Annotated in this window: 47 protein-coding genes and 1 tRNA gene; 15 read left to right on the top strand and 33 right to left on the bottom strand. The window is 73.5% G+C overall.

Translation table 11 applies throughout. From position 1 onward, the window contains the following. Nucleotides 1–86 precede the first annotated feature (86 nt). The 9 genes from secA to ACR9ZK_RS02435 all read right to left on the bottom strand — a co-directional run bounded on the left by secA (nt 87) and on the right by ACR9ZK_RS02435 (nt 12,045). Nucleotides 87–2,939 (bottom strand): preprotein translocase subunit SecA, encoded by a 2,853-nt coding sequence (gene secA, locus ACR9ZK_RS02475; protein ID WP_481339806.1) that lies wholly within the window; start codon nt 2,937–2,939, stop codon nt 87–89. A gap of 190 nt (nt 2,940–3,129) precedes the next feature. Beyond that, entirely contained in the window at nt 3,130–4,347 is a 1,218-nt protein-coding gene (locus tag ACR9ZK_RS02470) for a winged helix-turn-helix domain-containing protein (protein WP_481339802.1), read from the bottom strand. Nucleotides 4,348–4,376: 29 nt separating this feature from the next. Then, the gene (locus tag ACR9ZK_RS02465; RefSeq protein WP_481339800.1) at nt 4,377–5,060 is read right to left on the bottom strand and encodes a response regulator; all 684 of its coding nucleotides are present in this window, start codon (nt 5,058–5,060) and stop codon (nt 4,377–4,379) included. Nucleotides 5,061–5,275: 215 nt separating this feature from the next. Then, nucleotides 5,276–5,911 carry a ribosome hibernation-promoting factor, HPF/YfiA family gene (gene hpf, locus ACR9ZK_RS02460; RefSeq protein ID WP_481339797.1) on the bottom strand — a complete coding sequence of 212 codons (636 nt, stop codon included), beginning with the start codon at nt 5,909–5,911 and terminating at the stop codon, nt 5,276–5,278. Between the two features lie 231 nt (nt 5,912–6,142). Then, nucleotides 6,143–6,946: a ComF family protein gene (locus ACR9ZK_RS02455; RefSeq protein WP_481339794.1), complete on the bottom strand. Its 804-nt coding sequence runs from the start codon at nt 6,944–6,946 to the stop codon at nt 6,143–6,145. A 104-nt stretch (nt 6,947–7,050) separates the two neighbouring features. Continuing rightward, on the bottom strand, nt 7,051–8,874 hold the full coding sequence (locus ACR9ZK_RS02450) for an LpqB family beta-propeller domain-containing protein (protein ID WP_481339792.1): 1,824 nt from the start codon (nt 8,872–8,874) through the stop codon (nt 7,051–7,053). After that, complete coding sequence (gene mtrB, locus ACR9ZK_RS02445) at nt 8,871–10,622, bottom strand: MtrAB system histidine kinase MtrB (protein ID WP_481339788.1); 1,752 nt, start codon at nt 10,620–10,622, stop codon at nt 8,871–8,873. The genes ACR9ZK_RS02450 and mtrB overlap by 4 nt, the downstream gene beginning before the upstream one ends. A 1-nt stretch (nt 10,623) precedes the next feature. Next, complete coding sequence (mtrA, locus tag ACR9ZK_RS02440) at nt 10,624–11,301, bottom strand: MtrAB system response regulator MtrA (protein WP_481339785.1); 678 nt, start codon at nt 11,299–11,301, stop codon at nt 10,624–10,626. 174 nt (nt 11,302–11,475) lie between these two features. After that, a complete protein-coding gene (locus tag ACR9ZK_RS02435; protein WP_481339782.1) occupies nt 11,476–12,045 on the bottom strand; it encodes a hypothetical protein in 570 nt (189 codons plus the stop codon). 129 nt (nt 12,046–12,174) lie between these two features. Between ACR9ZK_RS02435 and ACR9ZK_RS02430 the strand changes: the two genes are divergently transcribed. Then, nucleotides 12,175–13,719 carry a hypothetical protein gene (locus tag ACR9ZK_RS02430; RefSeq protein WP_481339779.1) on the top strand — a complete coding sequence of 515 codons (1,545 nt, stop codon included), beginning with the start codon at nt 12,175–12,177 and terminating at the stop codon, nt 13,717–13,719. 100 nt (nt 13,720–13,819) lie between these two features. On the opposite strand, the gene ahcY is transcribed toward ACR9ZK_RS02430, so the two are convergent. The 7 genes from ahcY to ACR9ZK_RS02395 all read right to left on the bottom strand — a co-directional run bounded on the left by ahcY (nt 13,820) and on the right by ACR9ZK_RS02395 (nt 21,111). Next, nucleotides 13,820–15,256, bottom strand: coding sequence for an adenosylhomocysteinase (gene ahcY, locus ACR9ZK_RS02425; protein ID WP_481339777.1), 1,437 nt, complete (start codon nt 15,254–15,256; stop codon nt 13,820–13,822). 147 nt (nt 15,257–15,403) lie between these two features. Then, nucleotides 15,404–16,333 (bottom strand): DUF808 domain-containing protein, encoded by a 930-nt coding sequence (locus tag ACR9ZK_RS02420; RefSeq protein ID WP_481339772.1) that lies wholly within the window; start codon nt 16,331–16,333, stop codon nt 15,404–15,406. A 32-nt stretch (nt 16,334–16,365) separates the two neighbouring features. Then, nucleotides 16,366–17,778 carry a mycothione reductase gene (locus ACR9ZK_RS02415; protein ID WP_481339769.1) on the bottom strand — a complete coding sequence of 471 codons (1,413 nt, stop codon included), beginning with the start codon at nt 17,776–17,778 and terminating at the stop codon, nt 16,366–16,368. Nucleotides 17,779–17,852: 74 nt separating this feature from the next. Beyond that, the gene (locus ACR9ZK_RS02410; RefSeq protein WP_481339766.1) at nt 17,853–18,989 is read right to left on the bottom strand and encodes an SIS domain-containing protein; all 1,137 of its coding nucleotides are present in this window, start codon (nt 18,987–18,989) and stop codon (nt 17,853–17,855) included. A gap of 13 nt (nt 18,990–19,002) precedes the next feature. Continuing rightward, nucleotides 19,003–19,206, bottom strand: a complete 204-nt coding sequence (locus ACR9ZK_RS02405) for a Trm112 family protein (RefSeq protein WP_481339764.1) — start codon at nt 19,204–19,206, stop codon at nt 19,003–19,005. After that, on the bottom strand, nt 19,203–20,678 hold the full coding sequence (locus ACR9ZK_RS02400) for a phosphomannomutase/phosphoglucomutase (protein ID WP_481339760.1): 1,476 nt from the start codon (nt 20,676–20,678) through the stop codon (nt 19,203–19,205). Before ACR9ZK_RS02400 ends, ACR9ZK_RS02405 begins: the two co-directional genes overlap by 4 nt. A gap of 16 nt (nt 20,679–20,694) precedes the next feature. Further along, nucleotides 20,695–21,111 carry a DUF3499 domain-containing protein gene (locus tag ACR9ZK_RS02395; RefSeq protein WP_481339756.1) on the bottom strand — a complete coding sequence of 139 codons (417 nt, stop codon included), beginning with the start codon at nt 21,109–21,111 and terminating at the stop codon, nt 20,695–20,697. A 133-nt stretch (nt 21,112–21,244) separates the two neighbouring features. Here ACR9ZK_RS02395 and ACR9ZK_RS02390 point away from each other — a divergent pair, with 133 nt between their 5' ends. Further along, nucleotides 21,245–21,757, top strand: coding sequence for a metallopeptidase family protein (locus ACR9ZK_RS02390; RefSeq protein ID WP_481339751.1), 513 nt, complete (start codon nt 21,245–21,247; stop codon nt 21,755–21,757). A 57-nt stretch (nt 21,758–21,814) separates the two neighbouring features. Here ACR9ZK_RS02390 and ACR9ZK_RS02385 read toward each other — a convergent pair whose 3' ends face one another. From ACR9ZK_RS02385 to ACR9ZK_RS02375, 3 genes are read right to left on the bottom strand one after another with little or no spacing between them, the layout of a single operon-like run. Next, nucleotides 21,815–23,275, bottom strand: coding sequence for a DUF5719 family protein (locus tag ACR9ZK_RS02385; protein WP_481339746.1), 1,461 nt, complete (start codon nt 23,273–23,275; stop codon nt 21,815–21,817). Beyond that, a complete protein-coding gene (locus ACR9ZK_RS02380; protein WP_481339741.1) occupies nt 23,272–26,526 on the bottom strand; it encodes a glycosyltransferase in 3,255 nt (1,084 codons plus the stop codon). The genes ACR9ZK_RS02385 and ACR9ZK_RS02380 overlap by 4 nt, the downstream gene beginning before the upstream one ends. Before the next feature lie 52 nt (nt 26,527–26,578). Continuing rightward, the gene (locus ACR9ZK_RS02375) at nt 26,579–26,845 is read right to left on the bottom strand and encodes a WhiB family transcriptional regulator (protein WP_076258264.1); all 267 of its coding nucleotides are present in this window, start codon (nt 26,843–26,845) and stop codon (nt 26,579–26,581) included. A 273-nt stretch (nt 26,846–27,118) separates the two neighbouring features. Between ACR9ZK_RS02375 and cofD the strand changes: the two genes are divergently transcribed. Then, complete coding sequence (cofD, locus tag ACR9ZK_RS02370; RefSeq protein WP_481339732.1) at nt 27,119–28,111, top strand: 2-phospho-L-lactate transferase; 993 nt, start codon at nt 27,119–27,121, stop codon at nt 28,109–28,111. Beyond that, the gene (locus tag ACR9ZK_RS02365) at nt 28,108–29,220 is read left to right on the top strand and encodes a coenzyme F420-0:L-glutamate ligase (RefSeq protein ID WP_481339727.1); all 1,113 of its coding nucleotides are present in this window, start codon (nt 28,108–28,110) and stop codon (nt 29,218–29,220) included. Before cofD ends, ACR9ZK_RS02365 begins: the two co-directional genes overlap by 4 nt. Before the next feature lie 84 nt (nt 29,221–29,304). Here the strand turns inward: ACR9ZK_RS02365 and ACR9ZK_RS02360 are convergent, their stop codons facing one another. Then, the gene (locus tag ACR9ZK_RS02360; RefSeq protein ID WP_481339722.1) at nt 29,305–30,276 is read right to left on the bottom strand and encodes a zinc-binding dehydrogenase; all 972 of its coding nucleotides are present in this window, start codon (nt 30,274–30,276) and stop codon (nt 29,305–29,307) included. Between the two features lie 52 nt (nt 30,277–30,328). On the opposite strand from ACR9ZK_RS02360, the gene ACR9ZK_RS02355 reads away from it, so the two are divergent. From ACR9ZK_RS02355 to ACR9ZK_RS02345, 3 genes are read left to right on the top strand one after another with little or no spacing between them, the layout of a single operon-like run. Beyond that, nucleotides 30,329–31,006, top strand: coding sequence for a biotin transporter BioY (locus ACR9ZK_RS02355; RefSeq protein WP_481339717.1), 678 nt, complete (start codon nt 30,329–30,331; stop codon nt 31,004–31,006). Next, nucleotides 31,003–31,722 carry an energy-coupling factor ABC transporter ATP-binding protein gene (locus ACR9ZK_RS02350; protein WP_481339715.1) on the top strand — a complete coding sequence of 240 codons (720 nt, stop codon included), beginning with the start codon at nt 31,003–31,005 and terminating at the stop codon, nt 31,720–31,722. The genes ACR9ZK_RS02355 and ACR9ZK_RS02350 overlap by 4 nt, the downstream gene beginning before the upstream one ends. Then, nucleotides 31,719–32,378 (top strand): CbiQ family ECF transporter T component, encoded by a 660-nt coding sequence (locus ACR9ZK_RS02345; protein WP_481339712.1) that lies wholly within the window; start codon nt 31,719–31,721, stop codon nt 32,376–32,378. Before ACR9ZK_RS02350 ends, ACR9ZK_RS02345 begins: the two co-directional genes overlap by 4 nt. Nucleotides 32,379–32,422: 44 nt before the next feature. Here ACR9ZK_RS02345 and ACR9ZK_RS02340 read toward each other — a convergent pair whose 3' ends face one another. The 3 genes from ACR9ZK_RS02340 to ACR9ZK_RS02330 all read right to left on the bottom strand — a co-directional run bounded on the left by ACR9ZK_RS02340 (nt 32,423) and on the right by ACR9ZK_RS02330 (nt 36,360). After that, nucleotides 32,423–33,583 carry an NAD(P)-dependent malic enzyme gene (locus ACR9ZK_RS02340; protein WP_481339710.1) on the bottom strand — a complete coding sequence of 387 codons (1,161 nt, stop codon included), beginning with the start codon at nt 33,581–33,583 and terminating at the stop codon, nt 32,423–32,425. Between the two features lie 174 nt (nt 33,584–33,757). Continuing rightward, nucleotides 33,758–35,065 (bottom strand): HD-GYP domain-containing protein, encoded by a 1,308-nt coding sequence (locus tag ACR9ZK_RS02335; protein WP_481339708.1) that lies wholly within the window; start codon nt 35,063–35,065, stop codon nt 33,758–33,760. Next, nucleotides 35,062–36,360, bottom strand: coding sequence for an HD-GYP domain-containing protein (locus ACR9ZK_RS02330; RefSeq protein WP_481339812.1), 1,299 nt, complete (start codon nt 36,358–36,360; stop codon nt 35,062–35,064). The genes ACR9ZK_RS02335 and ACR9ZK_RS02330 overlap by 4 nt, the downstream gene beginning before the upstream one ends. 450 nt (nt 36,361–36,810) lie before the next feature. Here ACR9ZK_RS02330 and ACR9ZK_RS02325 point away from each other — a divergent pair, with 450 nt between their 5' ends. Continuing rightward, nucleotides 36,811–36,885 (top strand): 50S ribosomal protein bL37, encoded by a 75-nt coding sequence (locus ACR9ZK_RS02325; protein ID WP_369791897.1) that lies wholly within the window; start codon nt 36,811–36,813, stop codon nt 36,883–36,885. 77 nt (nt 36,886–36,962) lie between these two features. On the opposite strand, the gene rsrA is transcribed toward ACR9ZK_RS02325, so the two are convergent. The 4 genes from rsrA to ACR9ZK_RS02305 form a co-directional block, all read right to left on the bottom strand. After that, a complete protein-coding gene (rsrA, locus tag ACR9ZK_RS02320; RefSeq protein ID WP_481339705.1) occupies nt 36,963–37,250 on the bottom strand; it encodes a mycothiol system anti-sigma-R factor in 288 nt (95 codons plus the stop codon). After that, a complete protein-coding gene (locus tag ACR9ZK_RS02315) occupies nt 37,247–37,996 on the bottom strand; it encodes a sigma-70 family RNA polymerase sigma factor (protein ID WP_481339703.1) in 750 nt (249 codons plus the stop codon). The genes rsrA and ACR9ZK_RS02315 overlap by 4 nt, the downstream gene beginning before the upstream one ends. Before the next feature lie 137 nt (nt 37,997–38,133). Next, the gene (locus ACR9ZK_RS02310) at nt 38,134–38,766 is read right to left on the bottom strand and encodes an alpha/beta hydrolase family protein (RefSeq protein ID WP_481339701.1); all 633 of its coding nucleotides are present in this window, start codon (nt 38,764–38,766) and stop codon (nt 38,134–38,136) included. A 35-nt stretch (nt 38,767–38,801) separates the two neighbouring features. Beyond that, nucleotides 38,802–39,713 (bottom strand): SOS response-associated peptidase, encoded by a 912-nt coding sequence (locus tag ACR9ZK_RS02305; RefSeq protein ID WP_481339699.1) that lies wholly within the window; start codon nt 39,711–39,713, stop codon nt 38,802–38,804. A 168-nt stretch (nt 39,714–39,881) separates the two neighbouring features. Between ACR9ZK_RS02305 and ACR9ZK_RS02300 the strand changes: the two genes are divergently transcribed. The 5 genes from ACR9ZK_RS02300 (at nt 39,882) to ACR9ZK_RS02280 (ending at nt 44,406) form a co-directional block, all read left to right on the top strand. After that, nucleotides 39,882–40,421 (top strand): DoxX family protein, encoded by a 540-nt coding sequence (locus ACR9ZK_RS02300; protein WP_481339697.1) that lies wholly within the window; start codon nt 39,882–39,884, stop codon nt 40,419–40,421. Nucleotide 40,422: 1 nt separating this feature from the next. Next, complete coding sequence (aroA, locus tag ACR9ZK_RS02295; protein ID WP_481339694.1) at nt 40,423–41,907, top strand: 3-phosphoshikimate 1-carboxyvinyltransferase; 1,485 nt, start codon at nt 40,423–40,425, stop codon at nt 41,905–41,907. After that, complete coding sequence (rsgA, locus tag ACR9ZK_RS02290; RefSeq protein WP_481339692.1) at nt 41,904–42,935, top strand: ribosome small subunit-dependent GTPase A; 1,032 nt, start codon at nt 41,904–41,906, stop codon at nt 42,933–42,935. The genes aroA and rsgA overlap by 4 nt, the downstream gene beginning before the upstream one ends. A 103-nt stretch (nt 42,936–43,038) precedes the next feature. After that, nucleotides 43,039–43,869, top strand: a complete 831-nt coding sequence (hisN, locus tag ACR9ZK_RS02285) for a histidinol-phosphatase (RefSeq protein ID WP_481339690.1) — start codon at nt 43,039–43,041, stop codon at nt 43,867–43,869. A 3-nt stretch (nt 43,870–43,872) separates the two neighbouring features. Next, nucleotides 43,873–44,406, top strand: coding sequence for an N-acetyltransferase family protein (locus tag ACR9ZK_RS02280; protein WP_481339687.1), 534 nt, complete (start codon nt 43,873–43,875; stop codon nt 44,404–44,406). 45 nt (nt 44,407–44,451) lie between these two features. On the opposite strand, the gene ACR9ZK_RS02275 is transcribed toward ACR9ZK_RS02280, so the two are convergent. Both ACR9ZK_RS02275 and ACR9ZK_RS02270 read right to left on the bottom strand, forming a co-directional pair. Beyond that, a complete protein-coding gene (locus tag ACR9ZK_RS02275; protein ID WP_481339685.1) occupies nt 44,452–45,864 on the bottom strand; it encodes a M16 family metallopeptidase in 1,413 nt (470 codons plus the stop codon). Further along, nucleotides 45,861–47,168, bottom strand: coding sequence for a M16 family metallopeptidase (locus ACR9ZK_RS02270; RefSeq protein WP_481339683.1), 1,308 nt, complete (start codon nt 47,166–47,168; stop codon nt 45,861–45,863). Before ACR9ZK_RS02270 ends, ACR9ZK_RS02275 begins: the two co-directional genes overlap by 4 nt. Nucleotides 47,169–47,296: 128 nt before the next feature. Here ACR9ZK_RS02270 and ACR9ZK_RS02265 point away from each other — a divergent pair, with 128 nt between their 5' ends. Beyond that, entirely contained in the window at nt 47,297–49,000 is a 1,704-nt protein-coding gene (locus tag ACR9ZK_RS02265; protein WP_481339680.1) for an aminotransferase class V-fold PLP-dependent enzyme, read from the top strand. A 49-nt stretch (nt 49,001–49,049) separates the two neighbouring features. Here ACR9ZK_RS02265 and ACR9ZK_RS02260 read toward each other — a convergent pair whose 3' ends face one another. Continuing rightward, the gene (locus ACR9ZK_RS02260; RefSeq protein ID WP_481339678.1) at nt 49,050–49,241 is read right to left on the bottom strand and encodes a hypothetical protein; all 192 of its coding nucleotides are present in this window, start codon (nt 49,239–49,241) and stop codon (nt 49,050–49,052) included. Between the two features lie 118 nt (nt 49,242–49,359). On the opposite strand from ACR9ZK_RS02260, the gene ACR9ZK_RS02255 reads away from it, so the two are divergent. Continuing rightward, nucleotides 49,360–49,848: a MarR family winged helix-turn-helix transcriptional regulator gene (locus tag ACR9ZK_RS02255; protein WP_481339808.1), complete on the top strand. Its 489-nt coding sequence runs from the start codon at nt 49,360–49,362 to the stop codon at nt 49,846–49,848. A gap of 25 nt (nt 49,849–49,873) precedes the next feature. Here ACR9ZK_RS02255 and ACR9ZK_RS02250 read toward each other — a convergent pair whose 3' ends face one another. The 3 genes from ACR9ZK_RS02250 to ACR9ZK_RS02240 form a co-directional block, all read right to left on the bottom strand. Then, the gene (locus ACR9ZK_RS02250) at nt 49,874–51,409 is read right to left on the bottom strand and encodes an FAD-dependent oxidoreductase (protein ID WP_481339676.1); all 1,536 of its coding nucleotides are present in this window, start codon (nt 51,407–51,409) and stop codon (nt 49,874–49,876) included. Nucleotides 51,410–51,624: 215 nt separating this feature from the next. Continuing rightward, nucleotides 51,625–51,698, bottom strand: a tRNA-Met gene (locus tag ACR9ZK_RS02245). Nucleotides 51,699–51,886: 188 nt separating this feature from the next. Further along, nucleotides 51,887–54,964, bottom strand: a complete 3,078-nt coding sequence (locus ACR9ZK_RS02240) for a UPF0182 family membrane protein (protein ID WP_481339674.1) — start codon at nt 54,962–54,964, stop codon at nt 51,887–51,889. Nucleotides 54,965–55,029 lie beyond the last annotated feature (65 nt).

The following is a 55,029-nucleotide window of genomic DNA, read 5'->3' as shown; positions in this document are numbered from 1 at the left end:
GGGGTGCGGGCGAGAGGACACGGTAGCGATGGGGGGGTCCCGAGGGGTTGTGGTCGCCCCCCGCGTCGATGGTTCGCACCGCGTCGTCAGCGCCGCTTGCGCTTGACCTTCTTGCCGCGGCGGTCGGCGCGACGCTCGACCGGCTGCTGGTCACCGGTGACGACGGCTCGGCCGTCCTCACCCGGAGCCGAGTAGCGCAACGCTCCGGACCGCTGTCCGTCGGTGTGGTCGACGCCGGACACACGCACGCCGGAGCCGAAGGCGCCCACACCCTCCGGGGCGGCGGGCTCGGCCCCGCCGTGGGCGTCCGGTTCGGCGGCGGCACCGGTCCGGTCGTCGGTCACCGGTGCGCTGCGGTCGGCGGTCGCTGCGGCGACACCACCGACGAGGTCCGAGACCGACATCGGGGCCGCGCCGACCGTCGCGGGCTGCGGCGCCACCTGCACCTCGACGGAGAACAGGTGCGAGACCGACTCCTCCTTGATGGCCTCCATCATTGCCTCGAACAGCTGGAAGCCCTCCCGCTGGTACTCGATGAGCGGGTCGCGCTGGGCCATGGCGCGCAGCCCGATGCCCTCCTGGAGGTAGTCCATCTCGTAGAGGTGCTCGCGCCACTTGCGGTCCAGCACCGACAGGACGACGCGCCGCTCGACCTCGCGCATCGTCTCGGCGCCGAGCGACTCCTCGCGCCGGTCGTAGGCGTGGTGGGCGTCGGAGAGCAGCTGCTCGCGCAGCAGGCCTGCCGAGATCGACTGGCGGTCACCGGCGAGGTCCTCGATCTCCTCGATCGTCACCGAGACCGGGTACACCTGGCGCAGGGCTTCCCACAGCTGCTCGAGGTCCCAGTCGCCAGCGAAGCCCTCGGCCGTCGCGGCGTCGACGTACCCGCCGACGACGTCGTTGACGAAGAGGCGCAGCTGCTCGTGCAGGTCCTCGCCCTCGAGGACGGCGCGGCGCTCCTCGTAGATGACCTGACGCTGGCGGTTCATGACGTCGTCGTACTTGAGGACGTTCTTGCGGATCTCGTAGTTCTGCGCCTCGACCGCACCCTGCGCCTTCTGGATCGAGTTCGTGACCATCTTGCTCTCGATCGGCACGTCGTCCTCCATGCCGGCCGTCTGCATGAAACGGTCGACGATGCCGGCGTTGAACAGGCGCATGAGGTCGTCGTGCAGCGAGAGGTAGAACCGCGACTCGCCCGGGTCCCCCTGGCGGCCGGAACGACCGCGCAGCTGGTTGTCGATGCGGCGGGACTCGTGCCGCTCGGTGCCGAGGACGTAGAGACCACCGAGCTGGGTGACCTCCTCGTGCTCGGCGGCGACCGCCTCCTCGGCGGCGGCGAGCGCCTCGTCCCAGGCCGCCTCGTACTCCTCCGGCGTCTCCTCCGGGTCGAGGCCGCGGCGCTTCAGCTCGGCGACGGCCCGGAACTCGGAGTTGCCGCCGAGCATGATGTCGGTGCCTCGACCGGCCATGTTCGTCGCGACCGTGACGGCCCCCTTGCGGCCCGCCTCGGCGACGATCGCGGCCTCGCGCTCGTGTTGCTTGGCGTTGAGCACCTCGTGCTTGATGCCGCGCTTCTTCAGCTGCTGCGAGAGGTACTCGCTCTTCTCGACCGACACGGTGCCGACGAGGACGGGCTGGCCGGCCGCGTGCCGCTCGGCAATGTCGTCGACGACGGCGTCGTACTTGGCGATCTCCGTGCGGTAGACGAGGTCCGGCTGGTCGATGCGGATCATCGGGCGGTTCGTCGGGATCGGGATGACCCCGAGCTTGTAGATGGAGTTCAGCTCGGCGGCCTCGGTCTGGGCCGTGCCGGTCATGCCCGAGAGCTTGTCGTACATGCGGAAGTAGTTCTGGAGGGTGATCGTGGCCAGGGTCTGGTTCTCGTTCTTGATCTCGACACCCTCCTTCGCCTCGATCGCCTGGTGCATGCCCTCGTTGTAGCGGCGGCCCGGCAGCATCCGGCCGGTGTGCTCGTCGACGATGAGGATCTCGCCGTTCATGACGACGTAGTCCTTGTCCTTCTTGAACAGCTCCTTGGCCTTGATGGAGTTGTTGAGGTAGCCGATGAGCGGGGTGTTGACGGTGTCGTAAAGGTTGTCGATGCCGAGGACGTCCTCGACCTTGGCGATGCCCGACTCGAGGACGCCCACGGTGCGCTTCTTCTCGTCGACCTCGTAGTCGCCCCGGCCGTCCTCGCCGCGGTGCAGGCGCTGGGCGATCCGCGCGAACTCGACGTACCACTTCGTCGCGAGGTCGGCCGGACCGCTGATGATGAGCGGCGTGCGGGCCTCGTCGATGAGGATCGAGTCGACCTCGTCGACGATGCAGAAGTGGTGGCCGCGCTGGACGAGCTCTGCGGGCTCCCACGCCATGTTGTCGCGCAGGTAGTCGAAGCCGAACTCGTTGTTCGTGCCGTAGGTGATGTCCTTGGCGTACTCGGCGCGGCGCTGCTCGGGCGTCATCGAGGCGAGGATGCAGCCGGTCTCCATGCCGAGGGCGCGGTGGACGCGGCCCATGAGCTCGGACTGGTACTCGGCGAGGAAGTCGTTGACCGTGATGACGTGCACACCCTGGCCGGTCAGCGCGTTGAGGTAGCTCGGCAAGGTCGCGACGAGCGTCTTGCCCTCGCCGGTCTTCATCTCCGCGACGTTGCCCATGTGCAGCGCGGCGCCGCCCATGAGCTGGACGTCGAAGTGACGCTTGCCCAGGGTGCGCTTGCTGGCCTCGCGGACGGCGGCGAAGGCCTCGGGGAGCAGCTGGTCGAGGGTCTCGCCGTTGTCGAGCCGCTCGCGGAAGCCCTTCGTCTCGTCCCGCAGCTCCTCGTCGGTGAGCTTCTCGAAGTCGGCCTCGAGGGCGTTGACCTGCTTGGCGATGCCCTGGAGCTTCTTCAGGGTCCGGCCCTCGCCGGCGCGAAGCAGCTTCTCGATGACGGCCATCTGGTGATCTCACTCCCGACTGAACGTGTGGGCTCGCCCGGTGGGCGGGCTCCATCGCCCGCGATGGGTCACGGGACCCGCCTAGGCTAACCGTCCCGGCGACTCTCCGACCAACGCACACCCGCCCCGGTCGGTTCCGGGGCGGTTCCGGATCGGCTCGAGGATCGGTGCCGCCGGCGCAGGTGACGTGTCAGGGCGCCCCGGCCCAGCCCGGAGGCAGGTCGACGCGCCCGAGACCCAGCCACTGCGCCATGGCCTCGAGGTTGCGCACGAGGGCGCTCCGCGCGTCGGCGGGCGCGCCGGGTTCCCACGAGACGCCGGGACAGCGGAGCACGCCCGCGGCGCGGTCGGCCTTGAGGTCGCAGCGAGCCACGAGCGCGTCGCCGTGCAGGAAGGGGAGCACGTAGTAGCCGTGGACGCGCTGGTGGGCCGGCGTGTAGATCTCGATGCGGTAGTGGAAGTCCCACAGGTCATGGATCCGCTGGCGCTGCCACACGAGCGAGTCGAACGGGCTGACGAGCGCCTCGGCGTGGACGCGCCTGGGCAGCCGCGCGTCGGCGTGCAGCCATGCGGGCCGCCAGCCGGGCACCTCGACGGGGACGAGCTCGCCGTCGGCGACGAGCCGGGCGATGGCCGGTCGCGCGTCCTCCCGCTTGATCCGGAAGTAGTCGGCGAGGCACAGCTCGGTGCCGACGCCGTGGGCGCGAGCGGCGATCCGGACGAGCTCGACGTACCGCTCGGGGTCGGCGTCGGGGCCCGGGCGCTCGAGCCAGGCGGCGCGCTGCGCCGGCGGGGCCGTCGCGGCGAGCGAGGCGTACCGACGCTCGAACTGGGTGGTCCGCCCGGCCGAGCTGATGCGCCCGGCCCAGAAGAGGTACTCGAGCGCCTGCTTGACCTCCGACCAGTTCCAGCCCCAGTGGTCCGTGCGGCGCGGCTGGTCGTGCTCCAGGGCGGCCTCGACCTCACGCGCCGTCATCGGCCCGCGCGCGACGACCTCGGCCTCGACGAGGTCGACGAAGTCCGGACGCTCGGCGAGGATGCGCCGCATGCCGCCCCACGCCTTCTCGGCGGCCGCGCGCATGCGCGGGTCGAGCAGGGGCCACGTCGAGGGCGGGATGAGGCTCGCCTCGTGGGCCCAGTACTCGACGAGCCGGCGCGGAGCCCGGTCACGGGCGCGGTCGAGCAGGGCCGGGTCGTAGGGCCCGAGGCGGGAGAAGAGCGGCAGGTACTGGCTGCGGGCAAGGACGTTGACGCTGTCGATCTGGATGACGCCGACCCGGTCGATGACGCGCTGCACGTGGCGCATCGTCGCCGCGAACGGCTCGGGACGCGGGTCGAGGAAGCCCTGCGCGGCGATGGCGACGCGTCGGGCCTGGGCGCGGCTGAGCCGGCGCGGGGCAAGGGTCACGGGCGGTGCACGTCCTCGGCTCGTGGGCCTCAGTCCGGGTCGATGAGCCGCTGGCGCACGGCGTACATCGCCGCCTCCATCCGCGAGTGCATCTGCAGCTTGTCGAGGATGTTGCGGATGTGGTTGCGGACCGTGTTCTCGGAGATGAACAGCTCGGTGGCGATCTCGCGGTTCGTCCGGCCCTTGGCCACGAGCCGCAGGATGCCGAGCTCGCGCTCGGTCAGGCGGGGCGCCTCGAGGCCGCCCGCGACGGCCGGGACGGAGTCGCGCTGGCTGATCGTGGCGAACTCGTGCAGCAGCTTGGAGGCCATCAGCGGCGACAGGAGCGACTGCCCGTCGTGCAGCTTGCGGATGCCCTCGGCGACCTCCTCGGGCGGGACGTCCTTGAGCAGGTAGCCGTTGGCGCCGGCCCGGACGGCCTCGAAGAGGTTGGCCTCGTCGTCGGAGCTGGTCAGCATGAGGATGCGGGCGGAGGGGATGCGCTCCCGGATGGCCCGGCAGGCGTCGATGCCGCCGCGCTTGGGCATGCTGACGTCCATGACGATGACGTCGGGGGCCTTCTCCTCGGCGACGGTGACCGCCTCGACGCCGTCGGCGGCCTCGCCGACGACCTGGATGCCGTCCTCGGTCTCGAGGACGGTCTGCAGCCCGCGGCGGTAGAGCGCGTGGTCGTCGACGATGAGGACTCGGATCACGTCCGGAGGCGGGTTCACCCGCCCATCCTGTCAAAGCGTGCCGACAACGCACGCCGGCGCGCCTTTCGACGCGCTGGCCAGGCACTGGCGACGCACTGGCGACGGCCCGGCGATGGACCGGCCGTCGTGGCGGGCCACGTGACGGAGGCGCCGCCCGCTCGTGCGGACGGCGCCTCCCCGTGCGTGCCGGTGCGTGCCGGTGCGTACCGGTGCGGCCTTCGTGGCGCGAGCCGTCAGCCGGTGGCGGCGACCTCCTGGTCGGTCTCGAGGTGCAGGACCCCGTAGCTCCACCCCCGGCGCCGGTACACGACGCTGGGGCGGTCGGTGTCGGCGTCGTGGAACAGGAAGAAGTCGTGGCCGACGAGCTCCATCTGGTTGACGGCGTCCTCGAGGCTCATCGGGGCGGCCGTGTGGATCTTCTCGCGGACCTCGATCGGCGAGTTGCCCATGGCTCCGAAGCGGTCGAGGTCGTCGATGCGTCCGTCGCCGTTGGCCGACTCGGGCGCGGAGGGCTCCCCCGCTGCGTCGATGCGTGCCGTCGCCTGTGCAACCGACTCGGGGACCCGGCGACCCCGGCTCACCTTGCGCTTGTCGTGCACCCGCCGCAACCGGTCCATCAGCTTGTCGACGGCAGCGTCGAGCGCGGCGTACTTGTCGTCGAGACAGGCCTCGGCGCGGATCACGGGGCCCTTGGCCCGGCACGTGATCTCGACCTTCTCGGACCCACGGGCTACCCGCTCGTGGGTGACGACGACATCGATGCGGTGCACCTTGGGGGCGAGCGCGGGCACCTTGGCCAGGCGCTCGTCCAGCTGCTGACGGAATCGGTCGGGGATCTGGACGTGACGCCCAGTGACGACGATCTCCACGGTTCCTCCTTGATCGCGCACGGCTTCTTCGTGCGGCGCAGGCTGCTGCTCCGGGCCAGGCCACGCGCGGCCGGCCCACTGACGGGTCGACACCACCCCTTCCGCTGGTCACGCCTCCGGTCGGACGGGGGGCCGAGCCCAGCTGCCGTACCCCGGAGGACGGGGTTCCTGACCCGACCCTACTTCGGCGGCGACACCGGTGGGAAGCAGTTCCCGGGACTACGACGGACTTCACGTGGGGCGCCCCGACGCAGACCCCCGCCGGCGGGTCCTCGGGGCGGGTGTGGCCGCCACGGTGGCGCCGACGACCGCGACGGCGCCACCCTCGTGGAGGGCCCGAGCGGCCTCGGCGAGCGTGGCGCCCGTCGTCAGAACGTCATCGACGACGACGCAGCGTCGTCCGCGGATGACCTTGTGCCACAAGGGCTTGACCACCATCGAGCCGGCGAGGTTGCGACGTCGGGCGGCCCGGTCGAGGCCGGTCTGGTCGCGCGTACGGCGGGTCGGCTCGAGCGCGCACGCGAGCCGGACCGGTACCGGCGAGGAGGGCCCGGGCCTCGCCGGCGACACGCCGAGCGCGTGGGTCGCCAGAGCGACGAGCGGCGTGTCGCCGCGGGTCCGCTCCGCCCGTCGTGACGACGGCACGGGGACGACGAGGACCGGCCCGCGGGACCACCCCGACTCCCGCACCGCGGCCTCGAGGGCTGCGGCGAGCAGGGGCGCGAGGACCGCCTCGACGTCGCGCCGCCCGTGGTCCTTCCACGCCGGGACGGCGTGGCGCAGCGGCCCGTCGTAGGGGCCCCAGGCCCAGACCGGCGGCAGCCCGGCGGGCGCGCGCGGCGGGACGACCTGCGGGGCGTGGGCGCCCCCGGCGAAGGCCAGACCCGGGAGCGCGAGCTCGCAGCGCCGGCACCACGCGCGTCCGGGCCTGCGGCACCCGGCGCACTCGACCGGCAGAACGAGGTCGGCGAGCGGCAGGAGCAGCCCGGCGGCGAGCGCCCGGACGCGGCCGGCCACCTCGGGCGGGACGGGCACCACCCCATGACACCGCGTCGACACGGCCGCTGCCGGCCTCTGTCGCGGGCCTGTGGACGCCTCGCGCCCGGGCCGGGGGGTGTGGAGGAGCGCCGGTGCGCCGGTCAGCCGCCCGGGACGAGGACGTCGCTGCCGTTCTCGATCCTGCGCCAGGTGGACCCGGCGCGGACGAAGACGTGGTCGTCGGAGGTGATGACCACGAGACCGCGGGGACCTCCGACGGTCGTGATGCGGACGGCACCGGCCACCGCTCCCAGCCCGGCGGTCGACTGCCGGCGGCCGTCGATGCCGGCCCCCAGCGTCCCGGTCCACGGATGCATGCTGCCGCGCGCGCCCTCGGTGCCGAGCACGGCGTAGGACACCGGACCGAGCCAGGTGACGTCCTGCAGCTGGGTCAGTGACTGGGCCTGGCGCTCCGGCGTCGTCAGGGACAGGGGCTCGCCGTTGGTGGACCTGACGATGCCGGTGAGCCCCAGCTGCTGGTCGCGACCGAACCGGTCGGTGCTGATGACGAGCGCGCGGGACGCGTCGGCCGAGACGCTGAGCGCGACGACACGGCGCCCCGCCAGCCAGGGCGCGCTGATCGCGCGCGGCCGCGCCGCGGGGTCCTTCGAGACGCTGTCGAGGACGTAGACGTGGTCGGCACCGTCGCCGCCGCTGCCGGCGATCCACAGGTAGCCGCTGTTGTCGTAGGACGGACGCGTCAGTGATGTCGCGAACGGCGCGAGGAACCGGGTCTCGGCCGACGCGCTCCAGATCGACAGCTCCGCTCGGCCGGTGGACACGGCGGCCAGCTGCTTGCCGTCGACCGACAGGGCGAGGGCGGTCCACGTGTCGGGGACGCGCGCGATGTCACCGTCGCGTGGCTTGAGGTCGGGTCGCCTGGCGCCGTTGCCGGTGTCGGACACGTAGGTCGGGTCGATCCGCGTGACGGAGTCGCCCGAGCGCAGCAGGGCGGTGTCCTGCGCCGGGCGGGTCACGGTGTCGAAGCCGAGGTCGGTCGCGGCCCCGACGGTGGTCAGGCCGCCGGGCAGCTCGAGCGGGGTGCCGGCCACGGCAAGCGACACCGACGAGACCGTCGGGACCTGCCGCAGCGTCTCGGTCAGCTGCGCCCACAGGGCGGCGCGCCCGTCGGGGTCCGCCGAGAGTGCCTGGGTGCTGAGGTTGACCTGCGCCTGCCCGTTCTCGACCGGCACCGCGTTCACGGCGAGGCGGGTGCCCGGCGGCGCCGCGGTGGCGACGGCGCCGCCGAGGTAGGCCGGCACCGGCGACAGCTGCGCGCGGGCCAGCGTCGTCGGCAGCCGCGAGCCGATGGGGAACCAGCGCGAGTCGGGCACGAGGTCGCGACCGGTCCTCGTCACGTAGTAGACGAGCTGGTTGGTGTAGATGCGCTCGAACTGGTCGGTGTCGAGCCACAGCCCGAAACCGCGGGGCGGCAGCTCGATGCGCCACTCCCCCCGCACCTTCGTCAACCCCAGGACCATCGACACCCGCGTGCCCGGCTCCTGCTCCTCGTACCGTCCGTCGGCCGACACGCGAGCGACCTCGTCGGCCGACACCTCGAGGCGGTCCGGACCGAACCTCCGGAAGGACAGGTCGCCGTCGTAGACGACGACGTCCTCGGTGCCCCACCGCCACAGGTCGACCGACTGCGGGGCGAGGAAGAGCTTGCCGGTCTGGTGCGTCTCGTCGTTGTCCTCGCCGGCCCGCAGGAACCCTCGGATGACGGCCTCCTGGCTCGCCCCGTCGACGGGGCCGACGGCCGCGACGCGGACCGGTTCGACGGCCGAGTCACCGAGGGCCCTGCCGTCGACGACCGGGCCGGAGCCGGGCAGCCCGCCGCACCCGGCGAGGACGAGCGTCGTCACCGCGGCGGCCGCGGCCAGCGCCACGCGCCGACGCGGCCGCCGGACGGGGCGACCCGTCACGGGGAGCGCTCCACCGCGATGCGCCTCAGGCGCAGCGTGTCCTCGTCGGTACCGCCCGTGCCGCCGGTGCCGTCGCTGCGCGTCGCCTCCCCCAGCGCGGCGCCCTCGCGACGGGCCCTGGCCGCCTCGGCCGCGAGCGGGCTGAGCGGCAGGGGTGAGCTGGTGATGGTGGCGTCGGCCTTGCGCGGCAGCGTCAGCCGGAAGCAGGAACCCTCGCCGTGCGCGCCCCACGCCTCGAGTCGTCCGGCGTGCAGCCGGGCATCCTCGAGCGCGATGGCCAGGCCCAGACCCGTGCCTCCGGTCGTGCGGGCCCGCGCCGGGTCGGCGCGCCAGAACCGGGTGAAGACGAGGGCCGCCTCGCCCGGCCGGAGCCCGACGCCGTGGTCGCGCACGGTGACCGCGACGGCCGAGTCGTTCTCGCCCACGGTCACCTCGACCGGGCGGCCCTCGCCGTGCTCGACCGCGTTGGACACGAGGTTGCGCAGGATCCGTTCGATGCGGCGCGAGTCCATGTCGGCGATGACCGGCCGCTTGGGCATCCGCAGCACCAGCCGCGTGCCGCGGCTGGCGGCGAGGGCCCGGTGGGCGTCGACGGCTCGCTCCACCGAGGCGCGCAGGTCGGTCGCCTCGACCTCGAGCACCGCGGCGCCGGCGTCGAACCGGGAGATCTCGAGCAGGTCGGTCAGGAGCGACTCGAACCGGTCGAGCTCCTTGTGGAGCAGCTCGGCGGATCGGGCGACGGTCGGGTCGAACCCGGCCCGGGAGTCGTGGATGAGGTCGCCGGCCATCCGGATCGTCGTCAACGGGGTGCGCAGCTCGTGCGACACGTCGGAGACGAACCGCTGCTGGACACGCGAGAGGTTCTCCAGCTGGGCGATCTGCTGCTGCAGGGAGGCCGCCATGGCGTTGAAGGAGTTGCCGAGGCGGGCGAGGTCGTCCTCGCCCTTGGAGCGCATCCGCTCGTTGAGGTTGCCCTCGGCGAAGCGCTCGGCCACGAGCGCGGCCCGGCGGACCGGGTCGGCGACGAGGCGCGTCACGACGAAGGCGATGGCGCCGATGAGCAGCACGAGGATGGCACCACCGACGAGGAACGTCTGGCCGATGAAGGAGATGATCTCCCGCTCCCGGTGCATCGGGTAGATGAAGTAGAGGCCGTAGTCGCCGGCCACGGGCGTGGCGATGCGCTGCCCGACGATGACCGCCGAGATGGAGTCGTTGCCCTCGTCGATCGTCGCGACCTGCAGGTGCTGGCGGTCCGGCTGCGCGGCGACCTGGGCGCGCAGCTCCGCCGGGATGAACCGCGCGCTGCCCGAGCTGCTCTCGATGGTGTTGATGATGATGCGACGACCGGCCGGGTTGTCGAGCGTCGACAGGACGACGTAGCGCTTCTCGTTGCCGGCGTCGCGCCGGTACTGGTTGACGAGCGTCGTCGCGAACTGGGTCAGCGCGGCGTCGGAGGCGATCTGGTCCGTCGAGTCGAACTGCTTCTGCGCGTCGGCGGCGTCACGCAGGCTGTCGTCGGCGGCGATCCGCTGCCGCCCGTCGACGAGGCCCTGGGCGATCGAGCCGTAGAGGTAGGTGCCGACGGCCGTGAGCACGAGGATGCCGAGCAGCATCGTGACCATGACGACGCGGAACCCGAGCGAGGACCGCCACAGGTGCACGAGGCGCGAACCCGCCCGGCGCAGCGCCGAGCGGGCCCGCGACGCGAGCCCGGCGACCTGCGCGGTGCCCGACCTCGCGGTCATCTCAGGCCGGACCCGCCTTGTACCCGACGCCGCGGACCGTCACGACGATCTCCGGGCGTTCGGGGTCGTGCTCGATCTTCGAACGCAGCCGCTGGACGTGGACGTTGACGAGACGGGTGTCACCCGCGTGGCGGTAGCCCCACACCTGCTCGAGGAGCACCTCGCGGGTGAAGACCTGCCACGGCTTGCGGGCCAGGGCCACGAGCAGGTCGAACTCGAGTGGCGTCAGGGACAACGGCCGGCCGTCGCGCTTGACCGAGTGCCCGGCAACGTCGATCTCGAGGTCGCCGATGGCGAGCTTCTCGGGGGCCGGCTCGTCGCCGCGGCGCAGCCGGGCGCGGACGCGGGCGATGAGCTCCTGGGGCTTGAACGGCTTGACGACGTAGTCGTCGGCGCCGGACTCGAGGCCGACGACGACGTCGACGGTGTCGGTGCGGGCCGTCAGCATGACGATCGGCACGCCGCTCTCGGAGCGGATGCGTCGGCACACCTCCATGCCGTCGAGGCCGGGCAGCATGACGTCGAGCAGGACCAGGTCGGCGTGCGACTCGCGGAAGGCGGACACCGCCTCGGCGCCGTCGGCCACGTGGGTGACCTCGAGCCCTTCGTTGCGCAGCACGATCCCGAGCATCTCGGCGAGTGCGAGGTCGTCGTCGACGACCAGTACCCGACCCTTCACGACACACTCCGTTCCCGGGACGACAGTGTCCCGTCCCCCGTAGTCCTTTGGCACATCATCACACAGGGAGGCGACGCGGCCGGTACGACGCGGGGACGCCGGCGCGGGCGGGTGCGGTCCGGGCAGAACGCCGCGAACCGGACGAACCGTCCGGCGGTCACGACCCGGCCTGTGTCAACCCTGCGTGACGTACCACTTCCCGCCGATGCGGACCGCCTTGAAGTTCGAGACGACGTCGGCCGCGAGCGCCGGCTCGGTCGTCACGCTCTCGAACGAGGCCTGGTCACCGGTGACGGTGGCCCCGCTGATCTTCAGGCCCCGGAACGCGCCGCCGAGCTCCTTGAGCTGGTCGAGCATCGGCGTGATCGTCTTGCTGCACGCCGCCGCCGCGCCCGGGATGCTCGAGATGGTCTTGCCCCCGGTGGCCATGAGCTCGCACACGGTCCGGCCGTCGCCCGCGACCATGGCGCCGAGCCACGAGGTCATCGCGGCCTCCGGCGTGGTCTGGTCGACCGGGGTCGGCGTGGCCGGGGTGGTGCTGTCGCCGGTGGCGCCGCTCGTGTCGGACGGAGTGTCGGACGGAGTGTCGGACGGGGACGGGGTGTCGGACGCCGTCGCGGGGGTCGAGGCGGCCGATGCGGCGGGCGTCGTGCTCGAGGTGGTGGGCGGGGTGGTGGCCTTGCTGCAGGCCGCGAGCGAGACGGAGAGCGAGAACGCCAGCACGGCGGTCGTGAGCTTCTTCATGGAGGGTCCCTGCCAGACGGTGGTGAGTTGGCGCCAATCCTCGCACGGTGGCCGCGGGCCGGGACCGGGCCGCAGGACCGATCGGGCCAAAACGGCCCAGCCGCAGGATGGAGCGGGGATGATCGGCCCGTGACGAGCGACACGACCCGCGCCGCGGCCGTCACCGGGACACCGGTGCCGGACGCCGCCGACGCCGCCGACGCCGCCGACGCCGCGGACGCCGCCGACACCTCGGACGCCCCGGGCACCGCCGACGCCCCGACCGTCGACGCGACGCGGCGCCCGCCGCTGCCCTACCGCGTGCGCCAGGCGCTGCCGGGCCTCGTGCTCCTCGCGGCGATCGTCCAGGTGGCGCGCCCCGTGTCCGACCCGGACACCTTCTGGCACCTGGCCGCCGGGGACCGGCTGCGCACGACGTGGGTGTTCAACGGCCCCGACCCGTGGAGCACGATGTCGACCCAGCCGTGGCGCCTGCACGAGTGGCTCCCCGAGCTGCTCATGAGCCTGGCCCAGCAGCTGCTCGGCCTGCCCGGCGTCGCGTGGCTGCTGCCGCTCGGGGTCGCCGGCATCGGCCTCGTGCTGTGGCGGGTCACGCGCCGTTGCGGCTCACTGCTCGTCTCGGCCGCGGTGACCGCCGTCGCTCTCGCGGCGATGAGCCAGAGCCTGTCGTTGCGCCCTCACCTGGTGACCTTCGCCCTCACCGCCGTGACGACGGGGGCCTGGCTGCGCTCCTGGCAGGACCGCCGGGCCCGCTGGTGGCTCGTGCCGCTGACGTGGGTCTGGGCCTGCTCGCACGGCATGTGGTTCATGGGGGTGCTCGTGGGCGTGGTGGCGCTCGTCGGCCTCGCCCTCGACCGACGCGTCGGCCGCCGTGAGTGGGGACGGCTCGCGCTCGTGCCACTGGCGTCGCTGGCCGTCGCGGCGCTGACGCCGACCGGGCCGGAGCTGCTGCTGTCGCCCTTCGCGGTGTCGGAGACGACGCAGTTCGTCCAGGAGTGGATGGCCCCCTCGATCAAGCAGCCCGGGTTCGCGTTCTTCGTCGGGATGGTCGGCGTGGTCGTCCTCGTGTGGGCGCGGTCGCGCTCCCGGGTGCCGTGGACGGACGTCCTGCTGCTCGTCCTCGGCACGGGCCTCGCCCTGCTCTACGCCCGGACGGTCGCCGTCGGTGCGGCGGTCGTGGCCCCGGGCGCCGCCGTCACGCTGCAGGGCCTGCTGCCCACGGCTCCCGAGCCGGTCGAGCGCCGCGAGGTCGGGTTCACCGTCGGCCTGGCCTCGCTCGGCCTCGTCGTGGCGGCCGTCGTCGTCGCGGTACGGGCCGTGCTGCCGGCCTGGGGTGCGACCGGTCTCGACCCGGCCATCGCCAGGCTGCCCGCCGGGACCGTCGTCTGCAACGACTACGGCATCGGCGGCTGGCTCATCTGGCGGCACCCGAACGTGCGTCCGGCCATCGACGGCCGCATCGAGGTCTACAGCCTCAGCCACGTGCGCGAGTACGTCGCCTTCTCCTCGGCCACCCCCGGGTGGACCGCCTACCTGACGCACACCGGCTGTCGCTGGGCGCTCGTGTCGGCCTCCTCCGCGACGTCGGAGGCCCTCCAGAAGCAGGCCGGCTGGCGCGTCGCGGACCGCGACTCCGAGTTCGTCCTGCTGCAGGCGCCTCCCGCGGGTCGCTGACGACCCGTGCGCTGACGCAGCGGTGCCGCCCGCCCCCGGTGGGGGCGAGCGGCACATGACGGGCAACCGGAGCGACCGGCGCGCCGCCGCAGCGGTCGCGTCAGTACCGGTAGTGCTCCGGCTTGTACGGGCCGGCGACGTCGACGCCGAGGTACTCGGCCTGGGCCTTGGTCAGCTCGGTCAGCCGCACGCCCAGGGCGTCGAGGTGCAGGCGGGCGACCTTCTCGTCGAGGACCTTGGGCAGGGTGTAGACCTGCTTGTCGTACTCGCCGGTCTTCGTGAACAGCTCGATCTGGGCGATCGTCTGGTTGCTGAAGGAGTTGCTCATGACGAAGCTCGGGTGCCCCGTGGCGTTGCCGAGGTTCATGAGACGGCCCTCGGACAGCACGATGATCGAGCTGCCGGACTCGAAGGTCCACTCGTGCACCTGCGGCTTGATCTGCGTCTTGACGACGCCGGGCACGCGGGCCAGCCCCGCCATGTCGATCTCGTTGTCGAAGTGGCCGATGTTGGCCACGATCGCCTTGTTCTTCATCTGCTGCATGTGCTCGGCCGTGATGACGTCCTTGCAGCCGGTCGTCGTGACGAAGATGTCGGCGACGTCGACGACGTCCTCGAGGCGGGCCACCTGGTAGCCCTCCATCGCGGCCTGGAGCGCGCAGATCGGGTCGACCTCGGTGACGATGACCCGGGCGCCCTGGCCGGCGAGGCTCTGCGCGCAGCCCTTGCCGACGTCGCCGTAGCCGGCCACGACCGCGACCTTGCCGCCGATGAGCACGTCGGTGGCCCGGTTCAGGCCGTCGATGAGCGAGTGGCGGCAGCCGTACTTGTTGTCGAACTTGCTCTTGGTCACGGCGTCGTTGACGTTGATCGCCGGGAAGAGCAGCTCACCGGCCTCGGCGAGCTGGTAGAGACGGTGGACGCCGGTCGTCGTCTCCTCGGTGACGCCCTTGATGCCGGCCGCGACGCGCGTCCACTTCTGCGGGTCGGCCGCGACGGTCGCGCGGACGAGCTCCTTGAAGACGCCGAACTCCTCGGAGTCGGACTCGTCGTTGGGCGGGACCTGGCCCGCCTTCTCCCACTCGACGCCCTTGTGGACGAGCATCGTGGCGTCGCCGCCGTCGTCGAGGATCATGTTCGGGCCCTCGCCGTTCGGCCAGGTGAGGATCTGGTCGGTGCACCACCAGTACTCCTCGAGCGTCTCGCCCTTCCAGGCGAACACCGGCGCCCCCTCGGGCGCGTCGGCCGTTCCGTTCGGACCGACGACGACCGCCGCAGCGGCCTCGTCCTGGGTGGAGTAGATGTTGCAGCTGGCCCAGCGGACCTCGGCACCGAGCGCGGTCAGCGTCTCGATGAGGACGGCCGTCTGGACGGTCATGTGGAGCGAGCCGGCGATGCGGGCGCCCCGGAGCGGCTGTGCGTCGGCGTACTCGGCGCGCAGGGCCATGAGGCCCGGCATCTCGTGCTCGGCGAGCCGGAGCTGGTGGCGTCCGGCCTCGGCGAGGCTCAGGTCGGCAACCTTGTAGTCGAAGGACATGGGTGATCGCTTCCTCTGGTGGTCGGTGTGCAGACCCGGCGCGCCCCTCTGGGCCATCGTTCGCGGGTCATCACCCACGCCGGCAGTCCCCCAGTCTAGCGAGGCCTCGCGGAGCAGCCCAACGACCGTGTCGAGCCCGGGCTCGGGTCAGTGGGTGGCAGTCCTGCGGCGCCGGGGGACGACGTGGAGCAGCGCGACGAGCGCGGCCCCGACGACGAGCCCGATGACGGCAGAGGCGAGGGTGTTGACGAACCACGCCAGGACCCCGCCGACGCCGGGCACGCCGGCAACGCCCTCCTCGAGGTGGCGCACCCCTGCGTACAGCGCGTGCCAGCCGAGCTCGTCGACGCCCACGAGCAGGATGTGGCCGCCGACCCAGAGCATCGCCGCGATGCCGACCGTCGCGAGCACGGACAGCAGCCTCGGCATGCCCTTGACGAGGGCCCGGCCGAGCCGCTGCGAGCCGCCGGACTCGCGTTCGGCGAGCGACAGGCCGACGTCGTCCATCTTGACGATGAGCCCGACGACGCCGTAGACGAGCGCCGTGATGAGCAGCGCGACGATGACGAGGATGACGGCCCGCGACAGCAGCGGCTCCTGCTCGACCTCGTTGAGGGCGATGACCATGATCTCGGCCGACAGGATGAAGTCGGTGCGGACGGCACCGGCCACCACGACCTGCTCGTCGACCTCGCCCGGCTCCCCCACCTCCTCGTGGTGGCCCGAGACGAGCTCCCACACCTTCTCGGCGCCCTCGTAGGACAGGTAGGCACCGCCGACCATGAGGACCGGGGTGAGCAGCCACGGCAGGAACTGGCTGAGCAGCAGGATGACGGGAAGGATGATGAGCAGCTTGTTGCGCAGCGAGCCGACCGCGATCTTCTTGATGATCGGCAGCTCGCGCTCGGGGTGCAGCCCCTGCACGTAGCGCGGGGTGACGGCGGTGTCGTCGACGACGACGCCCGTGGCCTTGATGCTCGCCCTCGTCGCGGCCGCGCCGACGTCGTCGACGGAGGCGGCCGCGAGCTTGGCGAGCGCCGCGATGTCATCGAGGAGCGCTACGAGTCCACCTGCCATGCGCACAGCCTAGGGCGCGTCCCAGCGTGCTCTCAGGGACGGGTCGTGCCGTCCCGGGTGGGCGGGTCGACGGCGAGCCCGAGGAGGGCGTTCTCGACGACCTCCGCGAGGGCCGGGTGGATCCAGTACTGTCCGCGTCCGACGTCGTGGACGTGCGCGCCGGTCGCCATGGCCTGCACGAGCGGCTGCACGAGGCTCGTCGCATGGGGTCCGAGCAGGTGGGCGCCGAGCAGCCGCCCGGACCGCGGGTCGGCGACGAGCTTGCAGACGCTCGTCGTGTCCTCCATCGCCCACCCGTAGGCGGTGTCGCCGTAGTGCTGGACGGCGGTGACGTGTGCCAGGCCGGCGTCGACGCAGGCTTGCTCGCTGAGGCCGACGGTCGCGATCTGCGGGTGGCTGAAGATGCCGGAGGGCACGTGCGCGTGCGGGAGCCGGTGCAGGTCCTCGGGGTGCGCGAGGTTGTGCGCGACGGCCCGGGCCTCGGCGTTCGCGACGTGCTTGAGCTGCCACGGCGAGCTGACGTCGCCCAGGGCCCAGACGCCGGGCAGGTTGGTGCGGCCGTACTCGTCCACGGCGACGCGGCCGTCGTCGTGCAGTCGCAGCCCCACGGCGTCGGCGCCGAGGTCGTCGGTGTTGGGCCGGCGACCCGTGGCCACGAGCAGGAGGTCGCCCTCGACGGTGGCGCCACCCAGCAGGTGCACCCGCACGCCACGGCACGGCCCGGCGAGCCGCTCGACCGCCGTGACCTCGACGCCGGTGCGCACGTCCCACTGCTCACGCGCGAGGTCGGTGAAGCGCTGGGAGATCTCGGTGTCGAGATGGCGCAGCAGCTGCGAGCCGCGCGCGAGGACCGTGACGTGCACGCCGAACGCGGAGAAGACGTGGGCCATCTCGGCCGCGATGAACCCGCCGCCGATGACGACCATCCGCCGTGGCAGCTCGTCGATGCGCATGACGGTGTCGGACGTGTGGAACGGCACCCCCGACGCCGTGACGACGTCCGGGACGACGGGCCGCGCGCCCGCGGCGACGACGACCTGGTCCGCGGTCACCACCTCGGTCCCTCCGGCGTGCAGCCGGACCGTCAGCTCGCGGTCACCCGTGAACCGGGCGTGTCCGAGGAGTGCCGACGTGTTCGGGCCCTCCTGCCGGTAGCGCAGCCCACCCTCGGAGATCGGGTCGATGCGTCCGAACACCCGGTCGCGCACGTCCCGCCAGCGCACGCCGTCGAGGGTGGCGTCGACGCCGTAGCGGGCGGCCGAGCGCACGGAGTCGGCCACCTCGGCGGCATAGACGAACATCTTCGTCGGGATGCACCCGACGTTGATGCACGTGCCCCCGAAGATGCCGCCCTCGATGACGGCGACGCGCTTGCCGGCGAGGTCGGGGGTGACGAGCGAGTTGCCGCTGCCGCTGCCGATGATGGCGAGGTCGTAGTGGGCCACGGTCGCAGCCTACGGAGGCGCGGGCGGTCCGCCGGGTCAGGCACCCCGGGACCCGGGCCGTCGCCCGGTGCGGCTCAGCGGCTGCGGGCCCCCCGCAGGAGCTCGACGTGGGGCGAGGTGGCCGGGTCGAAGCCCAGGCCGAGCGCGAGGTACGTGGCGGCGAAGTCGGTGAGCGCGACGTGGTGGGCGAAGCGCAGCAACGGGTCGGTGGCCGGCGCGTCGACGAGGGAGACGCGCACGCCGGCGTCCTCGGCGACGGACACGATGGTCGCGGTCAACCGCTCGTCGGCGCCGTCGCTCGTGTCGCGGAGCATGATGAGCCGCAGCGGGGGCCGCGTCGGTCCGTCGAGGAACGGGTCGGCGAAGATGTCCTCGGCCCCACCGTCGGCGCCGCCGCCGGACAGCGGCCCGTCGAAGCACGCGACGATCTGGCTGGCCGCGTCGGGCAGTGCGCCGTGGGCCACGGGGACACGGCCGGTCCGGCCGAACATCCCCGCCGCGCGGCGGGCTGCGACGCCGCCGAACGGTCCCTCCCCCAGGACGATCGGCGCGGACTCGGCGATCTCGGTGGCCAGGACCTTGGCGGGGTTGACGAACGACTCCGACGAGGGTCGCGCCTCGGTGGCGCACCGGTCGAGCACGTCGGCGAGCGCCCCGAGCGTCTCGGTCCCCGCGGGCGCGATGCCGAGCGCGTCGGCGGCGAGGAGGGTGGGCGTCGCCTGCGCCCACATCGACGTGCGTGACGAGGACCCCGAGACGGGGATCGGCACGTGGACGCCGCGCGCCCGGGCGCTGACCTCGGCCAGGGGCGAGTCGGCCGCGCCGATGGTCAGCAGGGAGGCGCCCCGCCGCTGCGCCTCGGCGGCGAGGGCGAGGGCGCCGGCGGCGCGGCCCGACTGCGACACGGCGATGACGAGGTCGAGCGAGCCCACCCAGCCCGGCAGCGGCCCGGCGGAGCAGCTCTGCACCGGCAGGGACGCCCCGGCGCAGGCGAGCGCCTCGAAGAGGTCCGCGACGGCCGCCGAACCGCCGGCCGCCGCGACGACGACACCGCGGGGCTCGACGTCACGCAGCCGCTCGAGCCCCGCGTCGGAGGCCGCCTCGAGGGACCGACGCACCTGGGCTCCGGCCGAGGCGAGCGCGCGCAGGGTGTCGCTACGGTCCAGGGCCGCGAGCGTCCCCTCGTCGTCGAGGCGGGTCTCGTCGAACACGGCGCCGACCGCGTCAGCCGTCGGTGCGCCGGGCGAGGTCGACGAGCAGCACGGGCACCCCGGACTCGACCGGGTAGGCGAGATGGTCGGTGGCACAACGCAGCTCGGGCGTCTCGCCCGACCCCGAGTCGTGCGTCGCGTCGGTCAGCTCGCCCTTGCACTTCGGGCAGCGGAGGATGGCGCGCAGCCACGGCTCGATGGTCTGCTGGGTGGTCACGATGCGTCTCCTGTGTCGGTCGGGTCCGTCATCGCGTCCGCCACACCGTCGCCGGACCGGATCAGGGCGAGCATCTCGTCGCGGACGCGCTCCATGGTCTCACGGTCGGCGGCCTCGACGTTGAGCCGCAACAGCGGCTCGGTGTTGGAGGCGCGGACGTTGAACCACCACATCGGCTCGGTGCCCTCGGGGCAGGTGACGGTGAGGCCGTCGAGCTCGTCGGTGCCGGCGCCGCGGACCGTCGCCCACGCCCGCACCTGCTCGACGACGGCGGCCTGGTCCTCGACGGTGGAGTTGATCTCGCCGGAGGCGACGTAGCGCTCGTACTCGCTGCACAGACGCGACAGCGGGTCGTCCTGCTCGCCGAGGGCCGCGAGGACGTGCATCGCCGCCAGCATCCCGGTGTCGGCGAACCAGAAGTCGCGGAAGTAGTAGTGCGCCGAGTGCTCGCCGCCGAACACGGCTCCGGCGCGGGCCATCTCGGCCTTGATGAAGGAGTGGCCCACGCGGGTGCGCACCGGGTTGGCGCCGTTCTCGGCGACGACCTCGCGGACCGCCGCGCTGGAGATGACGTTGTGCACGATGGAGACCTCGCGGTCGCCGCCCTCGCGCGCCCGGGCGATCTCGCGCGCCGCGACGAGGCCGGTGATCGCGCTCGGCGACACGGGCTCGCCGTCGGCGTCGACGACGAAGCAGCGGTCGGCGTCGCCGTCGAACGCCAGACCGATGTCGGCGCCGTGCTCGCGGACCGCGGCCTGCAGGTCGACGAGGTTGGCCGGGTCGAGCGGGTTGGCCTCGTGGTTGGGGAACGTGCCGTCGAGCTCGAAGTACATCGGCACGACCTCGAGCGGCAGCTCTGGCAGTCCGGCACCCGTGCCGAGGACGGCCGGGACGGTGTGCCCGCCCATGCCGTTGCCCGCGTCGACGACGACCTTGAGCGGCCGGCAGCCGGACAGGTCCACGAGCGAGCGGAGGAAGCCGGCGTAGTCACCGAGCAGGTCGCGGGTCGTGACGTTGCCCGGCCCCCCCACCGGCTCGGCCAGGCCGGTTCCGCCGTCGAGCAGCCACTGGGCGAGGTCGCGGATCTCCGCGAGCCCGGAGTCCTGGCCGACCGGGCGGGCTGCGGAGCGGCACATCTTGATGCCGTTGTACTGGGCCGGGTTGTGGCTCGCGGTGAACATCGCGCCCGGCAGGTCGAGGGCGCCGCTGGCGTAGTAGAGACCGTCGGTCGAACACAGGCCGACGTGGACGACGTCGACGCCGCGCGAGGTCACTCCGGCCGCGAACGCCTGCGACAGCTCGGGCGAGCTCGGCCGCATGTCGTGCCCGATGACGACAGCCGCGCTGCCGTCCGGGATGGCGACAACCTCCGCGAACGCGGCGCCGATGGCGCGGGCCACCTCGGGCGAGAGCTGGTCAGGGACGATCCCCCGGACGTCGTAGGCCTTGACGAAGTCGACGAGATGAGGCACGCGCCCACCCTAGTGGTCAGCCGTCGCGCAGGATGCGCAGGTGCCCGCGCCGGCCGGACTCCACGACACCGGCCTGGGCCTCGGCCGCCGCCTGGCCCCGGGGTTCGGCGCGCTCGCCCGGGGTCGGCTGACGCGACTGACTCGGCTGACGCGGCTGGCGCGGACGGGCAGCCTCGCGGACCGCGTCGGCGAGGGCGAGCAGGTCGTCACCGGCCAGCTGCGGCTCGGGGAACTCCCCACCGACGCGCACGACGTCCCAGCCGCGCGGGGCCGTCATGCGCTCGGCGTGCTCGAGGCACAGGTCGTAGGTGTGCGGCTCGGCGTAGGTGGCGAGCGGGCCGACGACGACGGCACGGTCGGCGTAGGCGTAGGTCAGGGTCGCAACCGCAGGGCGCGCGCACCCCGTCTTCGAGCAACCACGAGTCAGACCCACGTCGCGGGACTCTAGTCGCCCGGTCGGACGAGGACGAATCACCACGCCGTGGACGCGACGGCGTCCCTGCCGCCGGTCCGCCACTCCTCGCGTCCCGACCGGCCGCGCCGACCCGTCGATCTAGAGTGGGACCGTGAGCACCTCCGGCACCACCCCGGGCGCGGGACCCGACACCGGGCGCGACCCGTCCGAGCGCACGGACCCGGACTCCGGACGCAGCGCCGCCGCCTCCCGGCGCCCGCTCCCCCGTCGGCGCGACCGGCACGGGCGCGGCAGGCGCGGACCGCTCGCCTGGCCGCCCGTCCCGGCGATGGTCTCCCGCCGCGACGAGTTCGACGACTACGTGCTCGATGCCGCGGCCCGGCTCGAGGCCACCTGCGGGCGCGCCTTCCCCGCAGTCGAGTTCGCGGTCGAGGACGTCCCGCGCGGACCTGCGGCCTGGGACCACCGCGAGGTGCCGCTGGGCCGCCTCTTCCCCGCCACGGGTGCCCGGCCGGCGCGGATCGTCGTCTACCGCCGCCCGGTCGAGACCCGCGTCTCGGACCGGCGTGACGTCGCCGCGCTCGTCGCCGACATCGTCACCGAGCAGGTTGCCGGCCTCCTCGGCGTCGCCCCCGAGGAGCTCGACCCCGGCTTCGGCGACTGACGAGGCCCTGCGTCGCGGCGGCCATCTCGCCGGGCGACGTCGGGCAGCCTGCGCCGGTCAGTTGCGCACCTGGCGCACCGGGACGGACAGGGCCCGGACCGGGGCCGACTGGACGGCGGCGATGGAGAACGTCGGCACACCGCCGTCGGTTCCGGCGACCGAGACGGCGCCGCGGACGTCACCGCTCGTCGGCACGACCCAGACGCTGTCGGCGTCGCCGAGGTCGGTGGCCACGGTCGAACCGGCCGGGACGTCGACCGTCGTCGTGCGAGCGGCGTCCCCCGTGCCGGTGCGCACCTGCGCACGGGCCGCGGTCTGGCCCGACGTCAGGAGGAGACGCTTGGTCGTGCCCGTGAGTCCCGGCAGCAGGACCCCGCCGAGACCGGTGAGGCGCGGCGTCGCCGCGGTCCAGGCGAAGTCGCCCATGCGGTCACCGGTCGAGGCACGCCGCTCGGTCCAGGCGCCGGCCACGACGGGCTGGTCGGACCGGACCCCGAGACCGAACGCGCCGGACGCGCGCTGGATGGGCACGTCGAGGGTCGACCCGGCGGGCACCCGGACCGCGCGCAGCTCGTCGGGCTGGACCGGTCCGGCGTCGGTGAGCAGGCTCAGGCGGACGAGCGCCTCGGTGTCACCGGGGTTGGCGACGCGGGCCCACACCGAGCCCGACGCGTCGATCCCCGGCACGACGAGGTCGGTCCCCGGCGGGGCGGCGCGGGTGGCGTCGTCGATGCCGCGTGCCGTTGCACCGTCGATCCACTGCTCGTCGAGCACGGCGGACAGGACGCCACCGGTGGCGGTGACGTGGGCGACGGGGCTGGCGAGGTCGGGCGCGAGCGCGTCGAGCGAGACGACCGCGCGCGCGTGCGGCTCGACCGAGATCGTGCGGTCGTCCAGGCCGGCCACCCGACCGCGCGCGCCGAACACCTCGAGCGAGGCGGTCACGGCATTGGCCCCGGGGTTGCCGAGGATGACCCGCTCCGTGCGGGACGGACCGGCACCCCCGCCGACGAGCCAGACGTCGGACGAGGGCAGCTGGCACGGCGTCACGGCCAGGCCCCGGTCGTCGTCGCCGGTGTGCTTCCACACCTGGGTCGCGACGAGGCCCGGGGCCAGTCCCCTGGTGGCTCGGGCGAGGACGCTGTCGGCCGTCTTCACGGTGGCGGTCACGGCCGAGCCCGCGGCACCGCCCTGGCCGAGCCCGGACGCGTCGCTGCCGGACAGCAGCGTGAGCGCGCCACCGCTCGGTGCCCCGGCGACGACCCCGGGGTCCGGGGCGGACGCGGCGACCGTGACGTCCGCCTCGACGTCGCGCAGGCCCACGGCGCCGAGCCGCTGCTGGCCGGGGCACACGAGCGTCGAGTCGTCGACGAGGACGCTGGAGGTCTCGGGCAGGCCCGCGCGGTCCCCGGTCGCCGCCAGCTGGAGCGAGCCGCTGACGTGGGTGGCACCGACGGCCGCGCCGGCCGCGACGACGGCCACCGCGACGGACCGGATGATGCCCGCGGCCCTGCTCATGCGCGCCTCCTCGAGCGACGGTTGCCGAAGGGCAGCGCCATGAACACGACGAACGCGAGCAGCGCACCCTGTCCGAGACGCCACCAGGGCTGCGCCGCCGCGAGGTCGACGCGCAGGGCGCCCGGCGCCGACGGCACGACGTAGGTGGGTTGCGCAGCGCCGGGCACGGGGGGCAGGACCGCGCCGTCGTAGCTGACGACGGCGTGCCGGGCCCACTCGGCCGGCTCGGCGAGGACGAGGCGTCGCTCGCCGGTCGCGGCGGGCAGCGAGGTGTCGACGGCGGCGTGCGGTCCGACGGTCGGGACGACGGCGAGCAGGCCGCCCGAACCGTCGACGAGGCGGGCGCGCGACGGCGCCGTGGCGTCCTCGGCGCCCTGGGCCGCAGGCAGGGCCCGCACCTTCCAGAGGACGCCGTGCTGGCCGCTGCCCAGTCGGCTCAGCCCCTCGGCCGCGTCGAGCCGGCGCGCGAGCGGGCTGTCGGCCCCACCGGTCACCTGGACGAAGCCGATGCCGAGCCGGGCGAGGGACGACGCGTCGAGGGCATCGGCGGCCCGGCCACCGACGATGGCGGCGACGGCCGACACGAGGGGCGCGTCGTCGGCGTCGGGACGTCGGTCGAGGTCGCGCAACAGCTCACCGGGCTCCTGCCCGGCCAGGACGAAGTCGACGACGTCGTCGGACGGGCGCAGCAGCAGCAGGCGGTTGCCGAGCGGGCCGGTGGCCTGGTCGACGGCGACCGCGGGCAGCGTCGCCTCGCCGACGGACAGCGTCCGGCCGGCCCCCCGGACCGCCCAGACGCCGGCACCGGCGAGGACCGACCCCACGACGAGCACGACGGCCGCGACGGCCCCGGCCGGCCGCAGCCGTCCGTGGCCGCGACGCAGGTGTCCGAGGACGGCCCGACTGCCCGCGAGGAGCCCGACGAGCAGGCCCACGAACCACAGCTGGAGCCCGACCCCGGCCCACAGGTGCGCGGCCGCCGACGTGCCGACGCCGGTCTCGGCGGAGCCGAGGACGACGCGCGAGCCGCCGAGCGCGGCAGCGAGGCCGGCGACCGCGAGCAGCCCGCCGACGGCAAGCCCGACCGACTCGGTCCGGGTCCGGGCCCGAACTGCGAACCCGGCGACCCCGAGGAGGACGACGGGTGCCACGAGCCACGCGGTCCACGACGAGGCACCCGGCTGCCCGAGGACGAGCGCCACCGGCGCCCAGGGGCCCGCGTCGGACCCGGTGGCCACGAGGCCGGGGCCTGACAGCAGGAGGTGCCAGTCCTCGACGAACCGAACCACCCACGGGCCGAGCAGCGCGGTGGGCACGACGAGCAGGACGAGGGCACGCGCGCGGCGCAGCCCCGGCCCGAGCAGGAGCAGGAGGAGCGCGGCGGCGACCGAGACGGCCAGCAGCGGCGGCGCGAACGCGCCGGTCACCGCCGTGGCCAGGGCCGTGGCGAAGGTGGCGGTGAAGGTGCCGTCACGGCGGGCGGCGAGGGCGTACCCGGCGACGACGAACGGCAGCAGGACGTGCGCGACGGCGAGGGTGACGCGACCCTGGGCCGCGCCCGTGACCAGCACGGCCGAGGACCCCCACGCGAGCGCGGCCGTGCCGCGGGCGACCCGGGAGGTGGTGACGACGCGTCCGGCGAGGTAGGCCGACCACGTCGCGAGCACGGGCGCGAGGAACAGCAGCCAGGCGATCGTCACGCCGGCGCTGGACCGGCCGTCGGCGACTCCGGGGAGGCGCTCGGCCAGCCACGTCAGACCGGAGAGCACCGCGAGGTGGGGCCCGGCGTCGACCGCGGTGCCGAGGCCGGCGCCGTGCCACGCGTCGAGGAAGGAGTGCCACAGCCCGTCGGACCCGGTGGCGACGGGGCGCAGCTCGCCACCCGCCAGACCGGTGTGCGTCGGCGAGAGGCCACCGGCCCGGATGGTGTCGCGCCAGGCCGCGACGGCGGCGACGAGGGCGGCGAGGACGGCGAGGAACCCGGCGTGGGTCAGGACCCGTCGCCCGAGCGAGGCCGGCAGGTGCGCCAGGGAGTCGGTGTCCTCGGCGGTCGGTCCGGTCTCGGTGGTCGGCGCGGCCTCGCGGTGCGCGGCACGCTCGGGGGCGATGGCGTCCTGGAAGTGGTCGAGGGTCGTGCGCGCCGCGACGGACGGCGGCACGAAGAGCGTCGCCAGGTCGCCGCGGCGCAGGCGCTTGGTCGACCGGCCCCGCCACCTGGCCGCGGTCGTCGCGGCAGGGTGCAGCAGCGCGGAGGCGTCGGACAGCTCGCGCCACGCGAGCCGCGGCCGCTTGGCCACGAGGAGGCCAAGGGCGCCGAGGACGCTCGAGGCCGCGAGCCACACGGCGAGGAACGGCGCGAGCACCGGCGCGCAGCGGGCCAGGGTCACCTGTCTGGCGGCGCGACGGGAGCGGCGCTCGACCTCCCGCGGGCGCGGCCCCCCGGGCCGGGTGCCGTCGACGCCGGCGGACGCGTCCCGCACGACGGCGCCGGGGACGACGACGACGCGGTGGCCGGCCAGCTGGGCCCGCCAACCGAGGTCGAGGTCGGCCCCGTACTCGGTGAACGCGGGGTCGAACCCGCCGAGGTCGTCCCACACCGCCCGGCGCACGAGCATCCCCGCCGTGCTCACGGCAAGGACGTCGGTGCGGTGGTCGTACTGGCCCTGGTCGGCCTCGCCCCGCGTGGGGCGACCGAGCCGGCGGCCGGTACGGGTGATCTGGACGCCGAGCTCGACGAGGCGTCGCGGGTCGTCCCACGCGACGAGCTTGGGCCCGGCGATCCCCACGGACGGCGAGCGCAGCCCCTCCTCGAGGAGGCGGGCCAGCGCCGTCGGTGCCGGCGCGGTGTCGTCGTGCAGCACCCACACCCACTCCGGGCCGGTGCCCCCGGCGCCCGGGGCGACGGCGTGCAGCCGCTCCATGCCGGCCGCGATGGCGCGGCCCAGGGGGACCCGGGCCGGCAGACGCAGCACGTCCACGTGGGGCACGACCGCCCGGACGCGCCCGTGGGCCTGTGCGATCGCCGCCGACGTGTCGCTGCTCGCGACGTCGACGACGAGGAGACGGGCGGGCGGCAGTGTCTGGGTGGCGACCCCGTCCAGACACTGCGCCAGCCACGTCGCACCGTTGTGCACGACGACGATCGCGGCGACCTGCGCGCTGGGCCGGGGTCCGGTGGAGGGAGCGGACATCGACCCGTGCGCGGCGCCCCCGTGGGGGGCGCTGCGGTCATCGGCGAGCTCGTCGGGCACAGCGGTCACCTTCACCCGGACACCGGCTGGGGCCCGGGTCCTACGGCCACGGTCAGACCGCGCGCTTCTTCAGCTTGCGGCGCTCGCGCTCCGACAGACCGCCCCAGATGCCGAAACGCTCGTCGTTCGCGAGGGCGTACTCGAGGCACTCTGCGCGCACCTCGCACCCGACGCAGACCTTCTTGGCCTCGCGCGTGGAGCCGCCCTTCTCCGGGAAGAACGCCTCCGGATCGGTCTGGGCGCAGAGCGACCGCTCCTGCCAGGAGAGCTCGCCCTCCTCCGTCCCGACGTCCGACATGACCACCATCAGCTCGTGCATGACCCCTCCTCGACCCTGACTCTCTTGTGTGTCAGCACTCGCTGTACCCGGCGGCACCGTTCCCCTGGCAGATCGACCCACCGTTTCGTGAGCCCGTCGACCTCGGTACCGACCCCGACGAATACAACAATGAAATTACATGTGTGTCATACGCCCTACGTCAAGCCCGTTAGTGATATTCGCTCGATCTCGGTGAGGCGCTTTCCCGGCTGTGGTAGAACGGGTTCCGACCCGTCTTCGGACGCGGCTGCACGGGGCTGAGAGGATCGCTGCATGCGCATCACAGCCCTCGCCGGAGGCGTCGGCGGCGCCCGGTTCCTCCGCGGCCTGCTCCGCCACGTCCACTCCTCCGCGTCCGTCGTCGGTGACGAGCCGGTCGAGCTGACCGTCATCGGCAACACGGGTGACGACATCACGCTCTTCGGCCTGCGGGTCTGCCCCGACATCGACACGCTGCTCTACACGCTGGGCGGAGCCGTCCACGAGGGCCAGGGCTGGGGCCGTGCCGACGAGACGCACCACCTCGCCGAGGAGCTCGCCGCGCTCGGAGCGACGCCGCAGTGGTTCACCCTCGGCGACAAGGACTTCGGCACCCACGTCTACCGGTCGCAGCTGCTCGGTCAGGGCCGGCCCCTGTCGGCCGTCGTCGACCGGCTGGCCGCGCGGTGGGGGCTGCCCGAGCTGGGCGTGCGGCTGCTGCCGATGACCGACACCCCGGTCGAGACCCACGTCGTCGTCGAGCAGGACGGACAGCCGCGGGCGATCCACTTCCAGGAGTGGTGGGTCCGGCACCGCGCCGAGCTGCCGGCCGAGCGTTTCGTCGTGGCGGGGCTCGACGGCGCCGCCCCGGCCCCCGGCGTCCTCGACGCGATCCGCGAGGCCGACGTCGTCCTCCTGCCACCGAGCAACCCGGTCGTGTCGATCGGCATCGTCCTCGGGGTCCCGGGCGTCCGCGACGCGCTGCGCGGCAGCCGGGCCCCGGTCGTGGGCGTCTCACCCCTGGTCGGCGGGCGCCCGGTCCGCGGCCACGCCGACGTCTGCCTGCGCACCATCGGCGTCGAGGAGTCGAGCGCCGGTGTCGCCGGCCTCTACGCCGACTTCCTCGACGGCTGGCTCGTGGCCGAGGACGACCCGATGCCGCCGCAGCGCGGCCTGCAGGTGGTCCACCGCCCGCTGCTCATGAGCTCGCCCGACGCAGCCGCCGACCTGGCCGGGGCGGCGCTCGACCTGGCGCTGCGGCTGCGTCCCGCGAGGACCCCCGCGTGACGACGCACGACCCCGCGACGGCCGGGCACCCGACGTCCGACGCCGCCGTGCCGCGCCCGGTCAGCGTGCTGCCGCTCACCGGGATCCCCGAGGTGCGCGAGGGCGAGGACCTCGCCGACGTCGTGGGGACCGGGCTCCAGCACGCCGGGCTGCGCCTCGAGGACGGCGACGTCGTCGTCGTGTCGAGCAAGATCGCGAGCAAGTCCCTCGGCCTCGTGACGCACGACCCGGACAAGGACCGCGTCGTGCACGCCGAGACCGAGTACGTCGTCGCCGAGCGCTCGCTCGGGGACCGGGTGACCCGCGTCGTCCGGGCCAAGGCGGGCCCGATCATGGCAGCGGCCGGCGTCGACGGCTCGAACACGGGCGACCGCGGGGGCTGGCTGCTGCTGCCCCACGACCCGGACGGCATCTGCGCGGAGCTGCACGACGCGCTCGTCGCGCGGCACGGCGTCCGGGTCGGCGTCGTGCTGTCCGACACCGCGGGCCGCCCGTGGCGCGTCGGTCAGGTGGACTTCGCCCTGGGGGCGCACGGCGTACGGACGCTGGACGACCTCCGTGGCGCCACCGACGCGGACGGCAGACGCCTCGACGTCACCGCCCGGTGCATCGCGGACGAGGTGGCCGCGGCCGCCGACCTGGCCAAGGGCAAGGTCGCGGCGGTGCCGGTCGCGCTCGTGCGCGGACTCCACGACGCGCTCGTCGACGAGCCGCTCACGGCCCACCCCCGCGGCCGCGACCTCGTGCGCACCGGCCCCGGCGACTGGTTCGGCTACGGACGCGTCGAGGCCGTGCGAGCCGCCCTCGGGGTCGAGCCGGGAACCGCGGACGCCCTGGACGTCGGGATCCCGCCCGCAGGCGCGGACAGCCGCATCGGGTCGGTGTCCCGTGCGGTGCGCGCGGCGCTGCACGGCATCGAGTCCGGGACGGCGGACATCGGCCCGCTCACGGTGACGCTCGGTGCGGACAGCCCGCACGAGCTCGGCCGGGCGGTCGCCCGGCTCGAGGTGGCGCTGTGGGCCGAGGGGCTGCGCGGCGACGCCGACGTCCCGTCCGCCGACGGCCTGGCGGTGCTCGTGCACGTGTCGGCGCCGCCCGACGCGCGCTGAGCCCCGCACCGGGCGCGCACCGGGCCCGCACCGGGCCCGCGCCGGCCCGCGCCGGCCCGCGCTGAGCCTGCGCTGAGCCGGCGTTCAGCCGACGGTGAAGACGACCTTTCCGAAGACGTCGCCGTCGACCATGCGCTCGAACCCCTCGCGGGCATCCGCCAGCGGCAGGACCGAGTCGACGACCGGGGAGATGCCGGCCGTGACGACGAGCTGCGCGAGTCGGGCCAGCTCCTCGCGCGTGCCCATCGTCGAGCCGACGACGCGCAGCTGCTTGAAGAAGATCTTCGTCAGCTCCGCCTTCGGCGGGGCGTCGCCGGACGTGGCGCCCGAGATGACGATGCTGCCGCCCGGGCTCAGCGAGTTGACCGAGTGCGACCACGTCGCGGCCCCGACGGTCTCCATGACCGCGTCGACGCGCTCGGGGAGGCGCTCCCCCGACTCGAACACCCGGTCGGCGCCGAGGTCGAGCGCGCGGGCCCCGCGGGACTCGTCGCGCGAGGTCACCCACATCCGGTAGCCGGCCGCTGCGCCCAGCTGCACGAGGGCCGTGGCCACGCCGCCGCCCGCACCCTGGACGAGGACCGTGCCGCCGGGACGCACGCCCGAGTTCGTGAACAGCATCCGGTAGGCCGTGAGCCACGCCGTCGACAGGCAGGCCGCCGTCTCCCACGTCATGCCCTCCGGCTTGGGCACGAGGTTGGCCGTCGGCACGAGGACCTTCTCGGCGAGCGTGCCGTCGTGCAGCTCGGACAACAGCGTGCGCCGCGGGTCGAGCGTCTCGTCGCCGCGCCAGCCGTCCGAGGGCACGACGGCGTGGACGATGACCTCACGACCGTCCGGGTCCACGCCGGCACCGTCGCAGCCGAGGACCATGGGCAGGCGGTCGGCGGGCAGCCCCACCCCGCGCAGCGACCACACGTCGTGGTGGTTGAGCGCACTGGCTCGCAGGTCGACGACGGACCAGCCCGGACGCGCCTCGGGGGTGGGTCGCTCGCCGATGACGAGGCCGGAGAGCGGGTCGGACGCGGACTGACTGGCGGCGTAGGCGGCGAGCATTCCAGCACCATAGTGAGCGGGGCACCGGCGCGGCCCGGGTAGGGTGCGGGCCGTGACCGACGACACCCGTACCGCGACCGGCCCCCGCAGCGACGGCTCGCCCGCCCGCGGTACGAGCGGATCGGGCCACGCCCGCGGCCCGCGCGGCGTCGACGCCCGCACCGTCGCCCATGTCGCCGTCTTCGCGGCACTGCTCGTCGCGACGGCCGTCGTGCCCGGTGTCCCCGTCGGGGGCCTCGGGGTCCCCATCACGCTGCAGACCCTCGGGGTCCTGCTCACCGGCCTCGTCCTCGGGCCGGGTCGCGGCGCGCTGGCCGTGCTGGTCTACCTCGCCATCGGGTTCGTCGGGTTCCCGGTCTTCAGCAAGGGCCAGTCCGGGCTGCAGGTGCTGAGCGGACCGACCGCCGGGTACCTCGTGTCGTTCCTCCTCGCGGCCGCCGTCGCCGGCGCGGGCGCAGCCCTCGTCGTGCGCCGGGCCGACCGGCGCTGGTGGGTGCCGCTGCTGTTCGTCGTCGCGGCGCTCACCTCGGTGGCCGTCATCCACGTCCTCGGTGTGGCCGGTCTCGTCGCCAACCTGCACCTGCCGCTGTCGGCCGCCGTCACGGCAGACCTGCCGTTCCTGCCCGGCGACCTCGTCAAGGCGCTCGTCGCCGCCGTGGCCGCCGCGGCCGTGCACCGCGCGTTCCCGGACGTCCTCGTGCGCGCCGGGGTCCCGCAGCGCCGGGCGTGACTCCGACGAGCCGCATCCGCCTCGACGCCGCGACGGTCACCGTCCCGGTCGACGGCGACCCCGGTCGACGCGAACGCACCGTCCTCGGCCCCGTCGACCTGGACCTCACCGAACGACGCGTCACGGTCATCGGCGCCAACGGCTCGGGCAAGTCGACGCTGCTGCGCCTGCTCAACGGGCTCGTCCTGCCCACGACCGGCAGCGTCCAGGTCGACGGGCTCGACACCGGTCGGGACGGTGCCCGCGTCCGTCGACGCGTCGCCTTCGCCTTCACCGACCCGCTGTCCCAGCTCGTCATGCCGACCGGGCGAGAGGACGTCGAGCTGTCGCTGCGGCGCCTGCACCGGTCACGCGGTGACCGGCGGACGGCGGCGGAGGCGGTGCTCGCGCGGTTCGGCCTGCTCCACCTGGCCGACCGGAGCGTCCACGAGCTGTCCGGCGGCGAACGGCAGCTGCTGGCGCTCGCGGTCGTGCTGGCCACCGAGCCCGCGGTCCTCGTCCTGGACGAGCCGACGACGCTGCTCGACCTGCGCAACACCGCCCTGCTGCGCCGCCTCCTCGGCGGTCTGGAGCAGACGCTCGTCGTCGCGACGCACGACCTCGACCTCGCGCTCGACGCCGACCGAACCCTCGTCGTCGACGCCGGGCATGTCGTCTTCGACGGCTCGCCGGTCCCTGCCGTGGCTCACTACCGAGCCCTCGCCGAGCTCGCGTGAACGCCGGCGGGCTGTTCGCCGCCCACGTGCCCGGCAGCTCGCCGGTGCACCGGGCGCCCTTGTGGCTCAAGCTCGTCGGCGTGCTCCTCGTCGGTGCGACGCCGTGGTTCGCCCGGTCGCCGGCACCGCTGGTCGTGACGCTCGGGCTCGTCCTCGGGGCCGCCGCGCTGGCCCGCCTGCCCCTCGCCCGACTCGCACGGTCGGTGCGCGCGATCGCGCCCGTGCTCGTCCTGCTCCTCGCGTTCCAGTGGTGGGCCCAGGGGCCGGCCTACGCAGCACAGGTCGTCCTCGGGATCCTCGACGCCTACCTCGCCGCGGGCGTCCTCACGGCGACGACGCCGGTGACCGACCTGCTCGACGGCGTCGTCCGGGGCGCTCGCCCGCTGCGACGTGTCGTCGACCCGGAGGTCGTGGCCCTGACGCTCGGGGTCGTCATGCGCTCGGTCCCGTGGGTCGCGGGGTCGTTCTCGGCCGTCCGGGCAGCGGCGCTGGCCCGCGGCCTCGAACGCAGCCCGCGGGCGGTCGTCGTGCCCACGGTGCTGCACGTCGTGGCCTACGCCCGGTCCACCGGCGAGGCGCTCGCGGCCCGCGGGCTGACCGACCCCGACGACCACCCCGACGACCGCCCCGACGACCGCCCCGACGACGGCGCCTGACGGGTCCGGCGGGGCGGATCCGTCAGGCGTCGACGCGTCGGCTCCTACGGCGCGAGCGCGGCGACGGCGCGCGCCACGGCCGGTGCGACGCGCTCGTCGAAGACGCTCGGGACTATGAGATCGGCCGTTGGCTCCTCGACCAGGCCGGCGATCGCGTACGCGGCGGCCAGCTTCATGTCCTCGGTGATCTCGCGCGCGCCGGAGTCGAGCGCGCCACGGAAGATGCCGGGAAAGGCGAGGACGTTGTTGATCTGGTTCGGGAAGTCCGAGCGACCCGTCGCGACGACCTCGGCGAACCGCGTGGCGACGGACGGGTGCACCTCCGGGTCGGGGTTGGCCAGGGCGAAGATGGCCGCGCGAGGCGCCATCCGCATGAGGTCCCGCTCGGCGACGGTGCCGCCGGAGACACCGACGAGCACGTCGGCGCCGTCGAGCGCGTCGCCGAGCGCGCCCGTCACGCCACGGCGGTTCGTCACGGCGGCAAGGTCCGCCTTGTGCGGTGCGAGGTCCCCGCGGTCCGGACCGAGGACTCCGCGGGAGTCGACCACGACGACGTCACCGACGCCCGCCGCCAGCAGGATCCGGCTCACCGCGACCCCGGCGGCACCGGCGCCCGACACGACGACGGTGACGTCGGCCATGGCCTTTCCGACGACCCGCAGCGCGTTGACGAGGGCCGCGAGCGCCACGATCGCGGTGCCGTGCTGGTCGTCGTGGAACACCGGGATGTCGAGCCGCTCGCGCAGCCGGCGCTCGATCTCGAAGCACCGCGGCGCCGAGATGTCCTCGAGGTTGATGCCGCCGTACGTGGGCGCGATGCGTGCCACCGCGTCGACGATCTGCTCGACGGTGCCGGTCTCCATGCACACCGGGACCGCGTCGACCCCGGCGAAGTGCTTGAACAGGACGGCCTTGCCCTCCATGACGGGCATCGCCGCGAGGGGCCCGACGTCGCCGAGACCGAGCACCGCGGTGCCGTCGCTGACGACGGCCACCGTGTTGCGCCGGGTCGTGTAGACGGCGGCCAGGCCGGGGTCGGCGGCGATGGCCCGGGACACCTCGGCCACGCCGGGCGTGTAGAGCAGCGACAGGTCGGCTGCGTCGCGCAGCTCGGACGTGGCGTGCACCCCGAGCTTGCCACCCACGTGGGCCCGGAAGACCGGGTCCCTCGGGTCGGCGAGCTGGCTGGTGGGCAACGCACTCATGACGGAACACCTCGTTCGCGTGAGAGGAAGAGGGCAGGCGGCCCTCGCTGGGTGGTGCGGTGCGGGGGTCTTGCCTGCACGATGTCGTCTCGCGTCCGGGGGTTGCCCGATCCGGACAGTCTGGCATGTACCGGCCTCGTGCCCAAGGGCGGACGCCGACGTGTGAGCGCCGTCTCAGTCGGTCAGCGTCGAGCCCAGGACGCCGAGCAGGGCATCGACCACGCGCGGGTCGTACTCGTAGCCGAGGCCGAGGTAGATGCGCTCGACGGCGGCCTCGCGCGCGCGGGCGCTGCGGGACCCCGCGGTGAGGTCCTCGTAGGCGTTGACGACCTTGAGGATGCGGCTCGTGAGCGGGATCTCCTCGCCGAGCTCGCGGACCTGCCGGTACGGGGTCGTCTGGTGCTCGAGGATCTGCACGGCGCCGCCGAAGACACCTGTCTCGCGGACGATCGCGACGGAGTCGGCGGCGATGCGACGCTGGTCGGCGGGGGCGGCCAGGACGGTGGCCCCGCCCGGGATCGGCTCGACGAGGGCCACCTGGCCGATGTCGTGCAGCAGCGCCGCGTACTCGAGGTCGAGCAGCTCGCGCTCGGACAGGCCCAGCTGCCGACCGACGCGGACGGCGAGCGAGGCGACCCGCTCGGAGTGGCCGGACGGGGTGTACCCGGCAGCATCGGTGAGGCGCGAGAGCGTGCGGATGCTCTGCAGGTAGGTCGCCCGGATGCTGACGTAGCGGCGGAACGCGAAGAGCGTCAGGACGAGCGGCAGGATGAACAGCGGCAGCGCGATGACACCGAGCGGGGGCAGCGCGAGCGCGACGAGGACGCCGGTGACCACGACCGCGCCGGACAGGGCGAAGGAGGACCGCGCCTCCTCCATGAACGTGCGCCGCAGGTCGGCCGTCGCCATGGCCCGCAGGACCGACGTGAAGAGGGTGTCGGCGACGAGGGCCGCGACGCAGATCACGAGCATGAGCAGGGCCCGCTGCCACGGCACGAGGGTGTCCTCGTGGGCGGCTCCGGCAGCTCCACCGGCTCCGCCGGGGCTCTGCCCCAGGTGGACCGTGCGGTAGAGAAGCGCGGCCACCACCACGGCGAGGAACCGCCCGGTCGTCTCGACGAGGCTCACCTCGCGGCCGCCGAGCACCCGCGCGCCGGCCCCGAGGGCCATCGACACCGAGGTGACCGCGAGGACGAACGCCGTCGAGTGGGTCAGCTCGACGGAGGGACCGACGCGCACGGCGAACGCGAAGGCCAGGGCCGTCGCGGTGGCGATCGGCGCCGACCCGCGGAACCCCGGGGCGGCGAGCTGGAACCACTCCCCGAGCACGATGGTGACGGCGAAGGCCGCCGTGACCCCGATGGCCGGCTGGGAGCCCAGTCCGGGGGTGTCCTCGGCGCCCACGGCGAGCACGACACTGCCGACGAGACCGGTCAGGCCGACGACGAGCGCCACCGGCTCCCGGTAGAGGCCGCGCTTCACGACGACACCGAGCCGACGCTGGTCGGCAGGCCGTGCTTGTCGAGCGCCGCCCACGTGGCGGCGACGACCGCCGGGTCGAAGCGCCCGCCGTCGTCGGTGAGCCGGCGGTAGAGGTCGGCCGAGGTGCCGGCGGCAGCGGACGGGTCGGAGGAGGACCTCTCGACGGCCGTGACGACGGCGAGCACCCGGGCAGCGATGGGGATGTCGGTGCCGGCGAGCCCGTCGGGGCGGCCGCGCCCGTCGAAGCGCTCCTGCTGGTGCCGGATGCCCGAGCGCGCGTCCTCGAGGAAGTCGATGCCCTCGATCATGCGGGCGCCCATGACGCAGTGGCGGTCGACGATCCGCCGCTCTGACTCGGTCAGCGCGCCCGGGGCCCGACGCAGCAGGCGCGTCGGCACCCCGAGGTGGCCGATCTCGTGCAGCGTGGCCGCGTACCGGATCGTGCCGATCTGCGCCGGCGTCAGGGCGAGCTCCTCGGCGACCCACTCGGCGAGCGTCGCGGCGCGCCGGCTGCGGTCGACGGCTGCCGGCTCCTTGGTGCCGAGGGCCGTGACGAGGGTGTCCACGGTGCGCTCGTGGGAGCGCAGCTCCTCCCCGTACTGGATGAACGCCCAGCGGGCCGCGAGCAGCGGCGCCATGACGAGGAGGGCGCTGAAGGGGCCGAGTCCGGCGGGGAACCACAGGATGACGAAGAGCAGCCCGATGACGCCGTAGCCGATGTAGGCCAGGCCCGACCCGCTGAGCACACGGCGGAGCTGGATCCAGAACGGGATGCCCTGGTCGAGGTGGATGACCCCGGACAGGAGCGCCGCGTTGACGAGGCAGGCGGTGACGTCCGCGGCCAGCAGCGGCCAGCCGACCGCGGTGGCCAGCTCGGCGGGACCCTTGCCGACGGTCTGGGACCCCGCCCGGCCGCCGAGCATGGCGTAGACGAGGCCCCCCGCGGCCCCGAGCAGGCCGCTCATGCTCGCGTTGAACATCGTCGCCGACCATCGGCGCTGACGCCGGTCGACGAGCATCGACAGGGAGCCCACGACCCACGCGCCGAACGTGCCGACGATGGCGGCCGAGGCGACGAGGATGATCGACAGGAAGGAGAAGCTGATCTTCAGGCCGACGTCCGGCTCACGGATCTGGAAGCTGAGCACCCCCATGACGCAGAGCAGCAGCAGCGGCCCGAGCTCGAGACGCCGGGTGGTGAACCACGCGAGGACACCGGTCAGGACCGATGCCAGCACCACGGCCGCGAGGTAGACCGGCAACCACCGGGATCGGCTCGTCGCCGTGGTCACCATGCTCACGGCGTCCACCGTAGTGCGACGGCGCCACGGACGTGGAACGTCCGTGGCGCCGTCGGTGGAGGTCGCGCTCAGCCGCCCCAGCCCCAGACGCTGGCGAACGAGATGACGGCGCGCGTGGTGTAGTCGGTGGTGGCGGCGAGGGCCGACAGGAGAGCAGCGAACATGTGGGGGCTCCTTCAGGTGGTGATGTTCCGGATGCGTGCGCCATGGAGGGGCTTGCTGCGGCAGCACAGAACAACAGAGGTTTCCCTCGGCGTTCAGGGTGACATCAGCGTGCAGGCATGCGGAAGCACGTCCGGTGGTAAGCGGCCGGATCTATACCAAGATTTTACGTTTGTGAGCGCAAACCCCCTGTGGATTCGGCGCCCCGCCACGCGTGTGGAAGAATCGGGGCTTCGTGCCCGTTCCGGGCAGCACCCCAGAAGCATCCACGAGGAGACCCCGATGAGCAAGCGCGCCCGCAAGCGTCGCTCGCGCAAGGGCAACGCCGCCAACCACGGCCGCAAGCCCAACGCCTGAGCCGCAGACGTCAAAGGCCCACCTCCCCCAAGGGAGGCGGGCCTTCGTCGTTCCCGGGCCGCACGAGGCCCGGACGGTTACTGGCCGCGCTCGACGGTGATGACCGTCATCGAGATGCGCGACATGATCGTCGTGCGCAGCGAGTCGGGCGCCTCCTCGCGACCGCACGAGCGCTTGATCAGCGCCTTGAGCGTCGTGTCGAGGTCGTACTCCTTGAGACAGGGCCCGCACTCGTCGAGGTGGGCCTGGATCTTGGCGCAGTCCTCCGGCCCGAGCTCACCGTCGAGGTACTCGTAGACGCGCAGCAGGGCCTCCGAGCAGTCGGTGCGCCCGCTGTCCCCACCGGTGCTGTCGTGGTGACTCATGACCCGCTTCCTTCCGTGCCCGGGCGGCCCGTCGGGCCCGCCCCGCTCGTCGTGCCAGCGGCCCCGGCCTGGGCGAAGCCCCGACCGGCGGCGTACTCGGACAGCAGCTCGCGGAGCTGGCGCCGGCCGCGGTGCAGGCGGCTCATGACCGTGCCGATCGGGGTCTCCATGATCTCGGCGATCTCCTTGTAGGAGTAGCCCTCGACGTCGGCGAAGTAGACCGCGAGCCGGAACTCCTCGGGGATCTCCTGCAGGGCGCGCTTGACGTCGCTGTCGGGCAGGTGGTCGAGCGCCTCGGCCTCGGCCGACCGCAACCCGGACGACGAGTGCGACTCGGCGCGCGCCAGCTGGTAGTCCTCGATCTCGGCCGCGTCCGACTCCAGCGGCTGGCGCTGCTTCTTGCGGTAGCTGTTGATGTAGGTGTTGGTGAGGATGCGGTACATCCACGCCTTGAGGTTGGTGCCCGGGCGGTACTGGTGGAAGGCCGCGTACGCCTTGGCGAACGTCTCCTGCACGAGGTCCTCGGCGTCGCTCGGGTTGCGCGTCGTGCGCAACGCCGCGCTGTAGAGCTGGTCGAGCAGCGGCATCGCCTCGCGCTCGAACCGGGCGCGGCGCTGCTCGGGCGTCTCGGCCGAGACGTCGACGGACGCGTCGGCGCCGGCCTGCGCGTCCGCGTCGGCAACCTCGGGGCCGGGCTCCGCGAGACGCAGGGGAGCCGTCGGGTCGGTCTGCTTGTCCTTAGCCATCACGTCCCAGCCTAGTCGGGCGCCTAGTCGGGCCGGGCCGGCCGCCACGGCGGCTCCGGTGCGCCGGGCCTCGGAGGGAGAGCCGGACCGGCGCTCGGGGGCGACGCAGGGGCTGGGAACCATGCCACGTGCAACGGTCACACGCCGGGCAGCATTCCCGCGATCCGGGTCAGCTCCTCGGCGAGCCGGGTCCGTGAGCTGCGGGGGAAGCTGTGGGCGCCCGGGACCTCGACGAGCGTCGCGCCGGGCGGCAGGTGGGGACGCACCTCCTCGGGTGTGCCGAACGTGTCGCGGAGGCCCTGGACCACCCAGGTCGGGTCGGGTGCGAGCGCCAGCTCGTCCGCGCGCAGCCGGTCCGGACGGCCCGGCAGGTGGAGCGGGAAGCTGAGCAGGAGCGCGGCGTCGGCCCCGAGGGCGGCCGCCGTCCGGCAGGCGACGCGGGCGCCCGCGCTGCGACCGCCGACGACGAGGGGACGCGGCAGGCGGGACCGTCCCGACAGCAGCGCCTCCACGACCGGCACCCAGGCCTCGTCGAGCGTCGGCGGCCGCCCGGCGACCTTGCGCCCGGCGACGAGCCACGGCTGCTCGACGAGCGCGACCGCCCGGCCCGAGGCCACGAGGGCCTCGCGGGCCACCGTCAGGTCGAGCGCCCCCAGACCCCCGCCGGCGCCGTGCCCGAGGACGACCGTCGAGCCGGCGCGCACCGGACGCCACACGTGGACCCGCGCGGGACCCTGCGGTGTCTCCACCTCGCGGACGGCGGGTCGCACCCCGTACCCTCGTCCGGGCTCTCGCGACGGCGGCGTCACGACCCGATCACCTCGCCGGTCATCGGGTCGACGACACCGACGAGCTCCTCCCTGGGCACGGGGTCGAGCAGGTGCGGGCCGTTGTTCGACGTGGCCCCGACAGCTCGGCCGACCGGGTAGGCCTCGAAGCGGCCCGGGCTCGCGAACTCGAGCACGCCCTGGACGTAGGCGGGGTCCTTCTCGGCCGGGTCGAGCCAACGCGCCCACTGTTCCGGCTCGAGGACGAGGGGCTGCCGGTCGTGGATCCGGTCCATGCCCGGGTCGGCGGCGGTCGTGATGATGGTGAAGGTCGTCAGCCAGGCGTCCGGGTCGCCGTCGGGTCGCTGGCGGTCGCGCCAGAACTCGTACAGGCCGGCGAAGCCGACCGGCGCACCGTCGGCGCGGCGGATGAAGAAGGGCTGCTTGCGCGGCTTGCCCTTGGCGTCGAGGGCGGTCGGCGAGACCTGCCACTCGTACCAGCCGTCGGCCGGCACGACGCACCGCCGCGACAGGGCCGCCTTCGCGAAGGCCCCCTTGCCGAGGACCGACTCGGCCCGCGCGTTCGTCATCCGCTGGCCCATCGTGACGTCCTTGGCCCAGGCCGGTACGAGCCCCCACGTCAGCAGGCGCAGCTGACGCACCGCGGCCGTGTCGACCCCCGAGCCACCGCGAGCGACGCCGGTGGCGTCGGCGGGGTCCGCGGAACCGGCGGCATCGGCCGCGTCGGCGGCGCTGGGGACGCGAGGCGCCCGGGTCAGCACGACCGGCGCCTGCTTGGACGGCGCCATGTTCCAGTCCGGCTCGCCCGCGGGTGGGTTCTGGGGGTTCTTGAGGATGCTTCGGGCCGGCTCGGCGGTGTGGTCCTCGTCGACGTCGAAGGCCTCGACGAGCTCGTCGGGCCGGGCGCTGGCGGCGTACCTCCCACACATGGCGCCCAGCCTAGGTCCACCCGGTGTCGACGCCCGTGTCACGCCAGTGTCACGCCCGGGTCGGTGGGCGCGGGGGCGTGCGACCGCGGGTATGTCGCTACCGTAGGTTCCCACTGGTCCACGATGGCCACGCCCGTCCCGCACGGCCGTGGCCGGAGGAGGAAGGTCATGATCGTCCGCCGTCTCGCTCGTCCCCTGCTCGCGTCCGTGTTCATCGCCGCGGGGGTCGATGCCCTGCGCAACCCGTCCGCGCGCACCGACAAGGCGGCGCACCTGCTCGGGAAGGTCCCGGACCAGGTGCCCGGCTCGGACAAGGTGGCGCGCGCCGCGAAGGACCCCGACCTCGTCGTCCGCGTCAACGGCGCGGCGCTCCTCGGCGGCGGCGTCCTGCTGGCCACGGGCCGGCTGCCGCGCATCGCGTCCACCGTGCTCGCCGCCTCGATCGTGCCGACGACGGCGATCGAGCACGCCTTCTGGGACGAGACCGACCCGGCCCGCAAGGCCGCGAGCCGCAGCCTCTTCCTCAAGAACGTCGGCCTCCTCGGCGGCCTGCTCCTCGCAGCCGCCGACACCGCAGGCCGTCCGGGCCTCGCGTGGCGCGCCCAGCACGCCACGAAGACCACGCGCCGTGAGGCACGCCACGCCAGGGCGACCGCCACGCGCGAGGCCCGCCTCCTCGCCCATCGAGCCCAGGACGTCGTGAGCTGACTTGAGTCCCGCTGATCCCCTCCCTGCCGATCCCCTGCCCACGGGCCCCCACCAGGCCGCGGGTCCCGCAGGTGCCGAGGCCGGTCCCGCCGGTGGCACCCTGACGGACACGCGGACGGGCACCCCGACCGACACGCCGACCGACACGCCGACCGACACACCGACGGACCCGGACTGGCCGGCGCCGACCGCCCCCGGGCCGCTGGACGCCACCGTGGTCCTGCCCGGCAGCAAGTCCCTGACCAACCGCTACCTCGTCCTCGCGGCCCTCGCGAGCGACCGGTCGCGCCTGCGGGCGCCGCTCCGCTCGCGTGACACGCTCCTCATGGCCGACGCGCTGCGCAGCCTCGGCGTCCGCATCGACGACGTGCCACCGGAGGGCGAGACCGCGCCCGGAGCCGTCGAGGACTGGCTCGTCACTCCCCCGGAGACGCTCCGGGGCGGCGGGCGCGTGGACTGCGGCCTCGCCGGCACCGTCATGCGGTTCCTGCCCGCGGTCGCCGTGCTCGCCGACGGCCCGGTGCTGCTCGACGGCGACCCGCAGGCGCGGGTCCGGCCGATGGGCCCGGTCATCGACGCGCTGCGCACGCTCGGCGCCGACATCGACGACGCCGAGGGGCACCTGCCGATCAGCGTCCACGGACGCGGCGGGCTGGCCGGCGGCAGCGTCACGATGGACGCGTCGATGTCCTCGCAGTTCATCTCGAGCCTCCTGCTCGCCGGCGCCCGCTACGACGACGGCGTCACGGTCCACCACGACGGCAAGCCCGTCCCGAGCGAGCCGCACATCCTCATGACGGTCGAGACGCTCCGCGACGCGGGGGCCATCGTCGACGACAGCGAGCCGAACACGTGGCGCGTCGAACCGTCGGAGATCAACGCCCTCGACGTGTCCGTCGAGCCGGACCTGTCCAACGCCGGGCCCTTCGTCGCGGCCGCGCTCGTCGCCGGCGGCACGGTCCGGGTACCGGGCTGGCCCCAGCACACGACGCAGGCCGGCGACATGCTCCGGGAGATCCTCGACGCCATGGGCGCCGACGTCCGCCTCGACCGCTGGGGCCTGACCGTCAGCGGTGGCGACGAGCTCGCGGGCATCGACATCGACCTGCACGACGCGGCCGAGCTGACCCCGACCGTGGCCGCCCTCGCGGCGCTGGCGTCCAGTCCGTCGTGGATCCGTGGCGTCGCCCACATCCGCGGGCACGAGACCGACCGGCTGGCCGCGCTGACGGCCGAGCTCGGCGGTCTGGGCAGCCGGGTCACCGAGACCGAGGACGGTCTGCGCATCGCGCCGGCGGCCTTGCACGGCGGGCGGTTCCGCACCTACCACGACCACCGCATGGCCACCGCGGGCGCGATCGTCGGCCTGCGCGTCCCCGGCGTCCAGGTCGAGGACATCGGCACGACCCGCAAGACGCTGCCGGACTTCGTCGGCCTGTGGCACGGCATGCTCGCCGGTGCGGCGCCCGTGGTGCTGCCCCGATGAGCTGGCGGGACCTCGACGAGGGGGACGTCCGCGTCCGCCCCAGCCGCAAGGGCTCGAGGCCCCGCACCAAGGAGCGTCCGGCGCACGCCGACGCGGTCGTCGCGATGGTCATCGGCGTCGACCGCGGGCGGTACACGTGCCTCGTGCCCCAGGGCGCGCTCGGGCGCAAGGAGCCCGAACGCGTCGTCACGGCCATGAAGGCACGCGAGGTCGGCCGGACCCGGGTCGTCGTCGGCGACGACGTCGCGCTCGTCGGCGACCTCGCCGGCGGACCGGATGCCCTGGCCCGCATCGTGCGCATCGAGGACCGCCGGTCGGTGCTGCGACGCACGGCCGACGACACCGACCCCTACGAGCGGATCATCGTGGCCAACGCCGACCAGCTCGTCATCGTCACGGCGCTCGCCGACCCGGAGCCGCGGCCGCGGATGGTCGACCGCTGCCTCGTCGCGGCCTACGACGCCGACCTCGAGCCGCTGCTCGCGCTGACCAAGGCGGACCTCGTCGACCCCGCCCCCTTCCTGGCGACGTACGCGCCGCTCGAGGTCGAGCACGTCGTCACGGCCCGGACCCGCGACGGGTTCACCGGCCTCGAGGAGCTGCGCGACCGGCTGGCGGGCAGGGTCTCCGTGCTCGTGGGGCACTCCGGGGTCGGCAAGAGCACGCTCGTCAACGCCCTCGTGCCGACGGCGATGCGGGCCACCGGCGTCGTCAACGACACGACGGGACGTGGCCGGCACACCTCCACCAACGCCGTCGCGCTGCGCCTGCCCGACGACGACGGCTGGGTCATCGACACCCCGGGCGTGCGCTCGTTCGGGCTGGCCCACATCGACCCGGACCGCATCATCGACCACTTCCCCGACCTCGCCGAAGGCACCGCCGAGTGCCCCCGCGGCTGCACCCACGACGAGGACGAGTGCGCGCTGGACGCGTGGGTGGCCGGTGGGCACGCCGGTTCCGCCGGACCGTCGCGGCTCGCCTCCCTGCGCCGGCTCCTGTCGAGTCGCTCGACCGAGGAACGCTGAGGCACAGGGATGCCCGTTCTGCCGAGACGCCTCGGCACACGTCGCGGACGCCACCGCGCGACCGTTCCCACCGCGGTCGCCCGGCGCAGGCTAGGTTGACCCGGTGACCTCCTACGACGACGACCTCCGCCTGGCCCACGTGCTCGCCGACGCCGTCGAGCGCGTGACCCTGAGCCGTTTCCGCGCCGCCGACCTCGTCGTCGAGAGCAAGCCCGACCTCACGCCGGTCACCGACGCCGACCGGGCCGCCGAGGAGCTCGTCCGGTCCCAGCTCAAGCGCACCCGTCCGCGCGACGCCGTCCAGGGCGAGGAGTTCGAGACGACGGGCCACGGGCCACGGCGGTGGATCGTCGACCCCATCGACGGCACGAAGAACTTCGTCCGTGGCGTCCCGGTGTGGGCGACCCTCATCGCCCTCGTGGTCGACAACGTGCCGGTCCTCGGCGTCGTCTCCGCCCCGGCCCTCGGTCGGCGCTGGTGGGCCGCGGTCGGCAGCGGCGCCTGGACCGGCCGGTCGCTGTCGTCGGCCAAGCCGATCGCGGTGTCGCAGGTGGGACGCCTCGGGGACGCGTCGCTGTCGTACTCCTCGCTCTCCGGCTGGCGGGTACGAGGGCGGCGCGACGACTTCCTCGACCTCATGGACGACTGCTGGCGCACCCGCGCCTACGGGGACTTCTGGTCCTACATGCTCGTCGCCGAGGGTGCCGTCGACATCGCCGCGGAGCCCGAGCTCGAGGTGCACGACATGGCCGCGCTCGTCGCGATCGTCGAGGAGGCCGGCGGGCGGTTCACGGGGCTGGACGGCCGACCCGGCTGCTGGAGCGGCAACGCCGTGGCGACCAACGGCCTGCTCCACGACACGGTGCTCGAGCGCATCGGCATGCCGTCCGACCGCGAGACCGCGCGCGCGGCCTCGAACCCGGAGAACGCCTGAGCCATGGGGCTGCTCGTACGCGCGGCAGGCCCCGCCGACGTGCCCGCGCTCGCAGCGGTCGCGGCCGAGACCTTCGCCCTCGCCTGCCCGCCGGACATGACGCGCGACCGCGTCGAGGCCTTCGTCTCCGACGTGCTGTCCCCGGACCGGTTCGCCGAGTACGTCCTCGACCCGGCCCGCCACCTGCTCCTGGCCGAGGAGGACGGCACGGCCGTCGGCTACGCGATGCTCGTGGCCGGCGAGCCGTCCGACGACGACGTCCGCGCTGCGATCCGTCACCGGCCCACCGTCGAGCTGAGCAAGATCTACGTGCTCCCCTCGTCGCACGGTCGCGGTACCGCCGCTCGTCTCATGGCCGAGGCGATCGGGTGGGCACGCTCCACCGGTGCGGCCGGCATCTGGCTCGGGGTGAACCAGCAGAACGAGCGCGCCCAGCGGTTCTACGCCAAGAGCGGCTTCGAGCGCGTCGGCGCCAAGCGCTTCCTCGTGGGCGGCCGGTACGAGGACGACTACGTCCTCGAGCAGCCGCTGACCTGAGCGCGGTCAGCGACGGCGTGCTCCGGCCCGTCCGGCGGGGCCTGGTCAGCGAGGCGCGTCGCGCACGACGGTGACCTCGCCGAGACCGAGGCCCCGGACGGCTTCCAGGTGCGCCTCGGCGTCGCCGACGAGGACGATCGTCCAGCCGGCGCCCGGCTCCTCGCCGGTGATCCCGGCCTCCTCGGCGAACCGGCGGAACGCCGCCTCGACGCGGGCGGCGTCGACCGTCGCCAGGTCGCGCAGGTTCTCGGTGGTGAAGGCCGTCGTGCGGCCGTCGAGCGCCATGCCGACGGCTTCGTCGGCGATGGTGTCGGCAGTGGCGTAACGACCCGGGGCGGTCTTGGAGATGTAGTCGACACCGGAGCGGATCTCCTTGTCGCTGAACCCCTTCCATCCGCCGCCCAGGATGTCGAGGAGCAGGCGCACGGCGTCCTCGGTCGAGTCGGACCGCACGGAGCCGGTGGTGAGGAAGAGCCCGCCGCGACGTCGGGGACGGAAGCTGGAGCGGATGCCGTAGGTGTAGCCCTTCTCCTCGCGGAGCACCGCGTCGACGCGCGCGTTCGGAGACCCGCCGAGGACGAACCCCAGCACCGGGTAGGGCGCCCAGCCGCCCTCGACCGACCGGTCGGGCCCGGGAGCCCCCACGACGAGCTCGGTCTGCACCGAACCCGGACGCGACACGAAGACGACGCGCGACCGGTCCGGGGCCAGCGTGCCCGCGGTGTCGAGGTGCCTGCCCCGTTCACGAGGCCCGTGCTGCCATCCGCCGAGGGCCGACTCGACGAGGGCGGGCACATCGAGGCCCTCGAGGTCGCCGGCGACGACCATCGTCACACCGGCGGCGACGACGTGCTCGGCGTGGAACGCCACGACGTCGTCGCGCGTGATGGCCGCCACGGTCTCGCGGGTCCCGCCGGTGGGGCGGGAGGCGCGGTCGTCGGCGTCGTAGAACGTGCGGACGAACTCGAGGATGGCCCGGTGCGCGGCGACGGACCGCTCCTGCTCGATCTCGGCGAGCCGGGTGCGAACCTGGCGTGCCACCTCCGCGTGGGGGAACACCGGCTCGGTGAGGATCTGGCGCAGCAGGTCCAGGGCCGGCTCGAGGTTTCCCTTGACGACGTCGAGGTCGACCGACAGGCCGGCCTCGGACAGGCCGGCGCCGAACCCCACGCCCTTGCGCTCGAGCAGCCGGGCGAACTCGTCGGCGCTGTGCTGCTCGGTGCCCTCGTCGAGGGTGCGGGCCATGATCGTCGCGACGCCTTCGCGGTCCCGCGGCTCGTCCCGCAGTGATACGGGCAGGCCGAGGCGCAGCGACAGGACGTACTGGCCGGGCACGTCGTAGGTGACCAGGTGCAGGCCGTTGGGCAGGTCGTGGGTCACGGGCTCCGGGAAGGCCCAGGGCTGCGGGGCGGCGACGGCGGGTCGAGCGACGGTGGTGTCGGACGTGGGCGTGCTCATGCCGCCTCCTCCCCCTCGCCGCCTGCGGTGGCTCCCGGCTCGGCGAGGTAGCGCACGACCGCGCGAGCCTCGGGCGCGAGCCACGCGGCCGTCACGGCGCGGACCGCGTCGGGGGTCACGGCGCGGACCTGGTCGACGAACGCGTTGACGTAGCCGGCGTCACCGGTCAGCAGGGCGTGGTGGCTGATGTGGTCGGCCCGCTCCTCGATGCTGGCGAGGGCGCTGAGCCACGAGCGCTCCGTGTCGGCGACGACCGACTCCATCTCCTCGGCGTCCGGCCCCTGCTCGGCGAGGGCCGACAGCTCCTCGCAGAGCACCTCCTCGACCCGCTCGACGTCGGCGCCCTCCGCGACGTCGACGGTGAAGGCGCCCAGACCGACGCCGTCGACGAGGCCCATCGTCCAGCCCCCGACCGCGACGGCCGTCTCGTCGTGGCGCACGAGGCGCCGGATGAGGCGCGAGCTGGCCAGGCCGCCGAGCACGTCGACGGCGACCTGGCAGGCGTGGTACTCGGGCGTCGTGTCGACGGGCAGCCGGAACGCCACGTAGAGCCGGTCGTTCGGCACGTCACCGACGCGGTCGAGGCGCACCGGCGCCTCCAGCGGCGGCAGCTGCGGCCGTCTTGGCTGCTCGTGCAGCTCGATGGCCGGCAGGTGGCCGAAGTACCTCTCGGCGGCAGCGAACCCGTCCTCGGGGGTGAGGTCCCCGACGAGGGTGAGGACGGTGTTGTTGGGGCCGTAGTGGGCCCGGAAGAAGGCGTGGACGTCCTCGACCGTCGCCGCGTCGAGGTCCTCCATGGAGCCGATCGTCGGGTGGTGGTAGGGGTGGTCCTCCGGGAAGGCCGTCGCGTAGATGTCGATGAGGGCCGTGCCGTACGGGACGTTGTCGTACCGCTGGCGCTTCTCCTCCTTGACGACGTCGCGCTGGTTGTCGAGGTTCTCCTGGTTGACCGCGTCGAGCAGGTAGCCGTGCCGGTCCGCCTCGAGCCACAGGGCGAGCTCGAGGGCGCCGGTCGGGACGGTCTCGAAGTAGTTCGTGCGGTCGAACCACGTCGTCGCGTTGAGGCGGGCGCCCTCGTCCATGAGCGCCGAGAAGTGCTCTCCCGAGGCCACGTTGCGGCTGCCCTGGAACATGAGGTGCTCGAACAGGTGCGCGAACCCGGTGCGCCCGGGCGCCTCGTGGCGGGAGCCGACGCCGACCCAGAGGTTGACGGCGACGTTGGGCACGGCGTGGTCCTCGCTGACGATGACGCGCAGACCGTTGGGCAGCGTGCGCTCCGCGAGGGGATAGGAGATCGACGTCACGCGCTCGACCCTATGCGACGAGGGCGAGAGTTCGCGGGCGCCCTCGGGACCTCGCGCGACGCCGCACCCTAAGCAAACTGTGAGTTATGGTTGTGACGAATAGCATCACTTTACGCTATGGTTGGTCCATGACCGCCAGCACCACTCCGGACCCCGACCTGCTCGCGACCATCCGCGCCTCCGTCATCGGCGACGACCAGGTCATGGTCGGCCCGTACGGCCCGCGCCGCGTCACCTACGCCGACTACACGGCGTCGGGGCGGGCGCTGGGCTTCATCGAGGACTTCGTCCGCGACGAGGTCCTGCCTCGCTACGCGAACACGCACACCGAGAGCTCGGGCACCGGCCTCCAGACGACGCGGCTGCGGGAGGACGCCCGTCGGACCATCCGCGACGCCGTGGGCGGCGACGACGAGACCGTCGTCGTCTTCGCCGGCTCCGGCTGCACCGGCGCCATCGACAAGCTGGTCGGCATCCTCGGCCTCCGTGTCCCGTCCGGCTTCGAGGACCGTTGGCACGCCAGCGAGCTCGTGCCCTCCGACCAGCGCCCGGTCGTCTTCATCGGCCCCTACGAGCACCACTCGAACGAGGTCATGTGGCGCGAGTGCGTCGCCGACGTCGTCGTCATCCCCCAGGACCTGGACGGCCATGTCGACCTCGTGGTGCTGCGGGAGCGGCTCCAGGAGCATGCCGACCGGCCGTTGCGCATCGGCTCCTTCTCCGCCGCGAGCAACGTCACCGGCATCGTCACCGACACCGACGCGATCTCGACGCTCCTGCACGAGCACGGCGCCCTCGCCTTCTGGGACTTCGCCGCCGCGGGACCGTACGTCGACATCGAGATGTACGGGCGCGGGGGGCGGGGCGTCGCGAGCGACCTGGCCCGCAAGGACGCCGTGTTCCTCAGCCCGCACAAGTTCATCGGCGGTCCGGCCACGCCGGGCGTCCTCGTCGTCCGGCGTGAGCTGCTCACCAACCGGGTACCCGACGTCCCGGGGGGCGGCACCGTCGCCTACGTCAACCCGGCGGCCCACGACTACCTCACCGACCCCGCCCACCGGGAGGAGGGCGGGACGCCCGCCATCGTCGAGTCGATCCGCGCCGGGCTCGTGTTCGCACTCAAGGAAGCGGTCGGCGTCGCGACGATCCGAGCCCGCGAGGACGCCTTCCTGCGCCGCGCCGCCGAGGCCTGGACCCAGGAGCCGGCCATCGAGATCCTCGGCAACCTCGACGCCGAGCGCCTGTCCATCGTCTCGTTCGTCGTGCGCTCCCCCGACGGCCCGTACCTGCACCACAACTTCGTCGTCGCCGTCCTCAACGACCTCTTCGGGATCCAGTCGCGCGGCGGGTGCTCGTGCGCGGGGCCCTACGGCCACCACCTGCTCGGCATCGACCTCGAGCGCTCGCACGAGTTCGAGCGTGAGATCGGCCGCGGCTGCGAGGGCATCAAGCCCGGATGGGTGCGCATCAACTTCAACTACTTCATCTCCGACGCCGTGGCCGACTACGTCATCGAGGCCGTCCGGCTCGTGGCCAGGGACGGCTGGCGCCTCCTCGGTGACTACTCCTTCGAGCCGGCGACGGGTCTGTGGCGACACCGCAACGGGCCCGTCGAGCCACCGCTGCGACTGCGCGACGTCCGCTTCGGCGCCGACGGCCTGCACTACCCGCGCCACACCGACCGGCTGGGCGAGGAGGCGCTGGAGCAGCACCTCGCCGATGCCCGGCAGGTCCTCGCCGAGGCCGAGCCCGTGCGGTGCGGCCCGGGCAGCGTCGACGTGGACTTCGACCACCTGCGCTGGTTCGAGCTGCCAGCCACGAGCCTGGCCTGAACCTCGGGCTCCGGTCCGCCGCGCCTGCGTGGCGGGCCGGGTCAGCGGGTCAGCGCGCCTCGTCTCGTGCGGCGGCCTGCAGCGCCGCCTCGCGAGCGGCTCGTTCACGCCGCAGACGCTCCTTGGGGTCGTTGCGCTCCCCCAGCTGGGCCGGGCCGAAGAGGCTGAGGCCGAGCATCCTCAGGTTGTAGCCGAGGCGGTAGGCGAGCGACAGACGCCCGGAGCGGGGGGTTCGGGCCATGAGGACCACCTCGTGAAATCGTTCGTGCACTGATGATTAGGACACATACTATCCTGAGGTCGAGGACCGAAGGACAGGAGACATCGGCGTGACCGCACCGGACCACGACCAGCCCACCGTGCCCACCGTGCCCACCGTGCCCACCGTCGGCGCCGGTGCGTCCCACTCCCCCGATGACCTCCTGCGGCTCGACCAGCAGGTCTGCTTCGCCCTGGCGGTGGCCGCCCGCAACGTCATCGGGCTCTACCGCCCGATCCTCGAACCCCTGGGACTGACCCATCCGCAGTACCTCGTCATGCTCGCCCTGTGGGAACGGGCGCCCCTGACGGTCAAGGAGATCGGCGACCTCCTCAGCCTCGAGCCGGCCACGGTCTCACCGCTCGTCCGACGCCTCGAGGGGGCCGGGCTCGTGCGCCGCGACCCGCACCCCACGGACGACCGCGCCCTCCACGTCGGGCTGACGGAGCAGGGTCGCGAGCTTCGCCGGAAGGCCCTCGGCGTCCCGCCGCAGGTCATCGCGCGGCTCGGCATGGAGGTGTCCCAGCTCCAGGACCTGCACCGCGAGCTGAGCTCCGTCATCGCCGCCACCCGGACGGTGAAGGCCTGAGCCCGTCTCAGCGGACGACGGGCCCTCAACCACCGGAGGCCGGGGCGTGCAGGGGATGCGGCTTCAGCGGTTCGTTCGCCGGTCCCTGCAGCACCCTGCCGTCGACGGCGAACCGCGAACCGTGACAGGGACATTCCCAGGCCGTCTCCGCGTCGTTGAAGTGCACCAGGCAGCCGAGGTGGGTGCACGTGGCGGAGACCGCGGTCAGCAGGCCGTCGGCGTCGCGGTAGACGGCGCACCTCGTGCCGTCGATGCGGGTCACCGCGCCCTGGCCGAGCGGGATCTCGTCGACGGAGTCCACGTGGGAGGTGAGCCGGTCGCCGACGAAGTGGCGGGCGACCTTGGCCTGCAGCTTCACGGCTGGTCCCAGCTCGGTGAGCGGGTGCAGGCGACGGGGGTCGTACAGCGAGGCCCACGGGTTGTCGCGCTCGCAGACCAGGTCGGTGAGCAGCCGGCCGGCCAGGACGCCGCTGGCCATGCCCCACCCGCCGAAGCCCGTTGCGACCCAGGTGTTCTGCGCGCCCAGGTGGAACGGCCCGATGTAGGGCACCCTGTCCAGCGAGGTGGCGTCCTGGGCTGCCCAGCGGTAGACGACGTCGGCGGTGGGGAACTGTCCCCGGGTCCAGTCGAGGAGCTCCTGCCACAGGCGGGTGACGTCGCCGTCCCCCGGTGTGAAGTGTTCGCCGGTGACGATGAGCAGCCGCCGACCGTCGTGCCAGGGGGCGCTGCGCAGCGACCGCGTGTTCTGCTCGGAGGTGATAAACAGACCCTCGGGGACCACGTCGGGCTGTACGGCGGCGGCCACGACCAGCTCACGCCGGACGGAGAGCCGGGAGAACAGCAGGGCGCGGTCGAAGACCGGGTAGTTGGTCGTCACGACCACGTGGCGAGCCGTGACGGTGGCGCCCTGCTCGGTCACGACCCGGCACGGGGAGCCCTCGGTGAGCTCGACGACCCGCGACCGCTCGTGGACCTGCGCTCCCCGGGCGACCATGTCCTCGACGAGGCCGAGCAGGTACTTGCGGGGGTGGAACTGCGCCTGCCCGTCGACGCGCACGGCGCCGGCCACGGTGAAGGGCAGAGGTGTGTCGGTGGTGAAGGTGGCCGGCAGCCCGGCCCGACCGGCCGCGTCCGCCTCGGCCCTCAGCGCGTCCACCTGGGCCGGGTCCTCGACGTAGACGTAGGCGGGGCAGCGCTCTAGCTCGCACGCGATGCCCAGCTCGGCCGCGACCTGCGCCACGTGCTCGATCGCCTCTTGCTGCGACGCGGCGTAGCGAGCCGCGGCCTCGTCGCCGAGGTGCCTGGTCAGGTGGTCGTAGATGAGGGTGTGCTGGGCCGAGAGCTTGGCCGTCGTGTACCCGGTGACGCCGGCCGCGACCCGGTCGGCGTCCAGCAGCGCCACCGTGAGCCCCGCGCGGGTCAGCTCCCAGGCCGTGCTGATGCCCGCCACGCCGGCCCCCACCACGACGACGTCGACCGTGACGTCCTCGGTCAGCACGGGGTACGGCGTGCCGGGCGGCACGGTGGCGATCCAGTGCGACTCCTGGTTTCCCGGTAGCACGTCAGGTCCTCTCGACTCAGGGCAGGTGTCGGGGCGGCCCAGGCCCGGGCGTGCCCCACGGCGAGCCGTGGCCGGAGGCACCGGCGGCTCGTGCTGGTACATACCCCTTCACCGGGCTCGGGGCGACCGCCGGCAGCACCGACCCCGGAACGACGAAAACCCCCGAACCCGAGGGTTCGAGGGTTTCCGGTGCCCTCCTGCCAGGAGGGCCTGTGTAGCGGGGGCAGGATTTGAACCTGCGACCTCCGGGTTATGAGCCCGGCGAGCTACCGAGCTGCTCCACCCCGCGTCGGTATGTCTCAACCCTAGACGACGCCCCCGGGAAAGACCAAATCGGCCCTGTCGACCCGGGTGTGCACAGCCTCCACGACTGCCCGCAGCGGTGTCGTCGTCGGGGTGACGACTGGGGCGGCAGCCGAATCAGCCACTGCCCCAGTCGTTTTCGATCACGACGCCGACGGGCGTCGACGCGTCCGCTCAGGGACGCGTCGTCGCCGTGCCCTGCGGCGACGCGGCCACGGCGCGCTCGAGGGCCTGCTTGAGGCGGGCCTGGGCCTGACCGTACGCGGCGAAGTCGCCACGCTTGAGCGCCGCCTCGCCCTCGGCATAGGCCGCCTCGGCGTCCTTGAGGGCCTGAGCGAGGGCGCCCGCGTTCGGGGTGCCCGGCGGGGCGGGCCGTGTCGTCGTCGGGCTCGGCGTGGAGGTGCTCGTGCCCGTCGGGGTCGGGGTGCCTCCGGTGCCACCGGGGCCACCGGCCCCCGGCGTCGAGGGCGTGCCGGTCCCCGTGTCCCCGGCCGAGGCCCCGGACTCGCCGCCGAAGAGGTCGTTGAGCGCCGCGTCGAGGGAGCCCGCCCACGCGATCTTGCCGCCGAACGCCACGGCGACCGCGTTGAGCTTCGGGAAGGATCCGCTTCCGCTCGCCCGGGCCGCCTGCACGTAGATCGGCTGGACGTAGAGCAGGCCGCCGCCCACGGGCAGGGTCAGCTGGTTGCCGAAGATGACGTTGGCGCCGTTGCTGCTCGTCGTCGAGATGAACTGGGCGAGGGTCAGCTGCCGACCGAGCGACGCGTCGTTCGACGTCGTGCTCGACGTTCGCATGTCGTTGTAGACCTGGCCCGGACCGCTGACGTTGCCACCGCCCATCTCGAGCAGCCGCATCGTGCCGTAGTTCTGCGAGCGTCTGCCGTCCTGGTTGCCGGCGTCGCCGTCGACGGCGAGGAAGCCGGACAGGACGTTGCGGTCACCCGTCGGCATGAACGTCGAGGTCAACGAGAAGGCCGGCGAGCTCTGGCCCGGCATCGCGAGCGAGAGGTAGTACGGCGGCTGGATGAGGTCCCCGCCGGACTGCGTCGGGTCGTCCGGCACCCGCCAGAAGTTCTGGCCGCCGTAGAAGGAGTTGGCGTCCTTGTCGTGGTACCTCTGCAGCAGCTGGCGCTGGACCTTGAAGAGGTCCTCCGGGTAGCGCAGGTGCTCCATGAGCGAGCCCTTGATGTCCGACATCGGCTTGACGACACCGGGGAAGATCGACATCCAGGCCTTGAGCACCGGGTCCTGGTCGTCCCACTGGTAGAGCGTCACGGAGCCGTCGTACGCGTCGACGGTGGCCTTGACCGAGTTGCGGACGTAGTTGACCTGGCCGCCCTGCACGGCGCGGACCGCGGTGCGCGTGCTGGTGACGGCGTCCTCGGTGGCCGTGTCGAGCGTCGTCATCTCCGAGTACGGGTAGTTCGCCGAGGTGGTGTAGCCGTCGAGGATCCACAGGACGCGGCCGTCGACGACCGCGGGGTAGGCGTTGCCGTCGAGGGTCAGCCACGGCGCGACGCGCTGCACCCGCTCCCGCGGCGTCCGGTAGTCGAGGATGCGCGAGTCGTTGGTCACGGCGTCGGACAGGAGGAAGTTGATCTCCCGGTACTTGACGGCGTACGCGAGGCGGCGGAGCGCGTCGAGCTGGACGCCGCCCGTGCCCTGGTAGGCGTAGGTGATCTGGCCGGTGCCCTTGGGGTCCGGGTAGTCGAACTCCTTCTTGCCGCCGCCGACGATCGAGTAGTCGGGCGAGTACTCGCCGAAGTAGATGCGCGGCTCGTACTTGCCGAGCGCGCCCTCGGTGCCGATCTGCGACTCGAAGAAGGTCGGCTCGCCGTCCGAGTCGCGGGTGTTGCCCTTCGCCGCGACGACGCCGTAGCCGTGGGTGTACACGGTGTGGTCGTTGAGCCAGTTCCGCTGCAGGTCGGGCACGCCGTTGAGGTCCAGCTCTCGGGCCGCGATGACGGTGTCCTGCAGCTTGTCGTCGAGCCGGTAGCGGTCCACGTCGAGGACGTCGGCGAACTGGTAGTAGCCCTTGCTCGCCTCGAGCTGTTTGAAGGTCGGGCTGACGATGTTCGGGTCGATGAGGCGGATGCCGGGAACCGTCGCGGCGTCACCGCGCAGCTGGCCGGGGGCTGCGACCGTCTTCGTGTCGTACGCCTCGACCTTGATCTTGTCGAAGCCGTATGCGGCCTGGGTGGCGTCGATGTTGCGCTGGATGTACGGCACCTCGAGCGACTTCTCCGAGGGGCGCACCTTGAGCGACTGGATGAGCGCCGGGTAGATGCCGCCGACGGCGACGACGATGACGGCGAGCACGGCGACGCCGACAAGGGGCAGGCGCCAGGACCGGGTCCAGATGACCGTGAGGAACATCAGGGCGCACATGACGGCCGCGAGCGCGAGGATGCCCTTGGTCGGGATGTCGGCGTGCGCCTGGGTGTACTGGATGCCGGTGATCTTCGTCGACTGCGCCGTCGCGAGGTTGTACCGGTCGACCCAGAACGCGACGCCGCGCACGAGGACGAGGACCGCGGTGATGACGGACAGGTGGACGCGGGCCGCCTGCGTCGAGCGCATCTTCTGGCTCGCGACGATGCCCCCGTAGAGGTAGTGCGTGAAGGCCGCGGTGATGAAGCCGATGACGAGGATCATCGTCAGGAAGGCGATGACGAAGTTGATCCACGGCAGGTCGAAGACGAAGAAGCCGACGTCGAGGTGGAACTCGGGGTCCTGGCTGCCGAAGGGGGTTCCGTTGCGCCACAGGAGGAAGGTGTCCCACTGCGTCGCTGCCGACAGACCGGCGAACAGGCCGATGGCGAGCGGCGCGGCGACCGTGGCGGTGCGGCGCATCGGCTCGACGAGCTGCCGGTAGTGCTCCATGGCCTGCGTGTCGGGTGACGGCGCGTAGATGGGTCGGGTTCGGAAGGCGATGTGGATGCTCGACCACACGACCGCGGCCGTGAGCAGGCCGCCGACGACGCCGAGGACGGTCTTGGTGACGAGCTGGGTCGTGAAGACCGAGGAGAAGGAGACCGACTGGTACCAGAGCACCTCGGTCCAGAACTGGGCCGCGATGGCCAGGACGACGACGAGGGCGCCCGCGACGACGAGCGCCGTGACCAGGGGGCGCCGCGCGGGCGGCAGTGCCGCGCCGTCCGGGCGCCGCGGTGGGCCGGCGTCGTCGTCGTCGAAGTTGCGCGGAGGGGGACCGAAGTTGCTGTCGCTCACGTGGCTGTCTCTTATACACATCTCCGAGCCCACGAGACGGAGCTACATCTAGTGTGCCGTCTTTTGCTTTGGGGGGGGGGGGGGGG

The organism is Monashia sp. HAY1-5C (assembly GCF_056755255.1).
This window is presented reverse-complemented; position numbering and strand designations above follow the sequence as displayed.

Coding starts and splice junctions, on each gene's coding strand:
- secA (WP_481339806.1), bottom strand. CDS start 2,939: ATGGCCGTCATCGAGAAGCTGCTTCGCGCCGGCGAGGGCCGGACCCTG.
- mtrB (WP_481339788.1), bottom strand. CDS start 10,622: ATGACCGCGAGGTCGGGCACCGCGCAGGTCGCCGGGCTCGCGTCGCGG.
- ACR9ZK_RS02435 (WP_481339782.1), bottom strand. CDS start 12,045: ATGAAGAAGCTCACGACCGCCGTGCTGGCGTTCTCGCTCTCCGTCTCG.
- ahcY (WP_481339777.1), bottom strand. CDS start 15,256: ATGTCCTTCGACTACAAGGTTGCCGACCTGAGCCTCGCCGAGGCCGGA.
- ACR9ZK_RS02420 (WP_481339772.1), bottom strand. CDS start 16,333: ATGGCAGGTGGACTCGTAGCGCTCCTCGATGACATCGCGGCGCTCGCC.
- ACR9ZK_RS02385 (WP_481339746.1), bottom strand. CDS start 23,275: ATGAGCAGGGCCGCGGGCATCATCCGGTCCGTCGCGGTGGCCGTCGTC.
- ACR9ZK_RS02375 (WP_076258264.1), bottom strand. CDS start 26,845: ATGCACGAGCTGATGGTGGTCATGTCGGACGTCGGGACGGAGGAGGGC.
- cofD (WP_481339732.1), top strand. CDS start 27,119: ATGCGCATCACAGCCCTCGCCGGAGGCGTCGGCGGCGCCCGGTTCCTC.
- ACR9ZK_RS02360 (WP_481339722.1), bottom strand. CDS start 30,276: ATGCTCGCCGCCTACGCCGCCAGTCAGTCCGCGTCCGACCCGCTCTCC.
- ACR9ZK_RS02340 (WP_481339710.1), bottom strand. CDS start 33,583: ATGAGTGCGTTGCCCACCAGCCAGCTCGCCGACCCGAGGGACCCGGTC.
- ACR9ZK_RS02330 (WP_481339812.1), bottom strand. CDS start 36,360: ATGGTGACCACGGCGACGAGCCGATCCCGGTGGTTGCCGGTCTACCTC.
- rsrA (WP_481339705.1), bottom strand. CDS start 37,250: ATGAGTCACCACGACAGCACCGGTGGGGACAGCGGGCGCACCGACTGC.
- ACR9ZK_RS02315 (WP_481339703.1), bottom strand. CDS start 37,996: ATGGCTAAGGACAAGCAGACCGACCCGACGGCTCCCCTGCGTCTCGCG.
- ACR9ZK_RS02305 (WP_481339699.1), bottom strand. CDS start 39,713: ATGTGTGGGAGGTACGCCGCCAGCGCCCGGCCCGACGAGCTCGTCGAG.
- ACR9ZK_RS02300 (WP_481339697.1), top strand. CDS start 39,882: ATGATCGTCCGCCGTCTCGCTCGTCCCCTGCTCGCGTCCGTGTTCATC.
- rsgA (WP_481339692.1), top strand. CDS start 41,904: ATGAGCTGGCGGGACCTCGACGAGGGGGACGTCCGCGTCCGCCCCAGC.
- ACR9ZK_RS02280 (WP_481339687.1), top strand. CDS start 43,873: ATGGGGCTGCTCGTACGCGCGGCAGGCCCCGCCGACGTGCCCGCGCTC.
- ACR9ZK_RS02275 (WP_481339685.1), bottom strand. CDS start 45,864: ATGAGCACGCCCACGTCCGACACCACCGTCGCTCGACCCGCCGTCGCC.
- ACR9ZK_RS02265 (WP_481339680.1), top strand. CDS start 47,297: ATGACCGCCAGCACCACTCCGGACCCCGACCTGCTCGCGACCATCCGC.
- ACR9ZK_RS02260 (WP_481339678.1), bottom strand. CDS start 49,241: ATGGCCCGAACCCCCCGCTCCGGGCGTCTGTCGCTCGCCTACCGCCTC.
- ACR9ZK_RS02240 (WP_481339674.1), bottom strand. CDS start 54,964: ATGTGTATAAGAGACAGCCACGTGAGCGACAGCAACTTCGGTCCCCCT.